This window comes from Bradyrhizobium sp. Bra64, assembly GCF_024519875.1.
Classification (GTDB): Bacteria; Pseudomonadota; Alphaproteobacteria; order Rhizobiales; family Xanthobacteraceae; genus Bradyrhizobium; species Bradyrhizobium japonicum_G.
This window is the reverse complement of sequence record NZ_JALJRD010000006.1, coordinates 1-56,060: the sequence shown is the minus strand read 5'-3', so window position 1 is coordinate 56,060 and position 56,060 is coordinate 1. Positions and strand designations below refer to the sequence as shown.

The following is a 56,060-nucleotide window of genomic DNA, read 5'->3' as shown; positions in this document are numbered from 1 at the left end:
CCGATCAAAATCATCGAAGGCAGGCGCATGTCGCCGGTGCCGCGGATCACCGAGGCCAGCGTGTTGACGAGCCAGATCGCCACCGCGCCGGAGAACAGCATCTGCGAATAGCCGCTGGCTTCCTCGAGCACGCGCTCGCGTCCGCCGAGCAACGTGAAGAACGAGCGACCGAAGGCGAGCATCATCACCGTGAAGAAAAGCCCGCCGCAAATGCCGATGATGGCGGCGTGCAGCGCCAGCGACGCGGCGCGGTCGCGATCCCCGGCGCCGAGCGCACGGCTGATCGCCGACGAGACGCCGCCGCCCATCGCGCCCGCGCTCATCATCTGCGTCAGCATCGCGAATGGGAACACCAGCGCGATCGCCGCGAGCGGGATGGTGCCGAGCCGCCCGATATAGGAGGTCTCGGCAATCGCAACCAGCGTGCTGCCGACCATCGCGATCATGTTGGGGATCGCGAGCCGCAGCAGCGTCGGCAGGATCGGCGCGGTCAGCAGGCTGGCGATGGGGGAGGCGACCGGGGCAGGCGGCACGGCGTCTATCGAGGCGTCGATCGTCATGTCTCACCGGGCGGAACATTGGATGATGATCGACATATTACAGGGTTGGCTTGCCTCCGCCAGCCTTGCTTCACGCAGGGCTCACCAGGGCAGGCCGCAGAGGTCGATGGTGCCCAGCGTCGGCGCACGGACGATGTTGAAGACATAGGGCGTCATGGCGTCGAACCGGATTCGTCCCTCCGGCTGTTCGCAATAGACCTCGCCCTTGAAGGGCAGCCAGCTTCGGGCCTGGTAGAACGCAAAATTGTGCGGCTCGCAGAACAGCAGTGCGAAGCGCGCCGCTTCGTTGGCGCGGATGGTGTGCACCGCCGCATCGATCGCCATGGTCGCATATCCGCGGCTACGCCGGTCCTCGCGCGTGCACACCCCGCCGATGCCGCCGATATGCACATTCTGTCCGTTCCAGGTGACGGTGCGGAAGTAGATGCCGACATGGCAGACGAGACCGTCCTCGGGCGTCTCGATCAGCACGCGCAAATCGGCATTGGCCCATTTGACGTGCGCCCATGGCAGCTTCTCGACCATTTGCGGTCCGAACACCGCCTGATGCAGCGGCTCTGCGATCGGCCAGGAGGCATCGCCGTTCAAAATGTCGATCTCGATGCTCATTGCTCTTTCTTTCGCATCTCCGCGTGGTGCGTTCGTTCTGCCATAAGCGCCTCAAAGGCAATGACATTTTTCGGCTTGGTTGAAGCGGCCCCTCACACTTGCGACGATTTTATGCAATCGGGCCATACCGCCGCATCACCCGTTTTTGCAATTTGGCGGTATTTAACGGCCGAGGAACCTTCTATAAGGGGTGACCGTTAAGCCTCGTTCCCCATCAGTCGCGGACAACAACCCATGACCTTTACGCTGCCCCCACTCCCTTACGCCTATGACGGCCTCGGCCAGTTCATGTCGAAGGAGACGCTCGAATTCCACCACGACAAGCATCATCAGGCCTACGTCACCAACGGCAACAACGCGCTCAAGGGCACCGAATGGGAAGGCAAGTCCCTTGAGGAGATCGTCAAGGGCTCGTTCGGCAAGAACCCCGCGGTGTTCAACAATGCCGGCCAGCACTACAACCACATCCACTTCTGGAGCTGGATGAAGCCCAATGGCGGCGGCACCAAGCTGCCCGGCAAGCTCGAGAAGAAGATCAACGAGGACCTCGGCGGCTTCGAGAAGTTCAAGACCGACTTCCAGGCGGCCGGCGTCGGCCAGTTCGGCTCCGGCTGGTGCTGGCTCCAGGTCAAGAACGGCAAGCTCGAGATCGCCAAGACTCCGAACGGCGAGAATCCGCTGGTGCACGGCGCCACTCCGATCCTCGGCTGCGACGTCTGGGAGCACTCCTACTACATCGACTATCGCAACCGCCGTCCCGACTATCTCAAGGCTTTCGTCGAGAACCTCGTGAACTGGGAATACGTCGAATCCCTGTTCGACAAGGCCTGAGGGCTCACACATTCCAGGTTCGGCTTTGCCGCTCCGGAAGTGACGAATTGAAAAGGCGGTCGCATGCGCGGCCGCCTTTTTGCTGTGCGGAATTCGTCCGCACCTCGCATGGCCCTGCGCCGGGCGCGCAACGCTCCCGCCACCGTATTGTTTGCATCGTGCAGGGCCCGCCCTTAATCAGGACGGGCATCACCCTCGAGCCGACCGAGCCCGTTGTCAGATTCTTCCCCGAAAGACCCGGCGCCTGCCGAGGACGTGGAGTCCGAGCCGCGGCCGGGACGCGTGCGCAAGCCGATCGGCTGGTCGACCATCATCATCGCGGTCCTGGTGGCGGTCAGCGCGGATCTGGTCTGGCGGCGTGACGGTTCTGGCGGTGTTCTCGACATTCTCACCCACGACCTGTCGCTGTTCGGCGGCATCCTGCCGCGCGTTCTGGCCGGTTGTCTGCTCGGCGCGTTCATCTCCGAGATCCTGCCGCACGAAAAAGTCTCGCGCTCGCTCGGGCCGAAATCGGGCCTGAAGGGCCTGCTGATCGGCACCGCCTTCGGTGCGATCCTGCCGGGCGGACCGTTCACCGCTTATCCCGTCGCGAGCGCGCTGCTGGCGGTCGGCGCCGATTTCGGCGCCACCATCGCCATGGTCGTGAGCTGGACCCTGATCGGCTATGGCCGGGCGGTGGCCTGGGAAATTCCGATCATGGGCACCGATTTCACGCTGTGGCGCATCGTCATCTCGCTGCCGCTGCCGGTGCTCGCAGGCGCGCTCGGACGCTTCGTCTATGTCCGGCTCTATCCGAGGCCGGCCACGAAGGACGACGAGATTTGAGCGCGGCGCTTCTCATCGACATCCTGCTCTGGGGCTCGGTCTTCGGCGTCGGCCTGATCGCCTTCCGCCGCGGCCCTCCGGTGTTCAAGGCCTCGCTGCGCGAGGGCTCCATGGATTTCATCAACATCGTGCCGCGGATCGCGCTCGGGGTGATCGGCTCCGGCTATATCGCCGCCATCATCCCGCAGGAGGTGATCACCGGCTGGCTCGGCCCGGACAGCGGCTGGCTCGGGGTCGCGACCGCCGTGGTTGCCGGGGCCGCCACGCCCGGGGGCCCGGTGATCGGCTTCTCCATCGGCACGGTGGCGCTCAAATCGGGCGGCGGGGTGCCGCAGGTGGTCGCCTATGTCGTTGCCTGGGCGCTGTTCGCCTTCCAGCGCGTGATCCTGTGGGAAATCCCGTTCATGCCGGCCCGTTTCGTCTGGTTCCGCTGCGCAGTGTCGGTGCCGTTCCCGTTCCTGGCGGCCGCCATCGCGATGGTGATCGGCAAACCCTGAGGGAGCGTGGACAGGGGTAATGTTATAATATAACGTACCGACATGGTTCCCGCCGCGTCCCACGCTCACGACCACTCCCACGCCCATTCCCACGGGCACGACCACACGCACGCTCACGTCCATGATGCAGCAGTGCCGCATCCGGCTCAGGCGGCGCCCTGGTCGATCCTGCGCATGACCATGGCCGCACGCCTCGCCGCGGCGCTTGCCGCCTCCGCCGTGCTCTGGGGCGTGGTCTTCCTGGCGATGAGGTGACCATGGCGGCCGTCCACTTTCACAATGTCACGCTCGGTTACGACCGGCATCCGGCCGTGCATCATCTCAACGGCGTGGTCGCGCCGGGCGCGCTGGTCGCCGTGGTCGGCCCGAACGGCGCCGGCAAGTCGACGCTGCTGCGCGGCATCGTCGGCATCCTTAGGCCACTCGACGGAAGCATCCATCTCGGCGGGCTCGACTCCCGCGATGTCGCCTATCTGCCGCAGAGCGCGGAGATCGACCGCAGCTTTCCGATCTCGGTATTCGATTTCGTCGCCACGGGGCTGTGGCGTGCGACCGGCCTGTTCGGCGGCATCGGCAAGTCCGCGCGTGACAAGATCCTGCACGCGATCGCTTCCGTCGGCCTCAACGGCTTCGAGAACCGCCCGATCGGCACGCTCTCCGGCGGGCAGATGCAGCGCGTGCTGTTCGCGCGCGTCCTGCTCCAGGACGCGAGCCTGATCGTGCTCGACGAGCCCTTCAACGCCATCGACAGCAAGACCACGATCGACCTGCTCGCGCTGGTGAAGCAATGGCACGGCGAAGGCCGCACCGTGCTGGCAGCGCTGCACGACATGGAGATGGTGCGCAATCATTTCAGCGAGACGTTGGTGCTGGCGCGCGGGCCGGTGGCATGGGGCCCGACGGCGGAAGTGCTGACGCCGGAAAATTTGATGGTCGCGATGCGGATGTGCGAGGCCTTCGACGACAGCGCTGAGGCCTGCGCGGCTGACGATGGCCGCTCGCGGGCGGCTTGAAATCCGATGATCTATGACGCGCTGATCGGTCCGTTCACCGAATTCGAGTTCATGCGGCGCGCGCTTGCCGCCGTCATAGCGCTGTCGCTGGCGGGCGCGCCGATCGGCGTGTGCCTGATGCTGCGGCGGATGAGCCTCGTCGGCGATGCCATGGCGCATGCGATCCTGCCCGGCGCCGCTGTCGGCTTCCTGCTCTCCGGCCTGAATCTGTTCGCGATGACGGCTGGCGGCCTGATCGCCGGCTTTGCAGTCGCGATCCTCGCGGGCCTCGTCGCGCGCTCGACCGGGTTGAAGGAGGACGCCTCGCTGGCGACGTTCTATCTGGCCTCGCTGGCGCTGGGCGTCACCATCGTCTCGATCAAGGGCACCAATATCGACCTGCTGCATGTGCTGTTCGGCAATATCCTGGCGATGGACGACCAGACGCTGCTGGTCGTCGCCTTCAACGCCACGATCACGCTGCTGGTGCTCGCCGTGATCTACCGCCCCCTGGTCATCGAGAGCGTCGATCCGCTGTTCCTGCGCACCGTCAGCCGCGCCGGGGGACCTGCGCATCTCGCATTCCTCGCGCTGGTCGTGATCAACCTCGTCAACGGCTTTCAGGCGCTCGGCACCTTGCTGGCGGTCGGCCTGATGATCCTGCCGGCCGGCATCGCCCGGTTCTGGTCGCGCGACCTCACCGCGATGATCTGCATCGCAGTCGTTGCCGCCGCGGTCTCGGGCTATGCCGGTCTCGTGCTGTCGTTCCAGACCCGGGTGCCGTCGGGCCCTGCGATCATTCTCGTGGCGAGCGTGCTCTACATCGTCTCCGTTCTCTTCGGTCGCGTCGGCGGTATCCTCCGGCAGCTGTTTCCCGGCCGGCATCTGGAAGCGTGACGGCGATGCGGCCCATCCTGCTTTGCGTGCTCCTGCTGATCGCCTCGCCGCTGCGCGCTGCGGAACGGCTCAACGTCGTCGCCAGTTTCTCGATCCTCGCCGATTTCGTCCGCAATGTCGGGGGCGACCGCATCAATCTGACGACGCTGGTCGGCACCGACAGCGACGTCCATGTCTACACGCCCGCTCCAAGCGATGCGAAGCGGATCGCAGACGCAAAGCTCGTCATCGTCAACGGGCTCGGCCTCGAGGGCTGGCTGCCGCGTCTCGTGCAGTCGTCGGGAGCCAAGGCGCAGGTGGTCACCGCGAGCGCCGGCATCGCGCCGCTCAAGCTCGGCTCGGCCGCAGACCCGCATGCCTGGCAGTCCGTGCCCAACGCCAAGGTCTACGTGACGGACATCGCCAGCGCGCTGGCCGCGGCCGATCCGGACGACGCGGAGTTCTTCCGCGCGAAGGCCAAGGCCTATCTGGAAAAGCTCGAAACGCTGGACCGCGAGGTCCGCGAGGCGGTGGCGAAAATCCCCCCGGAGCGGCGCAAGGTGATCTCCACCCATGATGCCTTCGGCTATTTCGCCGCCGAATACGGCGTCCAGTTCATCGCGCCACTCGGCGTCTCCACGGAAACCGAGCCCAGCGCGCGGGATATCGCCGGCATCATCGGCCAGATCAAGGCCCAAAAAATCCCGGCCGTTTTCCTGGAAAATATCAGCGACGACCGGTTGATCCGGCGGATCGCGGCGGAGACCGGTTCAAAAGTCGGCGGGACCCTCATTTCGGACGGTTTAACGGCCGAAAAGGGGCTTGCACCCACTTACATTGATATGGTCAGGCACAATATAAAGGCCCTGACCAGCGCGCTTGACCACTAGGGCAGGGGCCACCCCGCCTCGCGTCGCGCGAAACGCCCGAAGTCCGGAGTGATTATGTCTGAAGCGACCTCCCAGAAAATTCCCGTGACCGTCCTGACCGGCTATCTCGGCGCCGGCAAGACCACGCTTTTGAACCGCATCCTGTCCGAAAACCACGGCAAGAAATACGCCGTCATCGTCAACGAATTCGGCGAGATCGGCATCGACAACGACCTCATCATCGGTGCCGATGAGGAAGTGTTCGAGATGAACAACGGCTGCATCTGCTGCACCGTGCGCGGTGACCTCGTGCGCATCATGGACGGGTTGATGAAGCGCAAGGGCAAGTTCGACGCCATCATCGTCGAGACCACCGGCCTTGCCGATCCGGCGCCCGTGGCCCAGACCTTCTTCGTCGACGAGGACGTGCAGAAGAACGCGCGCCTCGATGCGGTGGTGACGGTCGCGGATGCTAAATGGCTCTCCGACCGGCTCAAGGACGCGCCCGAGGCCAAGAACCAGATCGCGTTCGCCGACGTCATCGTGCTGAACAAGACCGATCTCGTCACCAAGGGAGAGCTTGCCGAGGTGGAGGCCCGCATCCGCGCCATCAATCCCTATGCGAAGCTGCATCGTACCGAGCGCTGCTCGGTGGCTCTGGCTGACGTACTCGATCGCGGCGCCTTCGATCTCGACCGCATCCTCGACATCGAGCCGGACTTCCTGAATGCCGACGATCATGACCACGACCATGATCATCATCACCACGGTCACGACCATCATCATGATCACGGCCACGGCCTGAAGCACTATCACGACGAGGACATGCAGTCGCTGTCGCTCAAGACCGACAAGCCGCTCGACCCGAACGTGTTCATGCCCTGGCTCCAGAATCTGGTGCAGGTCGAGGGCGGCAAGATCCTGCGCTCCAAGGGCATCCTCGCCTTCCACGACGATGACGACCGCTATGTCTTCCAGGGCGTCCACATGATGCTGGAGGGCAACCACCAGCGGAAATGGAAGGACGGCGAGGCGCGCGAGAGCCGCCTCGTCTTTATCGGCCGCGAATTGCCGGAAGAGCTCATTCGCGCGGGCTTCGAGAGCTGCATCGTCTCGTGATGAAAGAGTTTACGCCCGCTTCCGACTCCGCCTCGATCGTCTCCGTCACCGACCGTGTCAAGCCGGTTGCGCTCGGCATGGGTGTGACCTCGGCCCATTTCCTCGGCGACCGCGCTGCCTTCGTCGGCGGCGAGGAAAACGTTGCGTTGGTCGACAGCAAGGGCGAGATCACCACTGTTGTCGTGCATAGCGGCGGCATCCTCTCGACCGCGAGCGACGGCAAGCGCCTCGTCATGGGCGGCGACGACGGCAAGGTCGTGTCGCTCGACGCCAAGGGCGAGGTGACGCTGCTCGCCACCGACCCGAAGCGGCGCTGGATCGACGCGGTGGCACTGCATTCGGATGGCGCCTACGCCTGGTCGGCCGGCAAGACCGCGACCGTCAAGAGCGGCAAGAGCGAGGAAAAATCGATCGAGGTGCCCTCGACTGTCGGTGGGCTTGCGTTTGCGCCGAAGGGCTTGCGGCTCGCGATCGCGCATTACAACGGCGCCACGCTGTGGTTTCCCAACATGGAAGGATCGGCCGAATTCCTGCCCTGGGCCGGCTCCCATCTCGGCGTCACCTTCAGCCCGGACAACAAATTCCTGGTCACCACGATGCACGAGTCGGCGCTGCACGGCTGGCGGCTCGCCGACAACAGGCATATGCGGATGACCGGCTATCCCGGCCGGGTACGCTCGATGTCCTGGAGCGCGGGCGGCAAGGCGCTGGCAACCTCGGGCGCCGACACCGTGATCCTGTGGCCGTTCGCCAGCAAGGACGGCCCGATGGGCAAGGAGCCCGCGATGCTGGCGCCGCTGCAAGCGCGCGTGTCGGTGGTCGCGTGTCATCCGAAGAACGACATTTTCGCCGCCGGCTACAGCGACGGCACCGTGCTGATGGTGCGGCTGGAGGACGGCGCCGAGATCCTGGTCCGCCCAAACGGCACGCCACCCGTGGCTGCGCTCGCCTGGAACGCCAAGGGCACGCTGCTGGCCTTTGCCGATGAAAATGGCGACGGCGGTCTGCTCGAGCTTTAATCTGTCATCGTTCTGACCGTATAGGGGACCATGCGGTTTCTGACGACGTTCCAGCTTGCTGACTTCGCCGACACGCTGGTCAGCCTGTTCACGGCCTTCGTGCTGGGCACGCTGATCGGCGCCGAACGGCAGTACCGGCAGCGCACCGCAGGCCTGCGCACCAACGTGCTGGTCGCGGTCGGCGCTGCCGCCTTCGTCGATCTCGCCATGCATCTGACCGGCTCCGACGGCGCGGTGCGGGTGATCTCCTATGTCGTCTCCGGCATCGGCTTTCTCGGCGCCGGCGTCATCATGAAGCAGGGCATGGACGTGCGCGGGCTCAACACCGCGGCGACGCTGTGGGCCTCGGCAGCGGTCGGCTCCTGCGCGGGAGCCGACATGGTCGCGCAGGCGGCCGCACTCACCGTGTTCGTCATCGCCGGCAACACCATGCTGCGCCCGCTGGTCAACGCCATCAATCGCATTCCGCTGAACGAGAAGGCCTCCGAGGCGACCTACTACTTCAAGCTCGCGGTCGCGACCGACGCGCTCCCCGACATGCGCGACCGCCTCGTCGAGAAGCTCGAAGGGGCAAAGTATCCGGTGGCCGATATCGAGGTGGTCGAGATTGGCGAGGACGTCCTGGAGATCGTTGCAAAGCTGGTCGCGACCGCGGTTGATCCGAACGAGCTGAACGCGGTGGCGACCGATCTCCAGCACCTGCCGGGCGTGCGCCACGCCACCTGGGAAGTCAGCACCTCGGACTGAGCGCGGCGTTTTGGCGCGCGAAGGCGCGGTTCCCGCTTCGGCGGCTACGGAACCGCGGGCCGGCGACTTCGTTGATCTCGCAGACATAGGCGGTGATCGACATGACCGGCAATGACAAGCGCAGACTGAAACTCGACTTCATGATTGCCTGCTCGCTGTTTGCGGCCGGCGTGGTGATATCGGGGGTATCGATCGCGCAAATCCGCGCTGAAGGTCGCATGGAGCTGGCGCAGGCAACCCAGCCGCTCCAGGGCACGCCGTCCGAGGATCAGAACAAGCCCGCGGAAGCCAAGCCCGGCGGCGACCGGCCGACCACGCCGGCGCCCGAGCCCGCGCGCCCCGATCCGCAGACGCAAGGGGCTGCCGGCGCGGTCAAACCAGCATTGCCCCCTGCACCTGCCGAGAAGATCGCTCCACCGATCAAGGAGAAGTAGGCGGTCACTGCACGCTCGCAGTCGGAACGCGTCGCGTCCCTCAGCGCACCAATATGTTCCGGAACTGCCAGGGATCGCTCGTGTCGATGTCCTCCGGAAATAGTCCCGGACGATCCGTCAGCGGCGTCCAGTCGGTGTAGAAGCCCTTCACCGGGCCGAGATAAGGCAGCTGGATTTCCAGCAGGCGATCGAAATCCATCTCGTCGGCCTCGACGATGCCTTCGTTGGGGTTTTCCAGCGCCCACACCATGCCGCCGAGCACGGCGGAGGTCACTTGCAGGCCGGTGGCGTTCTGGTAGGGCGCGAGCTTGCGGGTCTCCTCGATGGAGAGCTGCGAGCCGTACCAGTAGGCATTGTTGTCGTGGCCGAACAGCAGCACGCCGAGTTCGTCGATGCCGTCGACGATTTCGTTCTCGTCGAGGATGTGGTGCTTCTCCTGCATCTTCGCGGCGCGGCCGAACATCTCATGCAGCGACAGCACGGCGTCGTCAGCCGGATGATAGGCATAGTGGCAGGTCGGCCGGTAGACCGCCGTGCCCGAGGCGTCGCGCACCGTGAAGTAATCGGCAATCGAGATCGACTCGTTGTGAGTGACGAGGAAGCCATACTGCGCGCCGCGGGTCGGGCACCAGGTGCGCACGCGCGTGTTGGCGCCGGGCTGCATCAGATAGATGGCGGCGCCGCAACCGGCTTCGTGGGTTCGCGCGTTCTCGGGCATCCATTTCTCATGGGTGCCCCAGCCGAGTTCGGACGGCTGCACACCTTCCGACAGGAAACCTTCCACCGACCAGGTGTTGACGAAGACGTCGGGCTCCTTCGGCTTCTTGGAGCGCTGGGTGTCACGTTCGGCGATGTGGATGCCCTTGATGCCGGCCTGCCGCATCAGATCCGCCCATTCGGCCTTGGTCTTGGGCTTGGGAGCGTTGAGCTTGAGGTCAGCGGCGACATTGAGCAGCGCCTGCTTGACGAAGAAGGAGACCATGCCGGGATTGGCGCCGCAGCAGGAGACGGCCGTCGTCGAACCCGCGGGGCGCGCGCGCTTGGCGGCCAGCGTCGCTTCGCGCAGGGCGTAATTGGAGCGCGCTTCCGGGCCCTTGGAGGCATCGAAATAGAAGCCGAGCCAGGGCTCGTTGACGGTGTCGATATAGAGCGCGCCGAGCTCGTTGCAGAGCTCCATGATGTCGGTCGAGCCGGTATCGACCGACAGATTGACGCAAAAGCCCTTGCCGCCACCTTCGGTGAGCAGCGGTGTCAGCAACTCGCGATAATTGTCTTTTGTCACGGCCTTCTGGATGAAGCGCACATTCTGCTTCTCGCAATGCGCCTTGCGGCCCTCGTCCTTGGGATCGATCACGGTGACGCGCGACTTGTCATAGTCGAGGTGCCGCTCGATCAGCGGCAGCGTGCCTTTGCCGATGGAGCCGAAGCCGACCATGACGATGGGACCGGTGATCTTCGCGTAGATCTGCGAGGCGGGGCTCATGGGATGGTTTCTCCGGAACGTGCTGGCAAACAATGGCGAGGGGATGGAACAGGCGCTGCGGCGCTTTAGACGCTGCGGCGCTTGGCGGTGACTTCGATCTCGACCTTCATCTCGGGCTTGGCGAGGGCGGAGACGACCAGCAACGTCGCGGCCGGCCTGATGTCGCCGAGAACCTCGCCGCAGACGGCGAAGTGGGCGTCGATGTAGCTCGCGTCGGTGACGTAGTAGGTCGCGCGGACGACATCGGCCATCTCGAATCCGCCCTCCTGCAGGGCGGCTGCGATGGTCTTGAAGCAGTTGCGTGACTGGCTCGTGACATCGGCCGGCATCGTCATCGTGGTGTAGTCATAGCCGGTGGTTCCGGCGACGAAGGCGAAATCGCCGTCGATCACGGCGCGGCTGTAGCCGACGGTCTTCTCGAGGGGGGAGCCGGTTGAGATCAGGCGACGGGACATGTTTTGGACCTCGACTGAAAGGGTGTTTCGCGGGGTTAAAGGGCGTTTCCGGGGCTCACGCAACCCCGAAAGAACGGGCGTCAGTCCAAGCGCAGCCAGCCGTTGCCGCTTTACGCGGCATCGGTCGTCGCCATCACGGCAATCCCTCAGGCCGCGTGCGCCTGGAGGGGACGAACCGACCTCCGTTTGGATAGCGGCGCGCCGGTCGGGATGATCATCCCCTCGGCGCCGTCGAGCGCGCCGCCGGTGAATTCGAGCGCGAGCAGACGGTCGCGTTCGAACGGGCCGGGCAGCGAGAGCTCAGCCGTCTTCTCGCCGGAGAAGCCAAAGCGGGCATAATAGGAGGCATCGCCGAGCAGGATCACGGCGGCATGCCCGCGCGCCCGGGCGGCGGCCAGCGCTTGTTGCATCAGCGCGGCGCCGATCCCGAACTCGCGGCAGGCAGGGTCCACCGCCAGTGGTCCGAGGACCAGAGCGGGCCTGCCTCCGGCGCTGACATGCCACAGCCGCACGGTTCCCACGAGCGTCCCCTCGCGCACGGCCGACAGGGCAAGGCCTGCGGCAGGCGCACGTCCGTCGCGCAGGCGCTGGCAGGTGCGGCCATGGCGGTTCTCGCCAAAGCAGGCATCCAGCAGCGCTTCACGGGCGGCAACGTCGGCAGCACGTTCCGCACGAATAGCGAACGGAGCGGCATTCGAGTTGAGGGCGATCTGTGGCTTCCGAAGAGTGGTCATGGCACGTCAGTCCCCGCTTGAAGCCGACGTGCGCGAAGCACGCCGGTCCAAGGCGTCGTCAGAAATCGAAATGTCAGGGAGGGAGCCGGCAAGCCGGCTCCCGGGTTCGTCAGGCCTCAGAAGGAGAGGCGGATCAGATGTGATAAGTCTTCAGCGGCGGGATGCCGTTGAACGCCACCGCCGAGTAGGTCGACGTATAGGCCCCGGTGCCTTCGATCAGCAGCTTGTCGCCGATCTCGAGCGTGACGGGGAGCGGATACGGGCTCTTCTCGTACAGCACGTCGGCGCTGTCGCAGGTGGGCCCGGCGAGCACGCACGGCGTCATGTCCGCGCCGTCATGCGGTGTGCGGATGGCATAGCGGATCGACTCGTCCATGGTCTCGGCGAGACCGCCGAACTTGCCGATGTCGAGGTAAACCCAGCGCACCTCGTCCTCGTCGCTCTTCTTCGAGATGAGCACGACCTCGGATTCGATGATGCCGGCGTTGCCCACCATGCCGCGGCCCGGCTCGATGATCGTTTCCGGAATCTGGTTGCCGAAGTGCTTGCGCAGCGCGCGGAAGATCGAGCGGCCGTAGGTGACTACCGGCGGCACGTCCTTCAGGTACTTGGTCGGGAAGCCGCCGCCCATGTTGACCATGGTCAGGTTGATGCCGCGCTCGGCGCAGTCGCGGAACACCTGCGAGGCCATCGCCAGCGCGCGGTCCCACGCCTTCACCTTGCGCTGCTGCGAGCCGACATGGAACGAGATGCCGCACGGCTCCAGGCCCAGGCGCTTGGCGACGTCGAGCACATCGACGGCCATCTCCGGGTCGCAGCCGAACTTGCGCGACAGCGGCCATTCGGCGCCGGCGCAGTCATAGAGGATGCGGCAGAACACCTTCGCGCCGGGAGCGGCGCGGGCGATCTTCTCGACTTCGGCGGTGCAGTCGACTGCGAACAGCCGAATGCCGAGCGCGAAGGCGCGCGCGATGTCGCGCTCCTTCTTGATCGTGTTGCCGAAGGAGATGCGGTCGGGCGTCGCACCCGCAGCCAGCGCCATCTCGATCTCGGCGACCGTCGCGGTGTCGAAGCAGGAGCCCATGGACGCCAGCAGCGCCAGCACTTCCGGCGCCGGGTTCGCCTTGACGGCATAGAACACGCGGCTGTCGGGCAGCGCCTTGGCGAAGGTCTGGTAATTGTCGCGCACGACTTCGAGGTCGACGACGAGGCACGGCTCGGTGTCGAGGCCCTCCTTGCGGCGGTTGCGCAGGAATTCCTGGATACGATCGGTCATAGCACTCTCCCAAACGGCCCAGCGACGGGGATCCGTTCAAAAAATGACGTCGGATAAGAGCGCTCCGGCCAGATCACGCGATGGAGGCGTGACGAGCCAAAGACTCACATCAGACTGTGCTGCCGTGGATTGGTTGGGAATGCTCCCGCCCGCACACCTGGCAATGAAGGACAAGCCTTTTCAGTAGCCCGCGCCGGCGTTGGACTGCCGGTAGAGACCAAAAAAGCCCGATCCGTCGTTGCTTTAAGTCGCGTCCCCCGTTGAGAGCGGGGTGCGCCGGTTCGCCTCCGGCTGCCAGTCACGGTTGCAAGAAGTGAAGTCACCTTCGACAAGGCATCTCTTGAGAGAGATGCTGGACGCTCCGGGTTTGCTTTCGTCGTCCGGCTATGAGCCTTCCGACTTCCGCACTTCCGAAGAGCCCCTCGGCTTCTTCACCCCTTGGCGGCTGTCCGGCCTCTTGTCCGGATACCTACCGACTGACACACGACCACAGGCACGTGCGAAATTGGGCAAGACCGCACATAAGGGTTTTGACTCTGGTTCGCAAGAATTTTTTTAGGCTGCGGACAGAATTGCCTAACATCTGCTTGCGCAGTGTTGCGCGAGCGACGCGGAAGATGAACGCGCGTTAAGTTTTCTGCGCGCGCATGTCTCTCGCGCGCGAGGAAGCGTCAGCGGCGCTTCGTGAAGGGCTCGACGCGCTGGGCTGCGCGGATGAAGGCGGTCATCACGAGCACGCCGAGCGCGAACAGCGCGGCCTGAAGGATGTGTGTGCCCTGATCGCCGAGCCCGAACAGGATCGCGAGCGCCCAGCCGCCGGCAAACGCCGCGCCGAACACCTCCGCGCCGATCAGGATGGCGGCGCTGATGACGGTGATGACGCTCGGCCAGACGATCTGACGGGAAGAGGAAGAAGGCGCGTTCATGAGCTCAGGGGTCCGTGGTCCATCGAGGGCCGCAATCTCCCCGAAAAGGCTGCCGGGAGCAAGGGCAAATGGCCCAAAAAAGCCCCATCGCGTGCTATAGCTGGCCGCAACAAATCAGGCTCAAAATCGGGACTTGCGATGTCAGAACCCCGCCAAACTACGGACGCCGAGACCAACCCGCTGCTGAAGGCCTGGGTGACGCCGTTTGCGACCCCGCCGTTCGACGAGATCGAGCCGGAGCACTTCCTTCCAGCCTTCGAGCAGGCCTTCGCCGATCACTCCGCCGAGATCGCGGCGATCGCCCACGACCCGGCCACGGCCGACTTCGCCAACACCATCACGGCGCTGGAGCGCTCGGGCAAGCTGCTGAGCAAGGTCGCGGCGGTCTTCTACGACCTCGTCTCGGCGCATTCCAATCCAACCATCCTGGAGATCGACAAGGAGGTCTCCTTGCGGATGGCGCGCCACTGGAATCCGATCATGATGAACGCCGTGCTGTTTGGCCGCATCGCCCAGCTTCACGAGAACCGCGCCAGCCTGGGGCTGGCGCCCGAGCAGCTCCGCCTCCTGGAGCGCACCTACACCCGCTTCCATCGCTCCGGTGCCGGCCTCTCCGAAGAGGCCAAGACGCGGATGGCCGGGATCAACGAGAGGCTCGCACAGCTCGGTACCAGCTTCAGCCACCACCTGCTCGGCGACGAGCAGGAATGGTTCATGGAGCTCGGCGAGGCCGACCGCCAGGGCCTGCCGGAGAGCTTCGTCGCCAGCGCCAAGGCTGCGGCAGACGAACGCGGCATGGCCGGCAAGGCCATCGTGACGCTGTCGCGCTCCTCGGTCGAGCAGTTCCTGAAGAGTTCGGCGAGGCGCGACCTGCGCGAGAAGGTCTACAAGGCCTTCACGGCGCGGGGCGACAACGGCAATGCCAACGACAACAACACGACCATCGTCGAGATCCTGAAGCTGCGCGAGGAGAGCGCCAATCTCCTGGGCTATCCGACCTACGCCGCCTACCGGCTCGAGGATTCCATGGCCAAGACGCCGGACGCGGTGCGGGGCCTGCTCGAGCGGGTCTGGAAGCCGGCGCGGGCGCGGGCGCTCGCCGACCGCGACGAGATGCAAACGCTGATCACGGCCGAGGGCGGCAATTTCAAGCTCGCCCCCTGGGACTGGCGCTTCTACGCCGAAAGGCTGCGCCTCCAGCGCGCCAATTTCGACGACGCCGCGATCAAGCCGTATCTTTCGCTCGACCACATGATCGCAGCCGCCTTCGACTGCGCCACGCGCCTGTTCGGCGTCACCTTCGAGGAGCGCACGGACGTGCCGGTCTGGCATCCGGACGTCCGGGTCTGGGAGATGAAGGGACGGGACGGCAAGCACAAGGCGCTATTCTATGGCGACTACTTCGCCCGGCCCTCGAAGCGCTCCGGAGCCTGGATGACCTCGCTGCGCGACCAGCAGAAGCTCGACGGCGACGTTGCGCCGCTGGTCCTCAACATCTGCAACTTCTCCAAGGGCGCGGGCGGGGAGCCCTCGCTGCTGTCGCCCGACGATGCCCGCACCCTGTTCCACGAGTTCGGCCACGGCCTGCACGGCATGCTCTCCAACGTGACCTATCCGTCGCTGTCGGGCACATCCGTGTTCACCGACTTCGTCGAGCTGCCCTCGCAGCTCTACGAGCACTGGCAGGAGCGGCCCGAGGTGCTGCAGCAATTCGCCCGCCACTACCAGACCGGCGAGCCCTTGCCGGACGACCTGCTGCAACGCTTCCTCGCCGCGCGAAAATTCAACCAGGGCTTTGCCACGGTCGAGTTCGTGTCCTCGGCGCTGGTCGATCTCGAATTCCACACCCAGCCGGCAGCAAGCGCGCAGGACGTCCGCGCCTTCGAGAAGAAGGAGCTGGAGAAGATTGGCATGCCCGAGGAAATCGCGCTCCGACACCGCCCCACGCAGTTCGGCCACATCTTCACCGGCGATCATTATGCCGCCGGCTATTACAGCTACATGTGGTCCGAGGTGATGGACGCCGACGCCTTCGGCGCGTTCGAGGAGGCCGGCAACATCTTCGATCCCGCCGTGGCCAAGCGCCTGCACGACGACATCTACTCGAGCGGCGGATCGGTCGATCCGGAAGTCGCCTATGAGGCCTTCCGCGGCCGCCCGCCGGAGCCCGACGCGCTGCTCCGCCGCCGCGGCCTGCTCGACGCCCCGAAGGCGGCCTGATGGGTATGCGCGCCCTGTTCGGTCTGCTGCTCGCCGCCGGCCTCATGCTCGCATCGGGCGCGGCGCGCGCGCATCCGCATGTCTGGATCACCGCGACCAGCGAGCTGCTCTATGCCCAGGATGGCTCGATCACGGGCGTCCGCCACGCCTGGACATTTGACGACATGTTCTCGGCCTATGCGGTGCAGGGGCTCGAGGCCAAGAAGAAGGGGGCCTATACGCGCGAGGAGCTCGGGCCGCTGGCGCAGACCAACGTCGAGTCGTTGAAGGAATATGCCTACTTCACCTTCGCGCGAGCCGACGGCAAGAAGGAGCGATTCCAGGAGCCTGTCGACTACTTCCTCGACTACAAGGATACGGTCCTGACCCTGCACTTCACGCTGCCGCTGAAGAATCCGGTCAAGCCCAAGCAACTGGTGCTCGAAGTGTTCGACCGTTCCTACTTCATTGACTTCCAGATGGCCAAGGACAATCCGGTCAAGCTGGTCGGCGCGCCCACAGGCTGCCAGATGAAACTTGACCGTCCCAGCGACGGCACCGCGACCGCGCAGAAGCTCAACGAGCAGACCTTCATGGATGGCCCGAACGCCAATTTCGGCATGATGTTCGCCAACAAGATCACGGTGGATTGCCCTTGAAGCCGCATCTCTCGTCGCTCGCGCGCGGGCTCGTCGTCTGCGCCGGCGTTCTTCTCGTCGTGGCCGCGGCCGATGCCGCGCTTCACGATCTCCTGGCGCAAAATAATCCGTTCGGCGCCCCGCGCCCGGCGCAGGCGGCCGGGCCCGAGGCCAGCGGCCTCATCGGTTGGCTCTTGGCAAAACAGTCGGAATTCTACCGCCAGATGTCGGCGACCATCCGCGCTGCGAAGACCGACGGCTCTGCGGTGTGGACGCTGCTCTTCATCTCGTTCGCTTACGGCATCTTCCATGCAGCCGGTCCCGGCCATGGCAAGGCAGTGATCGCCTCCTATCTCGTCGCCAACCGCGAGACCGCCCGGCGCGGCATCGCGCTGTCGTTTGCCTCGGCGCTGATGCAGTCGCTGGTGGCGATCGTGATCGTCGGTATCTCGGCCTGGATCCTGAACGCCACCGCAAAAACCATGTGCAAGGCGGAGGGCGCGATCGAGATCGCGAGCTATGGCCTGATCGCGCTGTTCGGCCTGCGTCTGGTCTGGACCAAGGGCCGCACCTTCATTCGCGCGCTGCAGGCCGCCCAACCGGTACCCGCGATCGTCGGCGTGCCGCACGACCATGATCATCACCATCACCATGATGCGCATGATCATCATCACCACGATCACGCCCACGCCGATGCCCAGCATCGGCACGACCACGTCCATGACGAGCATTGCGGTCATTCCCACGGCCCCACGCCGAGCGAATTGGCCGGCCCCGGCGGCTGGCGGCGCGGGTTCGCCGCGATTCTCACCGTCGGCATCCGTCCGTGCTCGGGCGCGATCCTGGTGCTGGTGTTTGCGCTCGCCCAGGGCCTGTTCTGGGCCGGCATCGCCGCGACCCTGCTGATGGGGCTCGGCACCGCGATCACGGTCGCGGCCATTGCGGTGGTCGCCGTCTCCGCCAAGGACATCGCCGCCCGCCTGAGCGCCGGGCGCGACGGCGGCGGCGCGCTGTTCATGCGCGGCCTCGAATTCGGCGCCGCCGCCCTCGTGCTGCTGTTCGGCGCCGGCCTGTTGTTCGGCTATATCGCGGCCGAACGGACGACGTGTTTTTGAACCAGGTGTGCCTGCGTTCGCGGTGCCGGCCGGAAACATCGGTCGCTCACCTTGCTCCGTCGTTGCGAGCGCAGCGATGCAATCCAGGGTCCCTCCGCGGCGGCAGCCTGGATTGCTTCGTCGCAAGGGCTCTTCGCAATGACGACTTTGGGACGGCTTCGCCCCATCACACCGGCAGAAACTGCTTCAGTGCCGGCATGAAGAAGATCCCGAGATTGATCGCAAAGCCGATGCTCCAGAGGATCGAGCGCAGCGTCGGGCGGTTGCCGAGATAGGTCAGCACGTAGGCGATCCGCACGATCAGGAACAGCACCGCGAGCTCGTCGATCAGGCGCTGCGGCGACTCCCTGTATTCGGCGAGCAGCACCGCGAAGGCGAAGAACGGAAAGGTCTCGATGCCGTTCTGGTGCGCGCCGAGCGCGCGCTGCGCGATCGCATCCTCATAGAAGGCGGGATCGCGCGGCTGCGAATTGTCGAAGCCGCGAAACCTGATCCATTTGATCGAGGCGATCGTTAACAGATAGAGCAGCAGTGCTCCAAAGACGCACCATTCCGCGAGTGTCATCTTTCCTCCCCCGCTTGGGTGCGACCCTAGCGAAACAGGCCTCATCTTGACAAGTTCGGAGCAACGCGCGACCCAACGGACCATGACCGCAATTGCCCCCATCGCGACCGCAACGCCCGCCGTCCGGTCCAGTCTGCCGCGCGTCGGCGTGCTCCTGGTCAATCTCGGCACCCCCGATACGGCCGATGCGCCGGGCGTGCGGGTCTATCTCAAGGAATTCCTCTCGGACGCCCGCGTCATCGAGGACCAGGGCCTGATCTGGCAGCTCGTGCTGAACGGCATCATCCTGCGCAGCCGTCCCCGCACCAAGGCGCTCGACTACCGCAAGATATGGAACAACGAAAAGAACGAGTCGCCGCTCAAGACCATCACCCGGTCGCAAGCCGACAAGCTCGCAGCCGCGCTGTCGGACCGCGACCACGTCGTGGTGGATTGGGCGATGCGCTACGGCAATCCCTCGATCAAGTCGGGTATCGACGCGCTGATTGCGAAGGGGTGCGAGCGCATTCTCGCCGTGCCGCTCTATCCGCAATATTCCGCCCCGACCTCGGCGACCGTCTGCGACGAGGTGTTCCGCGTGCTCGCCCGCCTGCGCAACCAGCCGACGCTGCGGGTGACGCCGCCTTACTATGAAGACGCGGCTTATATCGAGGCGCTCGCCGTCTCGATCGAGACGCATCTGGCGAGCCTGCCGTTCGCACCGGAGCTGATTGTCGCCTCCTTCCACGGCATGCCGAAATCCTATGTCGACAAGGGCGATCCGTACCAGGGCCAGTGCGTCGCCACGACAGAGGCGTTGCGCCGCCGGCTCGGGATGGACGAGACCAAGCTGCTGCTGACTTTCCAGTCTCGCTTCGGCAATGACGAGTGGCTCCAGCCCTACACCGACAAGACGATGGAGCGTCTGGCGAAAGAGGGCGTGCGCCGCATCGCGGTGGTGACGCCGGGCTTTTCCGCCGATTGCCTGGAGACGCTGGAGGAGATCGCGCAGGAGAATGCCGAGATCTTCAAGCACAATGGCGGCGAAGAGTTTTCCGCGATTCCCTGCCTCAACGACAGCGATCCCGGCATGGACGTGATCCGCACCCTGGTGCTGCGCGAGCTGCAGGGCTGGATCTGATGGGTGCCCCATGAACCGCCGCGAGTGCCTGGCGCTTCTTGGGATGACCGCAATGCTGCCGGCCCCGGCGCTGGCGCAGCAACCGAATCCGCCGCGCCGGCTCGGCGTGCTCTCGGTCACGGCGGCTGACGATGCGATCGGGCAGACGCGCAGCGCCGTCCTGGTCGAAGCGCTCGCCGGCCATGGCTGGAAGGAGCGCGGCAACCTCAGGATCGATTGGCGCAGCGGCGGCGGCGACCGCGCGCGCATTGCGCGGCTCGCGGACGAACTGGTCGCGCTCAAGCCCGACATCCTGCTCGCGGTCGGCACGCCCTCGGTGGAAGAGCTGCGCCAGCGCACCACGACGATCCCGATCGTGTTCGCCGTGGTCACCGACCCCGTCAGCCAGGGGTTTGTCAAAAATCTCGCCCATCCCGGCGGCAACGTCACCGGCTTCACCGATTACGACGGCCCGCTGGCCGGCAAATGGCTGGAGATGCTGACGCAGGTCACGCCGAAAGTGTCCCGCGTCTTCGTCGTCTACAATCCCGCCACCGCGCCGTTCGCGCCCCTGATGCTGCGCACGATCGAGGACGCGGCGCGGACGCTCCACGTGACGGTGGAGCCCGCGCCGGTCGATGACGCGGCCTCGATCGCCGCCCTGGCCTTGCGGAAAGACGGCGGCCTGCTGGTGCTGCCGGACTTCTTCACCATGGCCAACCGCGCGCACCTCCTGGCGGCGATCAGTGAAGCGCGCGCGCCCGCGGTGTTCTGGAGCCGTACCTTCGTCGACGAAGGCGGGCTGATGGCCTACAGCACCGACAGCGCCGAGCAGCTGCGCCGCGCCGCCTCCTACATCGATCGCATCCTGAAGGGCACGCAGGCGGCCGACCTGCCGGTCCAGAATCCCATCAAGTTCGAGCTCGCGATCAACCTGAAGACGGCCAAGGCGATCGGCGTCACGCTGTCGCCAAGCCTGCTCGCAACCGCGAACGACGTCATCGAATAGGATTTGGCTACGACCGCCGGCATGGCCGAATTCGTTAACGTTCGCCGCTAGGTCTACGCCTGCGCGCTTTCAAGGGCGCCTCGCAAATACATAATCGCGACCATTCCCTCTCCCCGCGTCTTGTGTAGAATCGCGCCGATGCCGAGATTATGCAGCGACCGCTGAACCCATCGCTGAACTTTGAGGGTCGTGATCCCGACCAATTGACGGCGCGGGAAAGGGCTTTTCCCGCCTTGGAGGAAATATGAGCGGTTTCGACATTTTCGCGATTGTCCTGGTTTTGCTCGTCATCGTCACGCTGGTTGCCGGCGTGAAGACGGTGCCGCAGGGCTATGACTGGACCATCGAGCGGTTCGGCAAATACACCCAGACGCTGAGCCCCGGGCTCAATCTGATCGTGCCCTATTTCGATCGCGTCGGGCGCAAGATCAACATGATGGAGCAGGTGATCGACATCCCCGAGCAGGAGGTGATCACCAAGGACAACGCCACCGTGACGGTGGACGGCGTCGCGTTCTTCCAGGTGTTCGATGCCGCCAAGGCGAGCTACGAGGTCTCCAACCTGACCCAGGCCATCACGGTCCTGACCATGACGAACATTCGCTCGGTGATGGGCGCGATGGATCTCGACCAGGTGCTGTCGCATCGCGACGAGATCAACGAGCGCCTGCTGCGCGTCGTCGATGCCGCGGTCTCGCCCTGGGGCCTGAAGGTCAACCGCATCGAGATCAAGGACATCGTGCCGCCCGCCGACCTCGTCGAGGCCATGGGCCGGCAGATGAAGGCCGAGCGCGTCAAGCGCGCCGACATTCTCGCCGCCGAAGGCCAGCGCCAGTCGGAGATCCTGCGCGCCGAGGGCGCCAAGCAGGGCCAGATCCTCCAGGCCGAGGGCCGCAAGGAAGCCGCGTTCCGCGACGCCGAGGCCCGCGAACGTTCCGCGGAGGCCGAGGCCAAGGCCACCCAGATGGTCAGCGAAGCGATCTCCAAGGGCGATGTCGCAGCGCTGAACTATTTCATCGCCGACAAATACATCAAGGCGTTCGGGCAGCTCGCCGATTCGCCGAACCAGAAGGTCATCATGCTTCCGGTCGAAGCGATGAGCATGCTGGGCTCGCTCGCCGGCATCGGCGAGATCGCGAAGGCAACGTTCGGCGAGAGCGCGGCGTCTGCGGCCGCCGCCGCCCGCCGCGGCGGCTCGGTGCCGCAGTCCAGTCCCACGCCGCCGGCAGTGCCCCCGCGGCAGGGATAGTCACAGCGCATGCCCGTCCGAGGGCTCGCGCCAAATGGTTAGAGGTCGTGTCATGACCGACATGTTCGTATCGCTCGGCACCTGGAATTGGCTGATCTTCGGCTTCGTCCTGATGGCGCTGGAGGTGCTGGCGCCGGGCGTGTTCCTGTTCTGGCTCGGGCTCGCCGCGTTGCTGGTCGGCCTGATCTCGTTCGCTGTCGCCATATCCTGGCAGATCCAGCTCGTGATGTTCGCGGTGTTCGCCGCCGCGGCCGTGCCGGTGTGGCGCCGCCTCGCCCGGCCGAAGCTGGATGCGAGCACAAGCCCGTTCCTCAACAAGCGCGCGGATGCGCTGCTGGGCCGCGAGTTCACGCTGGAGAAGCCGATCGTCGACGGCAACGGCACCATGCGCATCGGCGACACCGTCTGGCGCGTCGCAGGTCCCGATACGCCGGCGGGCACGCGGGTGAAGGTGGTGCAGGTGGACGGAGCGAATCTGACGGTCGCGGCGGCGTGAGGATTCTTCGCCTCTCCCCGCTTCCGGGTGAGGGGGGACTCTCCGCGAGTCCGTCTCTCACCGTCTGCGCGGAGGCTCCCCCTCACCCCGACCCTCTCCCCGCAAGCGGGGAGAGGGGGAAGGCCCCTTCCACCGCTCCGCAAACCGGTGCAGCGGCATGAACGTCTCGCACAAGTCCCGTCCCAGCGCCGTCAGCCCATAGCCGCTACCGTCACCCAGCTCCACAAACCCCGCTTCGCGCAAATCGTCCAGCCGCGCCTGCAGAACCGTCGGCGAGGCCTCGTCGCAGGCCGTTCGCAATGCGCGGGAGGTGAGGGGGGCGTCGCGCAGCTCCCACAGGATTCGCAAGGCCCAGCGCCGGCCGAGCAGGTCGAGCAGTGCCATGATCGGCCGCCCGGTGCGCGAGCCGCGGACGCTGCGTGGTTTCGAGCCGGCCTGTTTCGCCATCGCTGCCCTCTTGCACGTTGCTACAGATAGTGTAGCGTATTGCTACTGTAATTGTAGCAAAGAGGTCGGTCATGTCATCTCCGACGCCGCGCATCACGCCGCTCGCGCCGCCTTATCCCCCGGAGATCCAGGGGCAGTTCGACCGCATCATGCGCGGGGCGCCGCCGCTGGCGCTGTTCCGGGTTTTGGCGGGCCATACCCGCGCCTGGGACAAGTTTCGCGCCGGCGGCCTGCTCGATCCCGGGCCGCTGTCCCTGCGCCAGCGCGAGATCGTGATCGACCGCACCTGCGCGCTGAACAAATGCGAATACGAATGGGGTGTGCATGTCGCGATCTTTGCCGGGCCGGCGCGCCTCACCGAGGACGAGGTCCGCGCCACCGTGCAGGGCGATGCGGCTTCGCCCTGGTGGTCGCCAGCCGAGCAGGCGCTGATCGCTGCGGTGGACGCGCTGCACCACCGCGCGACGTTCGATGACGGGGAGTTCGCCGCGCTGTCGGCGCATTACGACGAGGCGCAGATCCTGGAGATCATGCTGCTGTGCGGCTTCTACCGCACGGTGTCGTATCTGGCGAATGGGCTGCGCTTGCCGCTGGAGGAGAAGGCGGCGCGGTTTCCGCAGTAACTGTCATTGCGAGGAGCCTTTGCGACGAAGCAATCCAGACTGTCCCCGCGGAGACAGTCTGGATTGCTTCGCTGCGCTCGCAATGACGTGCGGAGAGAGAGCGCCTTAAGCCACGCCCGCCCGCAGCAGATCGTGGAGGTGCACGATGCCGACCACCTTGTCCGCCTCGGTCACGACCAGCGTCGTGATCTTGCGGGTGTTCAGCGCCTCGATCATTTCGGTGGCGAGCATCGAGGGCGGCACGGTCTTCGGCTGCCGGGTCATGATGTCGTCGACCGACGCCGTCAGCAGGTCCGGCCGCATGTGGCGGCGCAGATCGCCGTCGGTGATGATGCCGACAGCCTCGTTCGCCTCGTTGACGATGCAGACGCAGCCAAGGCCCTTGGCGGACATCTCCATCACCGCGTCCGACATCTTGGTGCCGAGTGGCTTGACCGGAATTTCCGTGCCCGTGCGCATGTAGTCGCGGACGAATTTCAGCATCGCCCCCAACTTGCCGCCGGGATGGAAATGCGCGAATTCCAGTGCGGTGAAACCGCGCCCTTCGAGCAGCGCGATCGCGATCGCGTCGCCGATCGCTGCCTGCATCAAGGTCGAGGTGGTCGGCGCCAGATTGTGCGGACAGGCCTCGCGCGCCTTCGGCAGCTCGATCACGATGTCGGCGGCTTGCCCGAGCGAGGACGCCGCGTTCGACGTCACCGCGATCATGGGGATCGCGAACCGCGCGGAATAGTTCACGAGCGTCTTCATCTCCGGCTGCTCGCCGGACCAGGACAGCGCCATGATGACGTCGTCGGCGGTGATCATGCCGAGATCGCCATGGGCCGCTTCGGCGGTGTGCACGAAGAAGGCGGGCGTACCGGTCGAGGCCAGCGTCGCCGCGATCTTGCGGCCCATATGGCCCGACTTGCCGAGACCGGTGACGATGACGCGGCCCTTCGCGTTGCGAATCAGGTCGACCGCCTTGGCGAAGGTCGCGCCCAGCGGGCCGCGCAGCGCGGCGGCGAGCGCGTTGATGCCGCCGCTCTCGGTCTCAAGGGTGCGGAGCGCGGATTCGACGCTGTCGGGGATGGGGCCGGATGATGCGGTCATCAGCGGTATCGAGCTCGGCATGGTCAGGTCCAGGGAAGAGGGGGCGTTCGCCCGTTGGCACCTGCTTAGCACGCGGAGGCCTGCGAGGCGACGAGAGCGCCAGAGCCCTCAACGGGCCGTTAACCATAATTGTTTTAACTCCATTAACGATGGTTCCCGCCAGTCGGCGGGGGCAATCGCGAAAGTGTTTGATTTCGTTGGAGTTCTTCCATCGTGGGGTCGTCTCCAGGCAGCAGCCGGAGCAAACGCGCGCATTTCCTGCGCGCCGCCTTGCCGTGTCTTGTGCTGACGGCGCTCGGAAGTGCGCCCGCGGCGGCCCAGAGCCTCACCCCGGACCTGTTCAATCCCAACCGCGGCGGCTTCGCCTCGCCCGACACGCTGCCGACGCGCCGCACGGCAGGCGTTCCGCTGGCGCCGTCGGATGCGCTGCCGGCGTTGCCCGACCCCAATGCCGACCCGCGCAAGCGCCAGCAGGCGCCGGCGACCTCGCGCCCCGGCCAGAACCCGACCAACCAGGTCCCGACCTACGGCCTGCCCGCCGCCAATGGTGCCAGCGCCTCCGGCTACGACTCGCTCAACCGCAAGCGGCAGCAACCCAAGCTCTATCCCGGCCAGCCCAAGCCGAAGCGCCCCGCCGGTCCCGGCTCGCCGGTGCCCCTGGCTACGCCACCGGTGTCCACCCTCGGTCTGCCCAGGATCGCGCCGCCGCCGTCCGCGTCCGCGAACAAGGCGCCGGTGCCGGCGGCGATGGCGGGCACCGTGCCCGGCCAGCCGCAGCGCCGCCGCCTCAAGGCGGATGACGATCCGTTCGGGGCCGTCGGCGACTATGCCGGCAGTTTCCTGATCAAGGGCGGGCTTGAGCTCTCCGCCGGCTACGACACCAATCCCGCGCGTCTGAACAAGCCGATCGGCTCGCCGGTCTATGTGGTCGCACCCGATCTTCTCGTGGCGTCCGACTGGGAGCGCCACGCGCTGGTCGCCGATCTGCGCGGCTCGTTCTCGGGCTATACCCAAAACATGCCGGCGACGATTGACGGCTTCGCCTCGCCCTCGCCGGTCGAGATCGACCGCCCGGATTTCACCGGCCATGTCGACGGCCGCCTCGACGTCGACCGCGATCTCAAGCTGACCTCGCAGCTGCGCCTGCGGCTCGCCACCGACAATCCCGGCAGCCCGAACGTGCAGGCCGGCCTGCAGAAGTACCCGATCTACGCCAGCTATGGCACCACCGTCGGCTTCGACCAGACCTTCAACCGCTTTCAGGTCGCGGCCGGCGCCACGGTGGATCGCACCGCCTACACCAACTCAAAACTCACCGACGGCTCGACCTTCAGCAACGACGATCGCGACTTCAACCAGTATGGCGGCGTCGGGCGCTTCTCCTACGATCTCAAGCCGGGCCTGAAGCCGTTCGTCGAGATCCAGGGCGACACCCGCGTCCACGACCAGGCCGCCGACCGCAACGGCTATTTGCGCGATTCAGACGGCGGCTACGCCAAGGTCGGCTCGTCCTTCGAGTTCTCGCGCATTCTCACCGGCGAGGTCTCGGTCGGCTATTCCGCGCGCAACTATGTCGACCCGCGCCTCAGCCAGCTCGCGGGCTTCCTGACCTCGGGCTCGCTGATCTGGAATGCGAGCGGCCTGACCACGGTGAAATTCTCAACCGACACGCAGATCGCCGAGACCACCGTCCCCGGCTCCTCCGGCGTGCTGGTGCACACCTACGCCGCCGAGGTCGATCACGATTTCCGCCGCTGGCTCACCGCGGTCGGCAAGTTCACCTACGGGACCTACGACTATCAGGGCCAGAACCGCAACGACAAGACCTACTCGCTCGAAGGCAATCTGATCTACAAGCTCAACCGCAACATCTGGGTCAAGGGCACGCTGCGCCACGACATCCTGGATTCGAACCAGCCGGGCTCAAGCTCGCAGGGCACGGTGGCGATGGTTGGGGTGAGGCTGCAGAATTGAGGAGTGGGCAGTATGGCGCCACGGATTACTTTGGACATCAACTCGGCTGGAGAATTCGAGCTATGGCTCAATTCCGAAGGCCGCGACCTCTTCGTTAAGGAACTGCTGGCGCTGAATGCGACTAACGAACATTTTCACTTGATGCCAAGTGAAGTCGCATCGGATGTTGAAGTTTCTACGCGACCCTATCGGCCGACCGACAAGCTTCTCGCATACGGTAAGGTGCTGTTCCGGCTCGACGAGTGGGACGCACAACACTTCCCGCACGTCCTGGACTGAAGTCCGCTCGCTGCCCCTCACTCCGCTGTTATGCCCCGCGAAGGCGGGGCATCCAGTACGCCGCGGCTTCTCAGTAGATCACAATTGTTTCGGAATACTGGATCGCCCGCTTTCGCGGGCGATGACACCGTTTGTAAATCTTGCAGCGAGCCCAGCGGCTACCGCGGCAGGTCCGTCTTCCCCATCAGGAACATATCGATTGACCGTGCGCACAGCCGGCCCTCGCGGATCGCCCAGACCACCAGTGATTGCCCACGGCGCATGTCGCCGGCGGTGAACACGTTCGGGCGCGAGGTCTGGTAGTCGAGCGTGTTGGCCTTGACGTTGCCGCGCGGGTCGAGCTCGACCGCGAGCTGCTTCAGCAGACCCTCGTGCACGGGGTGCACGAAGCCCATCGCGAGCAGGACGAGCTCGGCGTCGAGATCGAACTCGGTGCCGGCAATCGGCTTGAACTTGTCGTCGACGCGCACGCAGTGCAGCTTCTTGACCTGGCCGTTCTCGCCGGAAAACTTCTGCGTCAGCACGGCGAATTCTCGGACCGCGCCTTCGGCCTGGCTCGACGACGTGCGCATTTTCAGCGGCCAGTTCGGCCAGGTCAGGCCCTTGTTCTCGTGCTCGGGCGGGGCCGGCATGATCTCGAGCTGGGTGACCGAGAGCGCGCCCTGGCGCAGCGAGGTGCCGATGCAGTCGGATCCGGTGTCGCCGCCGCCGATGACGACGACGTGCTTGCCCGCGGCCAGGATCTCGCTGACCCCGTTCAGCGGCTCCTCGGAGACGCGGCGGTTCTGCTGCGGCAGAAAGTCCATGGCGTAGTGGATGCCGGCGAACTCGCGGCCGGGGATCGGCAGGTCGCGCGGGGCTTCGGCGCCGCCGGTCAGCGCGACGGCATCGTACTCGTTGAGCATCTCGCGCGGATCGACATTGCCGTCAGCGCCGACATGGCTGTTGTAGTGGAAGGTGACGCCTTCGCCTTCCATCTGCCTGACGCGGCGGTCGATGACGCCCTTCTCCATCTTGAAGTCGGGAATGCCATAACGAAGCAGGCCGCCGGCCTTGGCGTACTTCTCGAACAGATGCACATCGTGCCCGGCGCGCGCGAGCTGCTGTGCGCAGGCCATGCCGGCCGGACCGGAGCCGATCACCGCGACCTTCTTTCCGGTCTTGACGGAGGCGATTTCGGGCTTGAGCCAGCCATTGTCCCAGGCGCGGTCGACGATCGCGCATTCGATGGTCTTGATGGTGACGGGGTTGTCGTCGATGTTGAGCGTGCAGGATGCCTCGCACGGCGCAGGACAGATGCGGCCGGTGAACTCCGGGAAATTGTTGGTCGAGTGCAGGTTGCGCGACGCCTCTTCCCAGTTGTTCTGGTAAACGAGGTCGTTGAAGTCGGGGATCTGGTTGTTGACCGGGCAGCCGGGCGTGCCGGGCGCGACCGAGCCGGTCCCGTGGCAATAGGGAATGCCGCAATTCATGCAGCGCGCAGCCTGGTCGCGCGTTTCCTTCTCGGTCAAGGGAACGACGAACTCGTTGTAATGCTTCACACGCTCGGCGACCGGGGTGTACTTGCGGTCATGCCGTTCGATTTCAAGAAAACCCGTGATCTTGCCCATTAAACCCGAAGTCCCTGCCGGCTAATTCGTTCTGTTTCTTCTCGTCGTCATTGCGAGAGGCGAAGCGTCGAAGCAATCCAGTGTATCCGAGGAGAAAGTCTGGATTGCTTCGCTACGCTCGCAATGACGGGGTGTGATGCCTTACGCCCCGATCGCAATTTTCGGCTCGGCGTCCGCGTTGGCGGCCATTTCGCGCAGCGCGCGCCGGTACTCGACCGGCATCACCTTGCGGAACTTGGGCAGCCACTCCTTCCAGTTGGCAAGGATGTCGGCCGCGCGCCTCGACCCGGTCGCCTTGGCGTGGCGCGAGATCAGGACGTGCAGCCGCTCGACGTCGGAGTCGAGCAGGTCCTTGAACACGTCGACCCGGCCGTGCGCCTCTAGGTCACCGGAGTGATGGTAGGTTCCGGCGTTGATCAGCTCTTCCGACAGCACCGGCTCGAGCTCGACCATCGCCATGTTGCAGAGCTTGTCGAAGCCGCCGGTCTCGTCAAGCACATAGGCGATGCCGCCGGACATGCCCGCCGCGAAGTTGCGTCCGGTCTTGCCGAGCACGACCACAATGCCGCCGGTCATGTATTCGCAGCAATGGTCGCCGGCGCCTTCGACGACCGCCACCGCGCCCGAATTGCGCACGGCGAAACGCTCGCCGGCGACGCCGCGGAAGTAGCACTCGCCTTGAATGGCGCCGTACATCACGGTGTTGCCGACGATGATGCTCTCTTCCGGCACGATGCTGCTGTTGGCAGGCGGCTTGACGATGATCTTGCCGCCCGACAGACCCTTGCCGACATAGTCGTTGGCTTCACCCTCGAGCTCGAAGGTGACGCCTTGCGCCAGCCACGCGCCGAACGCCTGACCCGCCGTGCCCTTGAGGCTGACATGGATGGTGTCGTGCGGCAGGCCGGCATGGCCGTAGATCTTGGCGACCGTGCCCGACAGCATGGCGCCGGCAGAGCGGTTGGTGCTGTTGATCGCGGCCTCGATCTTCACCGGCGCGCCGCGGTCGAGCGCTGGCGTCGCCTTCTCGATCAGCGAGCGGTCGAGCACCGCCTCCAGATGATGGTTCTGGCGCTCGGAGTGATAGATCTTCTGGCCCTTCTCTTCCTTCTGCTTGACGAACAGCTTCGAGAAGTCGAGGCCCTTGGCCTTCCAGTGCGCGACCAGCTTGGTCTGGTCGAGCAGCTGCACCTGGCCGATCATCTCGTTGAAGGTGCGGAAGCCGAGCGAGGCCATGATCTCGCGGACTTCCTCGGCGACGAAGAAGAAGTAGTTGATCACGTGCTCGGGCTGGCCGGTGAAGCGCTTGCGCAGGACGGGGTCCTGGGTCGCGACGCCGACCGGGCAGGTGTTGAGATGGCACTTGCGCATCATGATGCAGCCGGCCGCGATCAGCGGCGCGGTGGCGAAGCCGAACTCGTCGGCACCGAGCAGCGCCCCGATCACGACGTCACGGCCGGTGCGGAAGCCGCCGTCGACCTGGACCACGATGCGGCTGCGCAGCCGCTCGCGCACCAGCGTCTGGTGGGTTTCGGCAAGGCCGATCTCCCAGGGGGAGCCGGCGTGCTTGATCGAGGTCAGCGGCGAAGCGCCGGTGCCACCCTCGAAGCCCGCGATGGTGACATGGTCGGCGCGCGCCTTGGCGACGCCCGCGGCCACCGTGCCGACGCCGATCTCGGAGACGAGCTTGACCGAGACGTCGCCCGCCGGGTTGACGTTCTTGAGGTCGTAGATGAGCTGCGCCAGATCCTCGATCGAGTAGATGTCGTGGTGCGGCGGCGGCGAGATCAGGCCGACGCCCGGCGTCGAGTGCCGGACCTTGGCGATGGTCGCGTCGACCTTGTGGCCGGGCAACTGTCCGCCTTCGCCGGGCTTGGCGCCCTGCGCCATCTTGATCTGCATCATGTCGGAGTTGACGAGATACTCCGTGGTGACGCCGAAGCGGCCCGAGGCGACCTGCTTGATCGCCGAGCGCATGCTGTCGCCGTTCGGCAGCGGCTTGAAGCGGTCGGCTTCCTCGCCGCCTTCGCCGGTGTTCGACTTGCCGCCGATCCGGTTCATGGCGATCGCGAGCGTGGTGTGCGCCTCGCGCGAGATCGAGCCGAAGCTCATCGCGCCGGTGGCGAAACGCCTGACGATGTCCTTGGCGGGCTCGACCTGGTCGAGCGGCACCGGCTTGCGCTTCTCTTCGTCCGCGTTCTTGATCCGGAACAGGCCGCGCAGCGTCAGCAGGCGCTCCGACTGCTCGTTGAGGATCTTGGCGAAGGCGCGGTAGCGCTCCAGCGAATTGCCGCGCGCGGCGTGCTGCAGCAGCCCGACCGACTCGGCGGTCCATGCATGATCCTCGCCACGGCTGCGATAGGCATATTCGCCGCCGACATCGAGCGAGGTCTTGTAGACCAGCGCCTCGCCGAACGCGTCGGCATGGCGGCGCACCGCTTCTTCCGCGATCTCGGCCAGGCCCACGCCCTCGACGCGGGTATGCGTGCCGGCGAAGAACTTTCCGACGAAATCCGCCTTCAGGCCGACCGCGTCGAAGATCTGCGCGCCGCAATACGACTGATAGGTCGAGATGCCCATCTTGGACATCACCTTGAGCAGGCCCTTGCCGATCGACTTGATGTAGCGCTTGACGATCTCGTAGTCGTCGAGCGAGCCGGGCAGGCGGTCCTTCATCGCGATGATGGACTCGAACGCCAGATACGGATTGATCGCTTCCGCGCCGTAGCCGGCGAGACAGGCGAAGTGATGCACTTCGCGCGGCTCGCCGGATTCGACGACGAGGCCGACCGAGGTGCGCAGGCCGGTGCGGATCAGATGATGATGCACGGCGGCGCAAGCCAGCAGCGACGGGATCGGCACCCGGTCGGTGCCGACCATGCGGTCGGACAGGATGATGATGTTGACGCCCTCGCGCACCGCGCTTTCCGCGCGCGCGCAGAGCTCGTCCAGCACCTGGTCCATGCCCGCGGCGCCGAGACCGGCGTGGAAGGTGGTGTCCAGCGTGCGCGACTTGAAGTGCGACTCGGCGACTTCCGAGATCGAGCGGATCTTTTCGAGATCCGCGTCGGTCAGGATCGGCTGACGCGCCTCGAGACGCTTGGTGGTGGCAAGGCCCTGCAGGTCGAACAGGTTCGGCCGCGGTCCGATGATGGAGACGAGGCTCATCACCAGCTCTTCGCGGATCGGGTCGATCGGCGGATTGGTGACCTGCGCGAAGTTCTGCTTGAAGTAGGTGAACAGCGGCTTGGCCTTGTCCGACAGAGCCGAGATCGGCGTGTCGTTGCCCATCGAGCCCGCGGCTTCCTCGCCGGTGGCCGCCATCGGCGTCATCAGGATGGTGATGTCTTCCTGGCTGTAGCCGAACGCCTGCTGGCGATCGAGCAGCGACAGGTTGGAGCGCACGCCGGTGGTCGGAACCTTCGGCAGCTCTTCCAGCACGATCTGGGTCCGCTCCAGCCATTCCTTGTAGGGATGGCTCTTGGCGAGATCGGCCTTGATCTCGTCGTCGGGGATCAGGCGGCCCTGCTCGAGGTCGACCAGCAGCATCTTGCCGGGCTGCAAGCGCCACTTGGTGATGATCTGGTCCTCGGGGATCGTCAGCACGCCCATTTCGGAAGCCATCACGATGCGGTCGTCCTTGGTGACGAGATAGCGCGCCGGCCGCAATCCGTTGCGGTCGAGCGTGGCGCCGATCTTGCGGCCGTCGGTGAAGGCGATCGCGGCGGGGCCGTCCCACGGCTCCATCAGCGCGGCGTGATATTCGTAGAAGGCGCGGCGCGTCTCATCCATCAGCGGATTGCCGGCCCACGCTTCCGGAATCATCATCATGACCGCGTGCGGCAGCGAGTAGCCGCCCTGCACCAGGAATTCGAGCGCGTTGTCGAAGCAGGCGGTGTCCGACTGGCCTTCATACGAGATCGGCCAGAGCCGGTTGATGTCCTTGCCATAGAGCTCGGAGCTCACAGAGGCCTGGCGCGCCGCCATCCAGTTGGTGTTGCCGCGCAGCGTGTTGATCTCGCCGTTATGCGCGATCATGCGGTAGGGATGCGCCAGCGACCAGGCCGGGAAGGTGTTGGTCGAGAAGCGCTGATGCACCAGCGCCAGCGCGCTCTCGAAGTCCTTTTCGTGCAGATCGGGATAGTACTTGCCGAGCTGGTCGGCGAGGAACATGCCCTTGTAGATCACGGTGCGGCAGGACATCGAGCAGGGATAGTAGCCCGCAAGCCCGCGGTCGCGGCGCTGGTAAATCGCCTGCGAGATCGACTTGCGCAGGATGTAGAGCCGGCGCTCGAAATCGTCCTCGGTCTTGGCGGTGCCGTTGCGGCCGATGAACACCTGCATGCAGGCCGGCTCGGTCGGCTTCACGGTGACGCCGAGCGAGGAATTGTCGGTCGGCACGTCGCGCCAGCCGAGCAGGGTGAGGCCCTCTTCCTTGATCTGGTCGGCGATGATGCTCTTGATGACGTTGCGCCAGGCGGTGTCGCGCGGCATGAACAGCGCGCCGATGGCGTATTCGCCGGGCTGAGGCAGCGCGAAGCCGAGCTCCGCGGCCTTGCGGCTGAAGAAGGCGTGCGGGATCTGCACCAGAATGCCGGCGCCGTCACCGGCGCGCGGATCGGCCCCGACGGCGCCGCGATGCTCGAGGTTGCAGAGGATGCTCAGCGCGTCCGCGACGATCTCGTGGGACTTCTTGCCCTTGATGTTGGCGATGAAGCCGACGCCGCAGGAATCCTTCTCCAGGCTCGGATCGTAGAGGCCAACGGCGGGCGGACGCGAATTGTGTTCCTGAATCGGATCGGTCGTTTTCGAGGCGACGGTCGCCGACAGCTCTTCTGCCACGATGTTTGCGCGCTCGAATTGCGACCCGTTCATGTCCTCGTCCTCTCCGTGCGGCAAGCTGCCTCACCGCTATCTTCGGCGCACCTTGGGCGTTCCGCGGCACCCGCCTCTGGGTCACCGCTCGTCCGCTGCGAGCCGCATTTTCTTAAATTCAGGCTAAGGCGTTCTTCGTCCCCGAGAACGGCTTTGCCTGTTGCCTTCCTGGCGCTCGAAAGCACCGACTTTCGTTGCAATCCGTATGCCGGAACTGCAAGCAAAATTGAGACAGTCTTCCTGTCCTAACCATCACCTTGCCAAATTTTTGTCTATCACACAAGCGCGCGAAAGTCCCGATTCCCGATATGTCAATCAATCGCTTTCCGAAAGTTGCGCGGCCCCGGTTTTGAAGCAAACGCGCCCTGATCCGGCCCTGCCGACGCCGGAATCCCGAATGAAGCTTCGGATCAGCCCTCGAAAGGCGCGCCACGCCGCAAGAAGCGAAAGAGCGCGAGAGCTTCGGGGGCCTGACAGGAGCGTGTCGACCATGAAGTTTTTCACAGGATGTGTGGCCGCTGCCACGCTGGTGCTGGCTGCGACCGTGGCTCAGGCGCAAGTTCTTGCGCAAGTTCCGGCGAACGGTATCGGAAGCGGGGCCGCCATCGCGGTCTCGGATTTCGACGGACCCTATGGGCCGCCGGACGCCGCGCCGCCCCCGCCGCCGCGTTACGGCTACGGCTATGGCTACGGAGAACGCGGCCCGGCCCCGGTACTGCTGCCGTCGGCGGAGGTCTACGCGGTGCTGCGCGAAAACGGCTTCTTGCCGCTCGGCATCCCGCGCCTGCGCGGCAGCGTCTACACCATCGCGGTGATCGACCGCCGCGGTGACGACGGCCGGCTGGTCATCGACGCCCGCGACGGGAGAATCTTGCGCTTCATGCCGGCCAGGGACGCCTATGGCATGGCGCCCGGCTACGATGAGCCCGCGGTCGCACCCTACCGCCCGCAAAGCGCGCTGCCGCCACCGACCATGGTCCGCAGCGGCCCGCCGCGCCCGCCGGCCTCGATTCCGCACGTTGCTAGCCGCACCGTGCCGCTGCCCAGGGCCGCCCCGCCGCGCGGCGAAGCCCCGCTCGCCGCCGCCAAGCCGGCCGAGCCTGCGACGGTGCAGGCCCAGCCTGCGCAACAGACCGCGGCTGCCGTGCAGCCCAAGCCGGCCGAGGCCCCGCCGCAAACCATCGCTCCAACCGTCGGGCAGGCGAAGCCCGCGCCAACGATCCTGCCGACGCAGGAGATGCCGGCCGCACAAGGGTTGGATTAGCGCGCGGTCGCAACAAAAAAGCGCCCGAGAGCCTCGGGCGCTTTTGCGACACAGCGACGGTGTCTCAGCTCCGGCCATACCCCGCGGCTTCCAGGATCAGATTCGCGACCTCCTTCGGATGCGACACCAGCGAGAGGTGGCCGGCATCGAGCTCGATCGTGGTTGCGTTCATGCGCTTGGCGAGGAAGCGTTCGAAATCGGGATTGATGGTGTCGTCGTTCTTCGACACCGCGTACCAGCTCGGCTTCGAATGCCATGCCGCCTCGGTGGTGCGACCGGCGAAGATCGAGGCGGCCGTCGGCCATTGCACCGCGTAGAGCTCCTTGGCCTGCTCCGGCTTCACGCCATTGGCGAAGTATTTCAGGAAGGCGTCTTCCGACAGCTTGGTGTAGCCGTCGTGCTCGACGATGCCGGCGCGCACCGGGCCGGTCGGGAATTGCTTCGACAGCGCGACGAAATCCTCGTTGGCATCGGGCGCGCGGGCGGCGACATAAACGAGGCCGGTGACCTTCGGATCGGTGCCGACCTGGCTGATCACCGTGCCGCCCCAGGAATGCGCGACCAGCACGGTCGGTCCGTCCTGCTCGGCGAGCGCGCGCTTGGTTGCGTCAACGGAGTCCGCCAGCGACGACAGCGGATTTTGCACGGCAGTCACGTGCAGGCCTGCGGCCTGGAGGATCGGGATCACCTCCGACCAGCTCGAGCCGTCGGCCCAGGCGCCGTGCACCAGCACGACGTTCCTGGCCTTCACCGTCTGCGGGGTCTGCGCGTGAGCAAGGCTGAGGGGGGCCGCCAAAAGGCTCGCGGCGACGAAAAAGCTGCGCCAGAAAGTCATGATCGTTCTCCGTCTTGTTTTGGGTGCGATATCCAAAGGACGAGGCGCGGGCGTTGGTGTTACGCCATTTCACCGCTCTGTGATGCGGCCCAACGGTCCAGTACGGCAGTTCAGCAATCGGTGACGTCCTGGCGACGGCAAAGACCATCATCTCTGGGAAGGTATGGCAGATCCGTCGTTCGGTATTCCTTCCGCGCACGATTGATCGATCTCGCGGCAGGATTTCTTGGCTTCGCCGGGACGAGAAGAGCCAAGCAAAAAAAACGCCCCGGGGCACCGGGGCGTTTTCGCAACTCGGAAGTGGCGCGCGTGATTTTAGGCCGCGGCTTGCGTGGCCGAGTTCTCGATCACCTGCGCCTTGGGCGCGCCGACGTTGATCGCGATCTGGCGCGGCTTCTTGGCCTCGGGAATCTCGCGAACGAGGTCGACGTGAAGCAGGCCGTTCTCGAGCGAGGCGTCCTTCACCTGCACGAAGTCGGCGAGCTGGAAGGCGCGTTCGAAGGCACGCGCGGCGATGCCGCGGTAGAGCACTTCGGCCTTGCTGTTCTCGTTGGCGACCTTCTCGCCTTTGATCGTCAGCGTGTTTTCCTTCGCGACGAGGGAGAGCTCGTCCTTGGCGAAGCCCGAGACCGCAACGGTGATGCGGTAGGTGTTCTCGCCGGTGCGCTCGATGTTGTAGGGGGGATAACCGGGGCTGCCGTCCGAACCGGCCTGGTCGAGCAGGTTGAAGAGGCGGTCGAAGCCGACGGTGGAACGATAGAACGGGGTCAGATCGTAGGTACGCATGGTCAAGTCCTCCATTGAGCGACTGTTGAGTAACCCGCCCGCCAATCGGGCCGGGCTTTAGTCTGTGTGCAGCCTGATGTTCCGGTTCCGAAACACTGGTAGCGGCCTGCACCATGGTGATATGGGTTCAGGGGAACGGCGTTCAAGAGGGCGGCAAGCAGCGCCTTTTCGGCGCTCCCGCCCCTTGATCTGCAGCACTTGGCGCCCAAGCCCTTCCAATCATGACGCTGGTCTCGATTCCGTCCAATCCAGTTCCCGAAGACGTCGTCAGCGGCACCATCAAGACTCCCGATGGCGTCGAGCTGCGCTTTGCGCGCTGGGCACCGCCCGCGAACCGCAAGGGCACGGTCTGTGTCTTCACCGGACGCAGCGAGCAGATCGAGAAATATTTCGAGACCGTGCGCGATCTGCGCGACCGCGGCTTTGCGGTGGCGATGATCGACTGGCGCGGGCAGGGCCACTCCTCGCGCCGCCTGCGCGATCCGCGCAAGGGCTATGTGCGTGACTTCGCCGATTTCGAAATCGACGTCGAGACCTTCGTGCAGCAGGTGGTGCTGCCGGATTGTCCGCCGCCCTTCTTCGCGCTCGCCCATTCCATGGGCGGCACGGTGATGCTGCGGGTGGCGCATGCCGGCAAGCGCTGGTTCGACCGCATGGTGCTGTCGGCGCCGATGATCGACCTGCCCGGCCGCACCACGTCGTTTCCGGCGCGGGCGCTGCTGAAGACGATGCGCCTGCTGGGGCAGGGCGGCCGTTATGTCCCCGGCGGCAGCGACCGCATCACCGGGCTCGATCCCTTCATCAACAATCCCCTCACCAGCGATCCCGTGCGCTATGCGCGCAATGCCGCGATCCTGGAGGAGGATCCGACGCTCGGGCTGGCGTCACCGACGGTCGCCTGGGCCGATACCGCCTTCCGTGCCATGCACACCTTCAAGGGCAAGAACTACCCCTCGGAGATCCGCCAGCCGATTCTGATGCTGGCGGCCTCCAGCGACACCGTGGTCTCGACCGCCGCGATCGAGGAGTTCGCGTATCATTTGCGGGCCGGCTCCCATCTCGTGATCGCCGGCGCCAAGCACGAGATCCTGCAGGAGCAGGATCGCTACCGCTCGCAATTCTGGGCCGCCTTCGACGCCTTCGTGCCGGGCACGCCGCTGTTCAAGTGAGGCGGCGGCGAAGGTGAGCTCCCTCGCCCCGTTTTGACGGGGAGAGGTGTGGCGGCAGCTCACAGCGTCTTCAGATACTCGATCAGATCGTAGCGCTCGGCATCATCCTTGAACATGCGGCCGATCACGCCGGGACGTTTGTCCTCGCCCGGCTTGCGCTCGAAGGAATGACCGAGCACGCTGTTGCCCTGGACCGGATCCTTCTCCGACCCCGCGGAGAACTCCGTTTCACCCGTCTTGCATTGCTCGCCTGCGGTGACCGCAAAGCCGACGGTCACGGGATCATAGTCGCGGTGGCCCATGCAGAACTTCGTCGGGCGCTCGCTTGCAGGCTTCAGCAGCCAGTAGAGCGACGGCACCGAACCGTTGTGCAGATAAGGCGCGGTGGCCCAGACGCCGTTCAGCGGCCGGGCGCGATAGCGCGGCCCGGGCGCCGGATTGAGGCAGTTCTTGCGCGCGAGATTCCACAATTTCGCCCGCTCGGCTTCCGGAGTCTTCTCGTCGTCCATCCACTTGCGGGCAACGAGGTCCACCACTGTCATGAGACCGAGCGCATACACCATCTCGGTCGGCGAACTCGCCGTCGGGATGTCGCATTGCCACCAGGTCTTGAGGTCGGCCGTATTCACCTTCAGGAAGCCGGGCATATCGACGATCCTGTTGCTGAGCACGAGCGACTGTTCGGGATCCGTCTTGATCTCGTCGAGGGGAATCGTCACCGCGTTCAGGACCTTGCCGTCGCCGTTCGACTCCCAATGTCCGGAGGACCAGAAAGCCGGGGTGTCGACGGCCGGCAGATGGCATCCGGAACACATCTCGGCGTAGATCTTGCGGCCGTTGTCGACCTTCTTCTGATCGAGCTTCCATTTGTCGTCGAGGATCTGCGACGGCCATTTCGGCGCCAGCAGGCCGCCGAACTTCGGACCTGTGGACGGATCGGCCGGCTTGAACGGATCGGGGCCTCTCAGCAGGTCCTCGATCCAGCCGAGTGTCCTGATGTTGACCGAGGACCGCCAGAGCCTGTCCTCCGGATAGGCGTCCGACAGGTTGAGCAGCGCGGTGACGCCGAGGGCTTCGCCGGCATTGCGGATCAGCGGCTGCTCGATCGAGGCGTCGTACTGGGCGAACTTGAACCACGGCACGGTCCAGATCGGGGGGTAGCTGACCGGTGCGTCCTGGGCATGCAGGTTCTTCTCGAATCCCTTGATCCCGCTCAGCGCCAGATCCTGCGAGAACACCTGGTTGCCGATGCGGTTGAGGGCATCGAGGCGGCCGAACCCTTCCTCGGTATCCTTCTGCTGCTTGCCGTCCCAGGTCTTCTTGCCTTCAATCGTCTTTTCCTGGGTTTTCACCCAGTCGATCAGGAAGCTGCCGATCGCGCCAAGCTTCTGCTTGAGTGCGTCGCGGTCCGTCTTGCTGGCTTCGGGGCCGAGCACGCGATCGGCAAAGCGCTGGAAGCGGAACGGGACATAGAGCGTGTAGGCGATCGACAGGCCGGTCGAGATCTCGAGCTTCTTCAGATCGGTCATGGCCGGGCCGCCGTCGAAGCGCACGTCCACGCCCTTGTAGTGGATCTGGCCGGTATGGCAGGCCGCGCAGGTCAGCCCGATCTTGTCCTGCTCGCGACGGCCCGTCGCAGGATCGACGACACCGGTCATCCGTGCAAAGCCGACCGGCAGGCCGTCGACGTTCTCCGCAGGCGTCCACCGGGTCGACCAGTCCGGCACCTGCGTCGTCTCGTAGACATTGGCGTAACCGAAGCGGCGCAGCGTTGTCGCGTCGGTCTGGATCGATTGCGGGCTCGGAATGAAGCCGAAGCTCTCCAGATAGGCGCTGTCCCTCATCATGCCCGGTTGCGAGAACAGGCGAAGGCGCGGCTGCTCCAGTGCCATGAACCAGTCATAGGGCACCGGGAAGGTCGCGGTTCCCTGGCTGGCATGATGGAACCAGTGCCGGTCCTTCAGCGACCAGTTCTGCTCGAGCCAGTAGGCTGCATTCGTCTCCGGGACCGCGGGCAAGGGCGGCGGCAGAAGATTCACGAGGATGCCCTTCTGCGGCAGCATGGCGCGGACCTGGTTGGGGAATTCGGCGACCGCAACCAGGATGACGAGACCGATGGCGATCAGCAGTGCCGCAAGCTTGAGGGCGCCGCGCACGGTGCGCTGGCAGGCCGACGGCACCGGCTGCGACAGCAGCCGCTGGTCGATGCGCCCGGGGAATTTGCGTTCGTTGAACAGAGTGCGCACGTCGGCGACGCTGAGATAGCGGTCCTCACCCTCGCCCTTGCCGATGATCTTCAGCAGGATCGGCCATTCGAATTTCATCAGCAGGGGATAGTACCAGCGCACCGCGCTGCCGGCGCGCTTGAGGTTGTCGCGCATGAAGACGGCGATTTCCGATGCGTTGAGACCGAGTTCGGAGCCGCCGCCGTTCGGATCCGGGTAATTCCGGCCGAAGCTTGCAAACCGCGCGATCTCGTCCTCATCGACCTTGCCGTCGACACCGAGGATGCGCGAGCCGGCACCGCGTTTGTCGAGCGGGCCGCCGCGCAGCGCGTCGAGCTGCGCGCCCGAAAACAGACTCTTCAGGATGTGACCTAGACCGTTGGCGATGAGCGCCACGCCGTAGACCTGGAAGCGTGCGAATGCCTTCATCGGCCCGGTCTCGCCGCTCGCATCCGCGATTGTCTGCGCCAACGTGCCGAGCGGGACAGTCCCGCCGTCGACGAAGCCTTCGCCGACGAGGCCACGCAGGAATGGACAGGGATTGTTCGGCGAGACCTGGATCGGGGGGTCGAAGGGGGGCTTCGAAGCGGAATCGTGCATGGCCCAAATCCTGAAAACGGCGAATCGTCAAAAACGGACGCGCCGATCAAGCGCGGAAAGTCCTAACAAACCGGCAGCACATATACTACTTCCGCGTGTGGCGAAGTGTGGCCGAATTCACTGTCGTGTCAATAAAGCCGGATGGGAAATTGCCGCTTGGCCGCGGCTTGCCCTCAGGACTCGGCGGCGCGCTTGAGGTCGCTCTGGACCAGGGTCAGCTTGCTGAGCGGCACGCCCGCTTTCAGAAGTCCCTCGCGGTACTGGGCAAGGTCCTCGGAACGCTTCCAGTGGAAATTGCGCAAGTGACGATCGACATTCAGGGTCGGGTAGTTGCCCATGAGCACGCGGGTTGCCTCGAAGGCTTCGCTGTCCCGCCCCATTTGCGCTAGCGCCGCAGCGCGGATCGCCAGCGCCTGCAAATGGTTCGGGTTGACGTAGAGCTGTTCGCGCGCCCACGACAGCGTCGCGTCGTATTGCCCCAGCAGGTAGTGGCTGAAGGCGTTCAGCGCGGCCCATTGGTAGCGCGGATCGCTGTTGTCGCGCTGCGCGGCCATCGAGAACAGCTCGATCGCCTCGCGGTGCTCGCCGATGACGAAATGGCAGATGCCCAGCACGCCGCGCGCGCCATTGTCGTAGGGGTTGAGCGCGACCGCGCGCTTGGCCGCATCCATCGCGGCCTCGTAGTGCCCTTCCAGCGCGTGGGACCAGGACAGGATCGAGAACGCAAAGGACGAGCGCGGGTCGAGCCGGACGCTGGTCTCGGCGAGGTTCATCGCCTCGGCCCACATCTCGCGCGTGCCCTTGACCCAGCCGAACTGGATGCTCTGGATCTGGATCGTGGCGAGATAGGCGTGCGCGATCGACAGCTTTGGATCGAGCCTGATGGCTTCCCGGAACAGGTCGACGGCGGTCGCCAAATCTTCCTTGGTCTGCCGATAGTAGTGCGACAGTCCCTTGAGGAAGCGGTCCCACGCGGTGACGTCGGTCGAGAGCCGCGCCGGCGCCGAGGCCTCGGCCCGGACGATCTCGGTGGCGATCGCGGCGCACAGGTTGGTGGTGATCTCGTCCTGCATCGCGAAGAAGTCGCCGATGTCGCGGTCGTAACGGCCGGTCCAGAGCTGCTCGCCGGTCTCCGGCGCGATCAGCTCGGCGGTGACGCGGATTTTTGCTCCGGCGCGCCGCACTGACCCCTGGATCAGATAGGTGGCGTCGATCTCGCGCGCGATCAGCCGGGTGCTGGTGTTCTTGCCTTTGAAGGCGAAGGTCGAGTTGCGGCTCAGCACGCGATAGAAGGATTGCAGCGCCAGCGCGTGGATCAGATCCTCGGTGAGGCCGTCGGAGAAATATTCGTCCTGGGCGTCGCTGAGATTGGCGAAGGGCAGCACGCCGACGATCGCGGTCCGGTACTGCTGCGCGAGATTGGATGCCTCCTTCAGCTCGGGCGCAAGCGCCGGTGCGCCCTCGTGCGTCCAGGTCCAGACGCCGATCGGATCTCTGATGTTCTTGAAGCGGTGGTTGCCGGCATCGACCAGCGGCACGTTGAGATGCTTGCTCGCTTCCTCGTAGGCCTTGGCCGAAATCGCGAAGCCGCCGGGGCTCGCGACCGATTCGAGGCGGACGGCAATGTTGACATCGTCACCGAACACCTCGTCCTCATCGGCGATGACGTCGCCCATGTGGATGCCGAGCCGGAACTGCATGGCGCGCTCGCTGGGCAGATGGTGGTTGCGCTCCGCCATCAGCATCTGCATCGCGATCGCCGCCTCGGTGGCGCCGACGATGCTCGGGAACTCCAGCAGGAAGCCGTCGCCGGTGTTTTTGACGACGCGGCCGCCGTGATTGAGGATGATGGGGTGGATCGCGCTGCGATGGGCCTTGAAGGCGGCATGGGTGCCGGCCTCGTCGCTGCCCATCATGCGCGAATAGCCGGCGACATCGGCGCAGACAATGGCGGCCAGACGTCTTTCCATCTTCCGGGGCTCCAAGGCGACTTGGTAAGGGACCTGGGACCGGCCACGGCGTGGCAGTCGCCTCGAATCCCGCATTTCAAGCACCCTGCCTTTATAGAGCAGATGAGCCCGAGAGAAAGTATGATCCGCATTGCAAATTCGAGGTAAATTCTCCGCAATCCCGGCGGTGGACGGCCGCCGGCGAACCGATTAAGCCGGCCCCGAGGACGACGGTTCGGCCACGGAGGCATCTCGTACATGCTGGGCATTCACGAAATCTGGCTCTTCGTCCTGTCGGGCGTGCTGCTCAACATCACGCCGGGGCCGGATACGGTCTACGTGATCGGCCGCAGCATGCAGATGGGGTGGCGAGGCGGCGCCGCCGCTGCACTCGGCATCAGCTGCGGCTGCTTTTTCCACGTCGCGGGCGCCGCGATCGGTCTTTCGGCCCTGCTGATGGCTTCGTCGACCGCGTTCTCGATCCTGAAGCTCGCCGGCGCGGCCTATCTCGTCGTGACGGGACTTCAGATGCTGTGGTCGCGGCCGGCGCTGGCGACGGCCATCGAGCAGCCCGGGCGGAGCTCACTGCGGCAGGTCTTCCTCCAGGGCGTATTCACCAACGCGCTCAATCCCAAGGTCGCGCTGTTCTTCCTGGCCTTCCTGCCGCAATTCGTCGCAGCCGATTCACCGCACAAGCCGCTCGCCTTCCTTACGCTCGGCCTGATCTTCATCTGCACGGGCACGCTGTGGTGCCTGGTGCTGGCCGCGTTCGCGGCCAAGGCCGCGCACCGCTTGCGGAGCTCCGAAGGCGCGATCGCCTGGGTCAACCGCGCGCTTGGCGGCCTCTTCGTCTATCTCGGCATCCGCGTCGCCATGCTGGAGGCGCGGTAGCCTTCTCAGGCGAATTCCTTCGCCAGCGCGCTGCCGGCGAGATAGAGGCCCAGCAAAATCATCGCGATCAGGAACCAGCGGCGAAACGCTTCCGCCGGCATCCGCGCCCGCACCGACTGGCCGATGAACATGCCGGCAAAGGCGCAGGCCATGCCCACCGCGCCCGGCACCGCGTTGGCGGGCGTCAGCAATCCGCCGGCGGTGAGGCTGAAGGCGAGCGCCAGGGTCGCCGTCGTGAAGAACACGCCGAGCGCCTGCACCAGCTCGTCCTTCTCCATGCCGATCGCCTGCATGAACGGCATCGAGGGGATCACTTGCACGCCGGTCGAGGCCGAGATCACGCCGGTGATCACACCGACCACGCCGCCGACCCATTTCTCGTTTTGCGGCGCGACGCGGAACTGGAATTTGTTCAGGCCGATCACGGCGTAGATGACGAGCAGGGCGCCGAGCACGATCGTGCCGTAGCGCGCATGCGGGCCGGTCAGCGCGCCGGCATTGAGCCAGCATCCGACCACGGTCCCGATCATCAGCGGCCACAGCCGCCTCAGGATGTCCCGCAAATACGGGCCGACGAAGGTCTGCCAGACGTTGGTGACGATGGCGGGCACGATGACGATGGCAATCGCGCGGCTGGGCGCCATGCTCACCGCGAGCAGGCCCATGGACACCGTCGGCAGGCCGAGCCCGACCACGCCCTTGACGAATCCGGCGATCAGGAAGACGGCGGCGATGAGTATGAGAAGCGGGTCGATCATGTCCGCACATTGACCGAAGGCGCGCGCCGGCACAATCTGGAGGTTACGGAGAGAGCCTTCGTCAAGAACGAAGGCAGAGGAGACCTGCCATGCGCTTCGACCTCATCGATCTCCAGCTGTTCATCGCGGTCGCCGACCAGCGCAGCATCACCCGCGGCGCCGAGCGGTCGCATCTGGCGCTGGCCTCGGCCAGCGCGCGCATCAAGGGCCTCGAGGACGCGCTCGGCGTTGCGCTGCTCAAGCGCGGGCGTCGCGGCGTGGAGTTGACCGCGGCCGGCGAGAGCCTGCTCGATCACGCCCGCCTCGTCATCCACCAGATCGACGCCATGCGCGGCGATCTCGCCGGATTTTCCAGTGGCGTACGCGCCAGCGTGCATTTCCTCGCCAACACCTCGGGCCTGTCGGAGCATCTGCCGAAAGCGCTGGCCGGCTTCCTGCGCGAGCATCGCGACGTCGCCATCGACATCGAGGAGCGCGAGAGCACCGACATCGCGGCCGCGATTACCGCGGGCGCCGCCGATCTCGGCTTCGCCGCCGAGCATGCGCTGCCCGACCATATCGAGCGCTTCGTCTTCAGCGAGGATCGCCTGACGCTGGTGACATCCAGGCGCGGTCCGTTCGCCGGCCGCCGCCAGATCGATTTCCAGGAGGCAGGCGCCTGCGAGTTCGTCGGGCTGACCAGCGCCACCGCGCTTCAGGTGCATATTTCCAAGCATGCCGCCCGTCTCGGCATGCGGCCGCATTTCCGTGCGCGGCTGCGCGACTTCGACGCGATCTGCCAACTGGTCTCTGCCGATGTCGGCGTAGCCCTGGTGCCCGAAGCCGCCGCCCGCCGCTGCGCCAAGCTGATGCCGCTCGCCATGGTCCGCCTGCGCGATGGCTGGGCCAACCGCAGGCTCGTGATCTGCGCGCGGAGCTTCAAGGCGCTGCCGCGGCCGGCGAAGATGCTGGTGGAGCATTTGCGGGCGGAGGCGGTGTGAGGGGGCGCGATGTGCTTACACATGGGCTGTCCGCTCCCTCTCCCGCAGGCGGGAGAGGTTTAGAACCAGCTACTTCGCCGTCTCGACCCCGGCGTCCTTGATCACCTTCGCCCATTTCTTCGTCTCGTCCGCGATGAAGCTTTGAAAATGCTCCGGCTCGTCGCCGACCAGCGTCGCGCCTTGCGCGGCGAGCTTTTCCTTCACCGCCGGATCCGCCATCGCTTTCGTCGCCAGGCCATGCAGCGCGGTGACGATCTCTTTGGGCGTGCCCTTCGGCGCGACCATGCCGTACCAGTTCTCGATGCGAAGGTCCGCAAAGCCCGCTTCCGCGGTAGTGGGCACCTCGGGCGCGGTCGGCGAGCGCTCGGCAGAGCCGACCGCGATCGGGCGCAGGGCGCCCGCCTTGATCTGCGGCAGCAGCACCGGAAGATCGAGGAACGTCATCTGCACCTGCTGTCCCAGCAGATCGTTCACGGCGGGAGCAGCGCCGCGATAGGGCACGTGAACGATGTCGATCTTGGCCGTCAGCTTGAACAATTCACCGGCCAGATGCGGCAGGCTGCCGGGGCCCGAGGAAGCGAAGTTGAGCTTTCCGGGCTGCGCCTTGGCAAGCGCGATCAATTCGCCGATGTCTTTCGCGGGCACGTTGGTGGCGACGACGAGCATTTCCGGCACGGTCGCAACCAGCGTCACCGGCGTGAGGTCATTCAGCGTGTCGTAGGCGACCCTCTCCATGCTCGGGCTGATGGCGAGCGCACCGGCGCTGGAGATCGCGATGGTGTAGCCGTCGGGCGCGGCTTTCGAGACCGCATCGGTGCCGAGCACGCCGCCCTGGCCGCCGCGATTGTCGATCAGCACCGGCTGTCCTGAAAGTTCCGACATGCGCTGGCCGATCACCCGCGCGATGATGTCGTTGGGGCCGCCGGCCGGGAACGGCACGATCAGCTTGATCGGCTTGGCCGGGAAATTCTGGGCGGAGACGAGGGTGGGAAATAGAAGCAGGCTTGCGAGTAAGAGCTTACGCCAGTTCTTCATACCGGTTTCCCTTTGTCGCCTATCCGTTGAGCAGCTTCAGTGCTTCTTCGTGAACCCTGGCGTCGCCGGCCGCGATGATGCGGCCGCCGCCCTGGGCCGGCTTGCCTTCCCAGGTGGTGACGACGCCGCCGGCACCGGTCACGATCGGGATCAGGGCTGCGATGTCGTAGGGCTTCAGCTCGGTCTCGACAACGAGATCGACGTGACCGGCGGCCAGCATGCAGTAGGAGTAGCAATCGCCGCCATAGCGCGACAGCCGCGCGCCTTTCTCGATGCGGCCGAAGATGGCGCGGTCGCGCTCGTTCATCAGCAGCGGGCTGGTCGTGTAGGTCGTCGCCTCGCTGAGCGATGCGCAGCGGCGGACCTGGAGCCGGCGCTCGCCGGAGGGGCCTTTGTAGTTGGCCGAGCCGTTGTCGCCGTAGAAGCGTTCGCCGATGAAGGGCTGGTGCATCATGCCGAACACCGGCGTGCCCTTGTGCAGCAACGCGATCAGCGTGCCCCAGATCGGAAACCCGCCGATGAAGGATTTCGTGCCGTCGATGGGGTCGAGCACCCAGACATAGTCGGCATCCTCGCGCTCGTTGCCGAATTCCTCGCCGACGATGCCGTGCTGGGGGAAGCTGGCCTTGATCAGCCGCCGCATCACCGCCTCCGCGGCGCGGTCGGCCTCCGTCACGGGGTCGAAATCCTTGGTCTTGCTCTTGTCGTCGATCGACAGCGAGGTGCGGAAGAACGGCAGGATGGTTTCGCCGGAGGCGGTGGCGAGCCGTCCGATGAAGGCGGAGAAGTCGATCACCGTCACGGCGTATCCTCAAAGCGAAAGTCGGGTGAAGTTTTCATCTCCGTAGCTCAATTCGCCCCGCGCGTGCAGCGCTGTCTTGGTTTGCACCCTGGTATTTTGGATGCCGAGATCCTGCCTTCTCCGAGCCATATGCTGGCCAAATATCGATCATTGAGTTGAATGCTTAGTTCCGAGTATGCCTTGTTCGTATGCAAATGACTATCAACCCATTGAATTTCCTTATCAAAGAAACTGAATCTGGGTTTCTCTATAAGCAACTGAGCTATGTCCGTTTTGCATGGGAAACGGCTCAAAAGCCCTTGCACTTTGTGCGGCGCGGCCGCATATTGTTGCGGTGCGGTAGCGCTCTGCGTTACCGCTGCCCTCCTTGGGCGTTTCCTCCCTAGACTTGGGCCGCTTCTTCATCAGAAGCGGCCCTTTTTTCTTGTCCCGTGTTTTCGTTTTCACGTGCGCTCGGATGCGAAGCGAAAGCGTGCTCGCGCCAATCGCTTCCGACAGATCGTCCGAAGAAAAATGTCCGCCTATTCCGCCGCGGCCTGGAACGGGCCGAGATCGCCGAACGGGATCGTGGTCGCCAGCACGTCGGCAAGCACGCCGAAGTCGCTTGCGACTTGCGCAAAGCGCGGACCGCGCTCCCGCCGCCGTTCGTCCATGTAGATCGCGCGGTTGAGCTCGAGCTGCACGGCGTGCAGCCCGCTCGCGGGGTTGCCGTAATGCTCGGTGATGAAGCCGCCGGCGTAGGGCTTGTTGCGGCCGATCGAATAGCCGAGCCCGGTCATGGTCTCCTCGACCCTGTCAGGCAGAAGCGGCGTGCAGCTCGTGCCGTAGCGGTCGCCGATCACGACGTCGGGCCGCCGCGGCTCGTCCCTGCTGACGCCGACCGAGGGCATCGAGTGGCAGTCGACCAGCACCACGGTGCCGAACATCTGGTGCACCCTGTTGATCAGCCGGCGCAGCGCGCGGTGATAGGGCTTGTAGAGCGTCTCGATGCGCGCCAGCGCGTCGTCGACCAGGATGCGGTCGCGATAGATCTCCTGGCCGTCGCCGACCACGCGCGGGATGGTGCCGAGGCCGCCGGCGACCCGCATCGAGCGGGTATTGGCAAAGCTCGGCAGGCGCCCGGTGAACATGCGCGGATCGAGCTCATAGGGCTCGCGGTTGACGTCGACATAGGAGCGCGGAAAGTTGACCCGCACGGTCGGGAAGCCGCGCTCGCTCAAATGGCCGATCAGCTCGTCCATGAAGGAATCTTCGGACCGCCGCAGCGTCGGCAGGTCGATCCTGGAGGCGCTGAGGAATTCGTCCGGATAGGTCGAGCCGGAATGGGGCGAGTTGAAGATGACCGGCGCGCGCCATTGCGCGGGCTCCACGATCTCGAAGGCTGGCGACGTCTCGCCGTCAAACCGGGTCATCTTCTAAGGCTTCGTCCCTTATTCTCAGGCTTCGTCCCATTACGCCACAAGATCCGGCGCCGCACGATCCGGCATGGGCTCGGATCGAATGATTCGGCCGGTCGAGCGGCTCTTATGTGTCGTCATTGTCCGGAATCGCAACCAGTCTGCCAAGCGAAAAGATGTGATCTGCGCTGGAACATGTCTTAACCGTGCGGGCAGGGAGGCGGGGATGCGCCCGCGCGGCTCGATTGCTTCGTGCCGCATTCGGGTTCAGAAGGGATCGGCAGTGCTGCCGGCCGAGGGTAAAGATTTTCACCCCAAATTTACCCTCCGTCGGGCTTAGTGACCTCTGCTGATATCCTCTGGGGATTCGACGTTTCCGCCATGCCAAAAATCCTGCTCGCCGAAGACGACAACGACATGCGCCGTTTCCTGGTCAAGGCGCTGGAAAACGCCGGTTTTCAGGTCTCGTCCCACGACAACGGCATGGCCGCCTACCAGCGCCTGCGGGAAGAGCCGTTCGAGATGCTGCTGACCGACATCGTGATGCCGGAGATGGACGGCATCGAGCTCGCCCGCCGGGCCTCGGAACTCGATCCCGACATCAAGATCATGTTCATCACCGGCTTCGCCGCGGTCGCCCTGAACTCGGATTCGGACGCCCCCAAGAACGCCAAGGTGCTGTCCAAGCCCGTGCATTTGCGCGAATTGGTCAGCGAAGTGAACAAGATGCTGGCGGCCTAAATCGGCCCCGTTCCGTCCTTGCGCCGGGTCCCCTGAGCCGTTATAGGGACCCCACCGATGAAATGACCTCTAGGGCACGTAGCTCAGCGGGAGAGCACTACCTTGACATGGTAGGGGTCACAGGTTCGATCCCTGTCGTGCCCACCATCCTTCGCTCGCGAAGCGAGAGAAGGATGCCGCGCCGAAGCCCAACGGGCGCAGGCGGGCCTGTATCCGCGAGCTACGGCTAGGCAGGCCATGCGCTTCGCTCGCCAAGCGAGAGAAGGATGCCGCGCTTGAAGCCCAACGGGCGCAGGCGGGCCTGTATCCGCTTGGCGCTGCGAGTTGCGTCCGAATTTTCCTCCGCAAGATGCTCACGCTGCCCGCACCTTCCGACGAGATGCGGGCGGACTGTTTGCGATGATTCTTCGTCCCCGTCTCACGTCAGCGGCAGCAGATGGTCCGGGATCGGCACTGGTGCTGCCGGCACGAGCGAGGCGACCGAGACGTGCGGCCAGGTCAGGCCGAAGAAATCCAGCATGACCTTCTGCGAATACTGGATCTGTGTCGTCGCCACCCTGACGTGGCCTCCCTTGAAGCCCTTGTTGGGTACGAACGGAATCGCGGCGACGAAGCTCGGAACCAGCGGCACATTGCTCTTCTGGCGGGGTTGCAGGATCAGCGGCGGCGTTCCCGGCGGCAGGTGCGGCACGTCGATGTCGTAAATGACCGTCTCGATCCAGAACACCGCGTCCATCTGGAAAGCGTTGGCGTTCGTGCCGTTGCCCCCGGGCGGCGGAACGGGCAAGCCCTGAAGGAACGCGATGTTCGAGGTGCCGCCGGCGAAGCTTGGCGCTGTGGGATGAGGTCCGGCCGAGGCGACGGCCGGCAATGGTCCGCCGGACAGCGGCGAGCCGGGCTTGGTCGAAGTCTCGATGATGATTGTCTGGGTGATGGTCTGATGCGCGATCTGGTTGCGCAGCACCGTGTTCGGATCGGTGATCATGGCCTGGGTGAGCTTGCCGGAGGCCATCAGCGCGGTCAGATCCTGCGGCAGCCTGCGGGTCGTCTTGTTGGTCGCGGTCTGGTTCTGGAACGGGATCTTGTTGCCGGGATTGCCGCCGACGAACGGCGTGATGTCGATCGCCGCGATGGTCGGCTTGCCCGCGACCGGAGGCAGGGCCGTGCCTTGCGCGACGATGGTCGTGCCGTGCGGAATGGACGCCATGCGCGCGACCGTGAAGGGTTCTTGCGGATGCGTGGTGGCCGGCACCGCCAGCCAGATGCCGGGTTCGAAGTGAATGCCGACGGGCGTCCCGGTGGTGATGTCGTTGATGGTCTGGAGATACGGCACGCCGTTCAGGAATGCGTCTGCCTGCTGGTTCGAGCCGCGATTGGGGATCGAGCCGAGGTTGTTCGAGAAGGACATCGTCTCGTCGGTGAGATTCAGCTCCAGCACGTTGTCGTCCGGGTCGGTCGTGTTGATCGGCCCCGGCATCGGCGTCGGCGTGATCTTGCTGTCGGGCCGGAAGATCGTGTTGAAGCCTTGTCCCGTGAACGTGCCCGTGAAGGCCGACAGCGGGCCGAGGATGGGCGGCAGCGTGATCGGCGGAGGCGCTGCCCGTGCGGCAGCCGCCGCGGCGGGGTGTGCGGCTTCCCTGAACACGTTGTCGACCTGGTGGATGGAGAAGTTCGCGGTCTTGTTGAATGCACTGGTGAGCGGCTTCGGTTCGTCCATGGTCGGTCTCCATGCTGCATTGTCGATGCCGGCATTGCCCCGGGCCGGCCGTCCGGGCAGATTGGTCTCTCGCGTCAGGCGATCCGGTTCGGCAGGGCGTCACGGATCGTTCACGCGCGCTCATGCGTGCGTGTTCATCCGTGGGATTCGAGCGGCCTGACGTCGCCGGGCTTGGTGATATGCTGAACGTAACGGCGTGAATTGATCGTGATTTTCAGCTTGCGGTTCTGGCAAGCGTGAGGTCGAGCAACAGGCGAGCACCGGGAATCGAGCGAAGCGTTGCCTCCTTCAACTCCGTGTTCGAGAATGGGATCATCGAAAATGCACTATGGCGCGTCTGCCTTGCGCCCTTGAATATGTCATACCCTTGTACAACCTTAAGGTGGGCGCAAGTGTGTTCCATTTCACAGGGCGAAAGAGTCGCAGCAACGCGAAACGAGCGAGGCTGCCCATGAACGTTTCCGTCATCGAGCAAGCAAGGATTCAAGCGATCTGCACCGCCGATTTCGCGACCGCGGAGGGGTTTGGTTCCGACGTCAAGCTCACGCGGACGCAGGCCATCATGCAAGGTGCCGATCATTGCGATTTCCGCTATCGGCGCGATGCGGGTGAATCATGGTGAAGGGAATGCGAATGATGCGGGCGAGCTGTCTTGCCATGGCGATGCTGGCGCTGATTGCGTCACGCGCGGATGCAGCGATGATCGACTGGCAGGCCGAGCTCCAGCGCTGCCGCACGCTGCGCGAAAACGTGGCGCCGCTGCTTCAGGCCGGCGAGGGGATCTCCGCCGTCGGCCGCTCCAACAGATCCGTCCGCCGCTGCATCTGGATCCAGCGCATGGCGATGCGCAAGAAGATCCCCGGCGCGGAGGCGTGGTAGCGCGGCGGGCAAGGCAGCGCACCTACCCGACCAGATACTTTTTCACCGCCGCCTCGTCCCACGCAATGCCATTCCCCGGCTCCTCGCTCGGCAGCGCAAAACCGTCCTTGATGGTCAGCCGCGTCGAAAGCACTGCGTCGGCCCAGTCGACATATTCCAGCCAATGCGCGGTCGGCGTCACGCAGAGCAAATGCGCGCTGACCTCCGAGAACAGATGCGTCGACATCTCGATGCCGGCGGCGTGCGCCAGCGCGGCGGCGCGCAGCCAGCCGGTGACGCCGCCGATGCGCTGAACGTCCGGCATCACGTAGTCGCAGGCCTCCGCCGCCAGAGCCGATTGCATTGAAAACGCGCTGTCGAAATTCTCGCCGATCTGGACCGGTGTGCGCAGCGCATCCGCAATGCGGGCGCAGCCGTCGTAGTCGTCGTGGCGGATCGGCTCCTCGATCCAGGTCAGGCCCTCGTCGTCGAGCATCTCGCCGCGGCGGATCGCTTCGGTCACCGTCAGCGCCTGGTTGTAGTCGCACATCAGCGTGACCTGGTCGCCGACGGCTTTGCGCACCGCGCGCACCACGGCGAGATCCTCGCGTGCATCAGGCCGGCCGACGCGGATCTTCGCGGCCTGAAAGCCTTCGGCCAGCAGCTTGTGGGCTTCGTCCACCGCGGCGCCCGCCGGCATGATCCCGAGCCCCTTCGAATTATAGGCCCTGACCGGTTTCGGGGCGCCGCCGAGCAGCCGCGCCAGCGGCAGGCCGCGGGCGCGGGCGAGCGCGTCCCACGCCGCCATGTCGATGCCGGATTGCGCCAGCCGCTGCAGCCCGGCGAGGCCGAGCAGGGTGAAGCGCTGGGTCAGCTTGCGCTCGATCTCGAACGGCAGCAGTTCGTCGCCTGCAAGCAGCTCCGACATTTCCGTGACCATGGCGGTCAGCGGCTTCAGGGCCGACGGCGTGATCGAGAACAGATAGGCATGCCCCACGGCGCCCTGGTCGGTCTCGCAATCGATCAGCACCAGCGGCGCCTTGGCCACCGCGCCGGTGGAGGTTTTGAGCGGCAGGTTCATTGGCACGATCACGGGGCGCGCCTGGAAGCGAGTGATGCGGATGGTCTCGGCCATTTGGAGGATCTCCCGGCGGAGTGGATGCAGGTTCGTGCCGATCTTAAACATCTGTGGTGAAACGAAAAGTCGCTTGCGGCGACCACCATAAAATGGGGTTGCGCCGGCCTGCAATTATTGGCTCTGTGCCGCGGCCTGCCTTGCCGCAAATCCCGGGGTTTGCGACAAGATCGCACACAACGGAGCCACAGCGTGAAACAAGAAATCTCCGAAGAACAGCGCAAGAGCGGTATCCTGACGGGAGCCGTGATCGCCTTCCTCCTGCTCGCTTTGCCGCTGGCGGTGTGGCTGGACCTGACCGAGCTCAGCAAGACCGCGCTGCGCCGGCAGGCGATCGACCTGAATTCGGTCATCACGAGCGTGCGCAGCTATTACGCGACCAACGTCGTCGGGCGCGTGCTCGCCAACCCGAACGGCACCACCAAAGTGGTTCACAACTACGAATCCGTCCCCGGCGCGATCCCGATCCCGGCGACTCTGTCGCTCGAGCTTGGCCGGGTGATCGGCGCGCAGCAGGAGAACATCACCTACCGCTTCGTCTCGGACTTCCCGTTCCAGAACCGCGCCCCGCACCAGCTCGACAAGTTCGAGAAGGACGCGCTCGATGCGCTTCGCAAGGATCCCGAGCAGAAGATCGTCGAGACCGAGACCTCGCTCTTCAACGACAAGGTCCGCCTGATCGCGCCCGTCACGATGGGCCCCGCCTGCGTCAGCTGCCACAACAGCCATCCCGAGAGCCCGAAGAAGGACTGGAAGGTCGGGGACGTCAGGGGCATCCAGGAGGTGATCATCGCGCAGCCGATCGCCGCCAACATCTTCTCGTTCAAGTTCCTGCTGGCCTATCTCCTGATCGCGGCGGGCAGCGGCCTGTCGTTCCTCTCGCTCCAGCGCCGTCAGGCGAGCCGCATCAAGGGCATGAACAAGGAGCTCGAATCCGCCAACGATTTTCTCGCCGCGCTGTCGATGAAGATCTCGCGCTACATTCCGCCGCAGGTCTACAAGAGCATCTTCAGCGGCCAGAAGGACGTCACCATCCACACCGAGCGCAAGAAGCTCACCATCTTCTTCTCGGACATCCAGAACTTCACCGCGACCGCGGAGCGGCTCCAGCCCGAATTGCTGACCCAACTCCTCAACGAATATTTCACCGAGATGTCGGCGATCGCCCACGAATATGGCGGCACCATCGACAAGTTCATCGGCGATGCCATGCTGATCTTCTTCGGCGACCCCGAGACCAGGGGCGACCGTGCCGACGCGCAGGCCTGCCTGCAGATGGCCTGGCGCATGCAGCATCGCCTCACCGAACTCAACGCGAAATGGCGTGCGTCCGGCATCGAGCTGCCGTTCAAGGCCCGCATCGGCATCAATTCCGGCTATTGCAATGTCGGCAATTTCGGCAGCAGCGACCGCATGGACTACACTATCATCGGTGCCGAGGCGAACCTCGCCGCCCGCCTGCAATCGATCGCCGAGCCCGGCGGCATCGTGCTGAGCTACGAGACCTTTGCGCTGGTCAGCGACATCGTCCGAGCCCACGCACTGCCTGCGATCACGATGAAGGGCATCAGCCGCGAAATCATCCCCTATTCGGTCGACGCGCTGAACGACGCGGCCGCGGAGAGCAGCGGCATCATCACCGAGCGTGCGCCGGGGCTGGAGCTCTATCTCGATCCCGCAGTGGTCAAGTCCGGCGACGCGGCGCGGGTGCGCTCGCTGCTGGAGAACGCGCTGGCCTCGCTCAAGCCGGCATGAGGGCACTCTTTCTTACCTTCCCCTGCCCCTTGCGGGGGGCGGGGGAGAGGGGTGGCCCAGCAGTCTATCCAAATCAACTCATCGCGCCGCGCCTTCGGTGAAGGCGGTCTCGATCACTTCGCCGAACGGCTGCCAGGACCTGCCGTCGAACTGGACGAGCCGCATCTGCCTGATCGGAAGGTAGTTGTTCGGCGAGGTGTTCATCCTGATTTTGGGCAACGCAACCGAGGGCTGCTGGTCCCTGAGCGAGGCCGCCTGACGCATGATGTTATCGCGCGACAGGTCATCGCCGCATTGCTTCAGCACTTGCGTCAGCGTCTCGGCCGCGGCGTAGCCATAGACCGCAGCGCTGTTGTTGGTGCTCTCGACATGATGGTACTTGTCCATGAAGGCGAACCAGTCCTTCATGGCGGGATCGTCTTTCCAGGCGGGATCGCTCGGATCCTTCAGGAAGGCCGCCGAGATCACGCCGGAGGAATTCTCCAGGCCCGCGGGCGCCATCGCATTGGCGATCGAGGCGGAGGCATCGTTGACGATGAAGACCGGGCGCCATTTCAGTGACGCCGCCAGCTTGATCACCTTGGACGCCGTCGACGGCACGCCGAGAAAGACGAAGACGTCGGCGCCGGCGCGCTTGAGGATAGAGATATGCCCTTCGAGATGCTCGTCGGCGATGTCGAAGGCGATGTCGACGAGGACGAGACGGTTCAGGTCGCCGAGGCCTTCCTGGATGCCCCTGTAGACCATGCGCCCGAACTGGTCGTTCTGCCAGAGCACCACGATCTTCTTCCCGGGATAATAGGCCTGGAGATAGTTGGCGTAGATGCGCCCCTCCGAGCGGAACGACGGCTGCCAGCCCATGGTCCAGGGAAACGCCTTGGCCTGGCTCAGTTCCTCGTCGCCGGAGGCGACGAAAAGCTGCGGAATCTTCCTCTCGTTCAGATACGAGCGCGCGGCGAGATTGCCGGGCGTGCCGAACGAGCCGAACATCAAATGCACGTCGTCCTTCTCGACCAGGTTGCGCGTCAGCTCCAGCGCCGTCGTCGGGTCGGAATTGTCGTCGCGCGTGACGAAGCGGATCTTGCGGCCGTTGATGCCGCCGCGCGCGTTGACCATGTCGAAATAGGCAGCTTCCGCCTGGCCGATGGCGCCGAACTCCGACAGCGGACCCGAATACGGCATGACATTGCCGATACGGATTTCTTTGTCGGCGGTAGGTTGATCGGCGCGCTCCTGGGACATCGCCCCGAGCGATGCCAGGGCAACCATCGAAACGAACAGCATCCTGCCGGAGACGCGCATGCGCGATACCTTGACGTTGGCCCCTCATCGAGGTCGGCTCAATCCGCACCAAGGCCGCTTGATCTAGGTCAAGCGTTTGTCAATCGTGTGGCCTCGTGGCACGGTTCGATGCGACGGATGGCAGCCCGGACAAAAGCGGCAGGCGTGCTGACGCGCGGACGATCGAGAGAGTGTGCCGCGTGGTACCCCTCTCCCTGACCCTGCCCCGCTTGCGCAGGGCTATCGCATATGAAGAAAGGCGTGGCGGGCAGCTTGCCTGCGGCCCATCCTTCGAGACGCCCGCCTACGGGCGGGCCCTCAGGATGAGGTCGCGTTTTGCGGTGAGATATCAGACCCTCA

At 65.1% G+C, this 56,060-nt stretch carries 51 protein-coding genes, 1 tRNA gene and 1 pseudogene (1 of these 53 running past the window's edge); 30 read left to right on the top strand and 23 right to left on the bottom strand.

All coding sequences use genetic code 11. From position 1 onward, the window contains the following. Together NR187_RS19025 and NR187_RS19020 are read right to left on the bottom strand one after the other, a co-directional pair. Nucleotides 1-560: the start of an MATE family efflux transporter gene (locus NR187_RS19025; RefSeq protein ID WP_256807283.1), read on the bottom strand. The gene continues 823 nt to the left of window position 1, outside the view; only the first 560 of its 1,383 coding nucleotides appear in the window; its start codon is at nt 558-560; its stop codon lies beyond the left edge, outside the window. A gap of 81 nt (nt 561-641) precedes the next feature. Further along, nucleotides 642-1,169 carry a GNAT family N-acetyltransferase gene (locus tag NR187_RS19020; protein WP_211381290.1) on the bottom strand — a complete coding sequence of 176 codons (528 nt, stop codon included), beginning with the start codon at nt 1,167-1,169 and terminating at the stop codon, nt 642-644. Between the two features lie 234 nt (nt 1,170-1,403). On the opposite strand from NR187_RS19020, the gene NR187_RS19015 reads away from it, so the two are divergent. The 11 genes from NR187_RS19015 to NR187_RS18965 all read left to right on the top strand — a co-directional run bounded on the left by NR187_RS19015 (nt 1,404) and on the right by NR187_RS18965 (nt 9,378). Next, the gene (locus NR187_RS19015) at nt 1,404-2,000 is read left to right on the top strand and encodes a superoxide dismutase (protein ID WP_256807282.1); all 597 of its coding nucleotides are present in this window, start codon (nt 1,404-1,406) and stop codon (nt 1,998-2,000) included. Between the two features lie 213 nt (nt 2,001-2,213). Beyond that, a complete protein-coding gene (locus NR187_RS19010; protein WP_256807281.1) occupies nt 2,214-2,825 on the top strand; it encodes a permease in 612 nt (203 codons plus the stop codon). Next, nucleotides 2,822-3,322, top strand: a complete 501-nt coding sequence (locus tag NR187_RS19005) for a hypothetical protein (RefSeq protein WP_211381293.1) — start codon at nt 2,822-2,824, stop codon at nt 3,320-3,322. Before NR187_RS19010 ends, NR187_RS19005 begins: the two co-directional genes overlap by 4 nt. A gap of 42 nt (nt 3,323-3,364) precedes the next feature. Beyond that, entirely contained in the window at nt 3,365-3,577 is a 213-nt protein-coding gene (locus tag NR187_RS19000; protein WP_256807280.1) for a hypothetical protein, read from the top strand. A 2-nt stretch (nt 3,578-3,579) separates the two neighbouring features. Next, nucleotides 3,580-4,335: a metal ABC transporter ATP-binding protein gene (locus tag NR187_RS18995; RefSeq protein ID WP_256807279.1), complete on the top strand. Its 756-nt coding sequence runs from the start codon at nt 3,580-3,582 to the stop codon at nt 4,333-4,335. A 6-nt stretch (nt 4,336-4,341) separates the two neighbouring features. After that, the gene (locus NR187_RS18990) at nt 4,342-5,211 is read left to right on the top strand and encodes a metal ABC transporter permease (RefSeq protein WP_256807278.1); all 870 of its coding nucleotides are present in this window, start codon (nt 4,342-4,344) and stop codon (nt 5,209-5,211) included. A gap of 5 nt (nt 5,212-5,216) precedes the next feature. Further along, nucleotides 5,217-6,080: a metal ABC transporter solute-binding protein, Zn/Mn family gene (locus NR187_RS18985; RefSeq protein ID WP_256807277.1), complete on the top strand. Its 864-nt coding sequence runs from the start codon at nt 5,217-5,219 to the stop codon at nt 6,078-6,080. A gap of 54 nt (nt 6,081-6,134) precedes the next feature. Beyond that, nucleotides 6,135-7,178, top strand: a complete 1,044-nt coding sequence (locus tag NR187_RS18980; protein WP_211381298.1) for a GTP-binding protein — start codon at nt 6,135-6,137, stop codon at nt 7,176-7,178. Continuing rightward, nucleotides 7,178-8,197, top strand: a complete 1,020-nt coding sequence (locus tag NR187_RS18975) for a WD40 repeat domain-containing protein (RefSeq protein ID WP_256807276.1) — start codon at nt 7,178-7,180, stop codon at nt 8,195-8,197. The genes NR187_RS18980 and NR187_RS18975 overlap by 1 nt, the downstream gene beginning before the upstream one ends. Before the next feature lie 30 nt (nt 8,198-8,227). Next, nucleotides 8,228-8,944: an MgtC/SapB family protein gene (locus NR187_RS18970; protein WP_211381299.1), complete on the top strand. Its 717-nt coding sequence runs from the start codon at nt 8,228-8,230 to the stop codon at nt 8,942-8,944. Between the two features lie 101 nt (nt 8,945-9,045). Further along, a complete protein-coding gene (locus tag NR187_RS18965; RefSeq protein ID WP_211381300.1) occupies nt 9,046-9,378 on the top strand; it encodes a hypothetical protein in 333 nt (110 codons plus the stop codon). 40 nt (nt 9,379-9,418) lie between these two features. On the opposite strand, the gene NR187_RS18960 is transcribed toward NR187_RS18965, so the two are convergent. From NR187_RS18960 to NR187_RS18940, 5 genes are all read right to left on the bottom strand, one after another. Beyond that, nucleotides 9,419-10,861: a homospermidine synthase gene (locus NR187_RS18960; RefSeq protein WP_256807275.1), complete on the bottom strand. Its 1,443-nt coding sequence runs from the start codon at nt 10,859-10,861 to the stop codon at nt 9,419-9,421. Nucleotides 10,862-10,926: 65 nt separating this feature from the next. After that, nucleotides 10,927-11,316 carry a RidA family protein gene (locus NR187_RS18955; RefSeq protein ID WP_211381302.1) on the bottom strand — a complete coding sequence of 130 codons (390 nt, stop codon included), beginning with the start codon at nt 11,314-11,316 and terminating at the stop codon, nt 10,927-10,929. Between the two features lie 146 nt (nt 11,317-11,462). Next, the gene (locus NR187_RS18950) at nt 11,463-12,050 is read right to left on the bottom strand and encodes a GNAT family N-acetyltransferase (protein ID WP_256807273.1); all 588 of its coding nucleotides are present in this window, start codon (nt 12,048-12,050) and stop codon (nt 11,463-11,465) included. Nucleotides 12,051-12,183: 133 nt separating this feature from the next. After that, nucleotides 12,184-13,326, bottom strand: a complete 1,143-nt coding sequence (locus NR187_RS18945) for a type III PLP-dependent enzyme (protein ID WP_211381304.1) — start codon at nt 13,324-13,326, stop codon at nt 12,184-12,186. Between the two features lie 671 nt (nt 13,327-13,997). Further along, nucleotides 13,998-14,252, bottom strand: coding sequence for a hypothetical protein (locus NR187_RS18940; protein WP_211381305.1), 255 nt, complete (start codon nt 14,250-14,252; stop codon nt 13,998-14,000). A 138-nt stretch (nt 14,253-14,390) separates the two neighbouring features. On the opposite strand from NR187_RS18940, the gene NR187_RS18935 reads away from it, so the two are divergent. From NR187_RS18935 to NR187_RS18925, 3 genes are read left to right on the top strand one after another with little or no spacing between them, the layout of a single operon-like run. Beyond that, complete coding sequence (locus NR187_RS18935) at nt 14,391-16,472, top strand: M3 family metallopeptidase (protein WP_211381306.1); 2,082 nt, start codon at nt 14,391-14,393, stop codon at nt 16,470-16,472. Beyond that, nucleotides 16,472-17,110 (top strand): DUF1007 family protein, encoded by a 639-nt coding sequence (locus tag NR187_RS18930; protein WP_211381307.1) that lies wholly within the window; start codon nt 16,472-16,474, stop codon nt 17,108-17,110. Before NR187_RS18935 ends, NR187_RS18930 begins: the two co-directional genes overlap by 1 nt. Beyond that, nucleotides 17,107-18,204: a nickel/cobalt transporter gene (locus tag NR187_RS18925; RefSeq protein WP_256807272.1), complete on the top strand. Its 1,098-nt coding sequence runs from the start codon at nt 17,107-17,109 to the stop codon at nt 18,202-18,204. The genes NR187_RS18930 and NR187_RS18925 overlap by 4 nt, the downstream gene beginning before the upstream one ends. Before the next feature lie 166 nt (nt 18,205-18,370). On the opposite strand, the gene NR187_RS18920 is transcribed toward NR187_RS18925, so the two are convergent. After that, nucleotides 18,371-18,769 carry an MAPEG family protein gene (locus NR187_RS18920; RefSeq protein ID WP_211381309.1) on the bottom strand — a complete coding sequence of 133 codons (399 nt, stop codon included), beginning with the start codon at nt 18,767-18,769 and terminating at the stop codon, nt 18,371-18,373. Nucleotides 18,770-18,851: 82 nt separating this feature from the next. Between NR187_RS18920 and hemH the strand changes: the two genes are divergently transcribed. The 4 genes from hemH to NR187_RS18900 all read left to right on the top strand — a co-directional run bounded on the left by hemH (nt 18,852) and on the right by NR187_RS18900 (nt 22,622). Beyond that, nucleotides 18,852-19,889 carry a ferrochelatase gene (gene hemH / locus NR187_RS18915; protein WP_211381310.1) on the top strand — a complete coding sequence of 346 codons (1,038 nt, stop codon included), beginning with the start codon at nt 18,852-18,854 and terminating at the stop codon, nt 19,887-19,889. A gap of 10 nt (nt 19,890-19,899) precedes the next feature. After that, nucleotides 19,900-20,877 carry an ABC transporter substrate-binding protein gene (locus NR187_RS18910; RefSeq protein WP_306235649.1) on the top strand — a complete coding sequence of 326 codons (978 nt, stop codon included), beginning with the start codon at nt 19,900-19,902 and terminating at the stop codon, nt 20,875-20,877. 244 nt (nt 20,878-21,121) lie between these two features. Then, the gene (locus tag NR187_RS18905) at nt 21,122-22,126 is read left to right on the top strand and encodes an SPFH domain-containing protein (RefSeq protein ID WP_211381311.1); all 1,005 of its coding nucleotides are present in this window, start codon (nt 21,122-21,124) and stop codon (nt 22,124-22,126) included. Between the two features lie 52 nt (nt 22,127-22,178). Continuing rightward, a complete protein-coding gene (locus tag NR187_RS18900; protein WP_256807270.1) occupies nt 22,179-22,622 on the top strand; it encodes an NfeD family protein in 444 nt (147 codons plus the stop codon). A gap of 57 nt (nt 22,623-22,679) precedes the next feature. Here NR187_RS18900 and NR187_RS18895 read toward each other — a convergent pair whose 3' ends face one another. Further along, a complete protein-coding gene (locus tag NR187_RS18895) occupies nt 22,680-23,069 on the bottom strand; it encodes a helix-turn-helix domain-containing protein (RefSeq protein WP_211381313.1) in 390 nt (129 codons plus the stop codon). Nucleotides 23,070-23,140: 71 nt separating this feature from the next. On the opposite strand from NR187_RS18895, the gene NR187_RS18890 reads away from it, so the two are divergent. Continuing rightward, complete coding sequence (locus NR187_RS18890; protein WP_211381314.1) at nt 23,141-23,692, top strand: carboxymuconolactone decarboxylase family protein; 552 nt, start codon at nt 23,141-23,143, stop codon at nt 23,690-23,692. 105 nt (nt 23,693-23,797) lie between these two features. Here NR187_RS18890 and NR187_RS18885 read toward each other — a convergent pair whose 3' ends face one another. Then, complete coding sequence (locus NR187_RS18885) at nt 23,798-24,805, bottom strand: SIS domain-containing protein (protein ID WP_256807269.1); 1,008 nt, start codon at nt 24,803-24,805, stop codon at nt 23,798-23,800. Nucleotides 24,806-24,997: 192 nt separating this feature from the next. Between NR187_RS18885 and NR187_RS18880 the strand changes: the two genes are divergently transcribed. Beyond that, nucleotides 24,998-26,758, top strand: coding sequence for an outer membrane beta-barrel protein (locus NR187_RS18880; protein WP_211381316.1), 1,761 nt, complete (start codon nt 24,998-25,000; stop codon nt 26,756-26,758). Nucleotides 26,759-26,770: 12 nt separating this feature from the next. Beyond that, the gene (locus NR187_RS18875; protein ID WP_211381317.1) at nt 26,771-27,037 is read left to right on the top strand and encodes a hypothetical protein; all 267 of its coding nucleotides are present in this window, start codon (nt 26,771-26,773) and stop codon (nt 27,035-27,037) included. A 158-nt stretch (nt 27,038-27,195) separates the two neighbouring features. Here NR187_RS18875 and NR187_RS18870 read toward each other — a convergent pair whose 3' ends face one another. Continuing rightward, nucleotides 27,196-28,647: a glutamate synthase subunit beta gene (locus tag NR187_RS18870; RefSeq protein ID WP_211381318.1), complete on the bottom strand. Its 1,452-nt coding sequence runs from the start codon at nt 28,645-28,647 to the stop codon at nt 27,196-27,198. 141 nt (nt 28,648-28,788) lie between these two features. After that, complete coding sequence (gltB, locus tag NR187_RS18865) at nt 28,789-33,522, bottom strand: glutamate synthase large subunit (protein WP_211381319.1); 4,734 nt, start codon at nt 33,520-33,522, stop codon at nt 28,789-28,791. Between the two features lie 490 nt (nt 33,523-34,012). Between gltB and NR187_RS18860 the strand changes: the two genes are divergently transcribed. Further along, nucleotides 34,013-34,786: a hypothetical protein gene (locus NR187_RS18860; RefSeq protein WP_211381320.1), complete on the top strand. Its 774-nt coding sequence runs from the start codon at nt 34,013-34,015 to the stop codon at nt 34,784-34,786. 64 nt (nt 34,787-34,850) lie between these two features. Here the strand turns inward: NR187_RS18860 and NR187_RS18855 are convergent, their stop codons facing one another. Beyond that, nucleotides 34,851-35,621: an alpha/beta fold hydrolase gene (locus tag NR187_RS18855; RefSeq protein ID WP_211381321.1), complete on the bottom strand. Its 771-nt coding sequence runs from the start codon at nt 35,619-35,621 to the stop codon at nt 34,851-34,853. Nucleotides 35,622-35,936: 315 nt separating this feature from the next. Beyond that, entirely contained in the window at nt 35,937-36,407 is a 471-nt protein-coding gene (locus tag NR187_RS18850; protein WP_211381322.1) for an Hsp20 family protein, read from the bottom strand. A gap of 221 nt (nt 36,408-36,628) precedes the next feature. Here NR187_RS18850 and NR187_RS18845 point away from each other — a divergent pair, with 221 nt between their 5' ends. Next, the gene (locus NR187_RS18845) at nt 36,629-37,576 is read left to right on the top strand and encodes an alpha/beta fold hydrolase (RefSeq protein ID WP_211381323.1); all 948 of its coding nucleotides are present in this window, start codon (nt 36,629-36,631) and stop codon (nt 37,574-37,576) included. Nucleotides 37,577-37,635: 59 nt separating this feature from the next. Here NR187_RS18845 and NR187_RS18840 read toward each other — a convergent pair whose 3' ends face one another. Together NR187_RS18840 and NR187_RS18835 are read right to left on the bottom strand one after the other, a co-directional pair. Further along, nucleotides 37,636-40,401 (bottom strand): di-heme-cytochrome C peroxidase, encoded by a 2,766-nt coding sequence (locus NR187_RS18840; protein ID WP_211381324.1) that lies wholly within the window; start codon nt 40,399-40,401, stop codon nt 37,636-37,638. 173 nt (nt 40,402-40,574) lie between these two features. Then, the gene (locus tag NR187_RS18835; protein ID WP_211381325.1) at nt 40,575-42,371 is read right to left on the bottom strand and encodes an adenylate/guanylate cyclase domain-containing protein; all 1,797 of its coding nucleotides are present in this window, start codon (nt 42,369-42,371) and stop codon (nt 40,575-40,577) included. 237 nt (nt 42,372-42,608) lie between these two features. Here NR187_RS18835 and NR187_RS18830 point away from each other — a divergent pair, with 237 nt between their 5' ends. Then, nucleotides 42,609-43,241, top strand: coding sequence for a LysE family translocator (locus NR187_RS18830; RefSeq protein ID WP_211381326.1), 633 nt, complete (start codon nt 42,609-42,611; stop codon nt 43,239-43,241). Nucleotides 43,242-43,246: 5 nt separating this feature from the next. On the opposite strand, the gene NR187_RS18825 is transcribed toward NR187_RS18830, so the two are convergent. Then, complete coding sequence (locus NR187_RS18825) at nt 43,247-43,999, bottom strand: sulfite exporter TauE/SafE family protein (protein WP_211381327.1); 753 nt, start codon at nt 43,997-43,999, stop codon at nt 43,247-43,249. An 89-nt stretch (nt 44,000-44,088) separates the two neighbouring features. Here NR187_RS18825 and NR187_RS18820 point away from each other — a divergent pair, with 89 nt between their 5' ends. Then, nucleotides 44,089-44,979: a LysR substrate-binding domain-containing protein gene (locus tag NR187_RS18820; RefSeq protein WP_211381328.1), complete on the top strand. Its 891-nt coding sequence runs from the start codon at nt 44,089-44,091 to the stop codon at nt 44,977-44,979. A gap of 69 nt (nt 44,980-45,048) precedes the next feature. Here the strand turns inward: NR187_RS18820 and NR187_RS18815 are convergent, their stop codons facing one another. The 3 genes from NR187_RS18815 to NR187_RS18805 form a co-directional block, all read right to left on the bottom strand. Continuing rightward, nucleotides 45,049-46,014 carry a tripartite tricarboxylate transporter substrate binding protein gene (locus tag NR187_RS18815; protein ID WP_211381329.1) on the bottom strand — a complete coding sequence of 322 codons (966 nt, stop codon included), beginning with the start codon at nt 46,012-46,014 and terminating at the stop codon, nt 45,049-45,051. Nucleotides 46,015-46,033: 19 nt separating this feature from the next. After that, the gene (gene hisN, locus NR187_RS18810; RefSeq protein ID WP_211381330.1) at nt 46,034-46,816 is read right to left on the bottom strand and encodes a histidinol-phosphatase; all 783 of its coding nucleotides are present in this window, start codon (nt 46,814-46,816) and stop codon (nt 46,034-46,036) included. A gap of 521 nt (nt 46,817-47,337) precedes the next feature. Continuing rightward, the gene (locus NR187_RS18805) at nt 47,338-48,228 is read right to left on the bottom strand and encodes an N-formylglutamate amidohydrolase (protein ID WP_211381331.1); all 891 of its coding nucleotides are present in this window, start codon (nt 48,226-48,228) and stop codon (nt 47,338-47,340) included. Between the two features lie 366 nt (nt 48,229-48,594). Between NR187_RS18805 and cpdR the strand changes: the two genes are divergently transcribed. Together cpdR and NR187_RS18795 are read left to right on the top strand one after the other, a co-directional pair. After that, a complete protein-coding gene (gene cpdR, locus NR187_RS18800; RefSeq protein ID WP_007597092.1) occupies nt 48,595-48,954 on the top strand; it encodes a cell cycle two-component system response regulator CpdR in 360 nt (119 codons plus the stop codon). Between the two features lie 72 nt (nt 48,955-49,026). After that, nucleotides 49,027-49,101 (top strand) — tRNA-Val (locus NR187_RS18795). Nucleotides 49,102-49,372: 271 nt separating this feature from the next. On the opposite strand, the gene NR187_RS18790 is transcribed toward NR187_RS18795, so the two are convergent. Then, complete coding sequence (locus tag NR187_RS18790; protein WP_211381332.1) at nt 49,373-50,671, bottom strand: heme-binding protein; 1,299 nt, start codon at nt 50,669-50,671, stop codon at nt 49,373-49,375. 490 nt (nt 50,672-51,161) lie between these two features. Here NR187_RS18790 and NR187_RS18785 point away from each other — a divergent pair. Together NR187_RS18785 and NR187_RS18780 are read left to right on the top strand one after the other, a co-directional pair. Continuing rightward, nucleotides 51,162-51,293 (top strand): annotated as a pseudogene (locus NR187_RS18785) (L-2-amino-thiazoline-4-carboxylic acid hydrolase); the annotation flags it as partial. Nucleotides 51,294-51,304: 11 nt separating this feature from the next. Continuing rightward, nucleotides 51,305-51,550: a hypothetical protein gene (locus NR187_RS18780; protein WP_211382386.1), complete on the top strand. Its 246-nt coding sequence runs from the start codon at nt 51,305-51,307 to the stop codon at nt 51,548-51,550. A 22-nt stretch (nt 51,551-51,572) separates the two neighbouring features. Here the strand turns inward: NR187_RS18780 and NR187_RS18775 are convergent, their stop codons facing one another. After that, nucleotides 51,573-52,664 carry an enolase C-terminal domain-like protein gene (locus tag NR187_RS18775; protein ID WP_211381333.1) on the bottom strand — a complete coding sequence of 364 codons (1,092 nt, stop codon included), beginning with the start codon at nt 52,662-52,664 and terminating at the stop codon, nt 51,573-51,575. A 192-nt stretch (nt 52,665-52,856) separates the two neighbouring features. On the opposite strand from NR187_RS18775, the gene NR187_RS18770 reads away from it, so the two are divergent. Continuing rightward, complete coding sequence (locus tag NR187_RS18770; RefSeq protein ID WP_211381334.1) at nt 52,857-54,419, top strand: adenylate/guanylate cyclase domain-containing protein; 1,563 nt, start codon at nt 52,857-52,859, stop codon at nt 54,417-54,419. Between the two features lie 78 nt (nt 54,420-54,497). Here NR187_RS18770 and NR187_RS18765 read toward each other — a convergent pair whose 3' ends face one another. Beyond that, nucleotides 54,498-55,721, bottom strand: a complete 1,224-nt coding sequence (locus NR187_RS18765) for an ABC transporter substrate-binding protein (protein ID WP_211381335.1) — start codon at nt 55,719-55,721, stop codon at nt 54,498-54,500. Between the last annotated feature and the right edge of the window lie 339 nt (nt 55,722-56,060).

Excerpts from the sequence above, each read along its gene's own strand:
- NR187_RS19020 (WP_211381290.1), bottom strand. The coding sequence starts at position 1,169 with ATGAGCATCGAGATCGACATTTTGAACGGCGATGCCTCCTGGCCGATC.
- NR187_RS19015 (WP_256807282.1), top strand. The coding sequence starts at position 1,404 with ATGACCTTTACGCTGCCCCCACTCCCTTACGCCTATGACGGCCTCGGC.
- NR187_RS19000 (WP_256807280.1), top strand. The coding sequence starts at position 3,365 with ATGGTTCCCGCCGCGTCCCACGCTCACGACCACTCCCACGCCCATTCC.
- NR187_RS18995 (WP_256807279.1), top strand. The coding sequence starts at position 3,580 with ATGGCGGCCGTCCACTTTCACAATGTCACGCTCGGTTACGACCGGCAT.
- NR187_RS18990 (WP_256807278.1), top strand. The coding sequence starts at position 4,342 with ATGATCTATGACGCGCTGATCGGTCCGTTCACCGAATTCGAGTTCATG.
- NR187_RS18985 (WP_256807277.1), top strand. The coding sequence starts at position 5,217 with ATGCGGCCCATCCTGCTTTGCGTGCTCCTGCTGATCGCCTCGCCGCTG.
- NR187_RS18980 (WP_211381298.1), top strand. The coding sequence starts at position 6,135 with ATGTCTGAAGCGACCTCCCAGAAAATTCCCGTGACCGTCCTGACCGGC.
- NR187_RS18975 (WP_256807276.1), top strand. The coding sequence starts at position 7,178 with ATGAAAGAGTTTACGCCCGCTTCCGACTCCGCCTCGATCGTCTCCGTC.
- NR187_RS18970 (WP_211381299.1), top strand. The coding sequence starts at position 8,228 with ATGCGGTTTCTGACGACGTTCCAGCTTGCTGACTTCGCCGACACGCTG.
- NR187_RS18965 (WP_211381300.1), top strand. The coding sequence starts at position 9,046 with ATGACCGGCAATGACAAGCGCAGACTGAAACTCGACTTCATGATTGCC.
- NR187_RS18960 (WP_256807275.1), bottom strand. The coding sequence starts at position 10,861 with ATGAGCCCCGCCTCGCAGATCTACGCGAAGATCACCGGTCCCATCGTC.
- NR187_RS18955 (WP_211381302.1), bottom strand. The coding sequence starts at position 11,316 with ATGTCCCGTCGCCTGATCTCAACCGGCTCCCCCCTCGAGAAGACCGTC.
- NR187_RS18950 (WP_256807273.1), bottom strand. The coding sequence starts at position 12,050 with ATGACCACTCTTCGGAAGCCACAGATCGCCCTCAACTCGAATGCCGCT.
- NR187_RS18945 (WP_211381304.1), bottom strand. The coding sequence starts at position 13,326 with ATGACCGATCGTATCCAGGAATTCCTGCGCAACCGCCGCAAGGAGGGC.
- NR187_RS18940 (WP_211381305.1), bottom strand. The coding sequence starts at position 14,252 with ATGAACGCGCCTTCTTCCTCTTCCCGTCAGATCGTCTGGCCGAGCGTC.
- NR187_RS18935 (WP_211381306.1), top strand. The coding sequence starts at position 14,391 with ATGTCAGAACCCCGCCAAACTACGGACGCCGAGACCAACCCGCTGCTG.
- NR187_RS18930 (WP_211381307.1), top strand. The coding sequence starts at position 16,472 with ATGGGTATGCGCGCCCTGTTCGGTCTGCTGCTCGCCGCCGGCCTCATG.
- NR187_RS18920 (WP_211381309.1), bottom strand. The coding sequence starts at position 18,769 with ATGACACTCGCGGAATGGTGCGTCTTTGGAGCACTGCTGCTCTATCTG.
- hemH (WP_211381310.1), top strand. The coding sequence starts at position 18,852 with ATGACCGCAATTGCCCCCATCGCGACCGCAACGCCCGCCGTCCGGTCC.
- NR187_RS18910 (WP_306235649.1), top strand. The coding sequence starts at position 19,900 with ATGAACCGCCGCGAGTGCCTGGCGCTTCTTGGGATGACCGCAATGCTG.
- NR187_RS18905 (WP_211381311.1), top strand. The coding sequence starts at position 21,122 with ATGAGCGGTTTCGACATTTTCGCGATTGTCCTGGTTTTGCTCGTCATC.
- NR187_RS18900 (WP_256807270.1), top strand. The coding sequence starts at position 22,179 with ATGACCGACATGTTCGTATCGCTCGGCACCTGGAATTGGCTGATCTTC.
- NR187_RS18895 (WP_211381313.1), bottom strand. The coding sequence starts at position 23,069 with ATGGCGAAACAGGCCGGCTCGAAACCACGCAGCGTCCGCGGCTCGCGC.
- NR187_RS18890 (WP_211381314.1), top strand. The coding sequence starts at position 23,141 with ATGTCATCTCCGACGCCGCGCATCACGCCGCTCGCGCCGCCTTATCCC.
- NR187_RS18885 (WP_256807269.1), bottom strand. The coding sequence starts at position 24,805 with ATGCCGAGCTCGATACCGCTGATGACCGCATCATCCGGCCCCATCCCC.
- NR187_RS18875 (WP_211381317.1), top strand. The coding sequence starts at position 26,771 with ATGGCGCCACGGATTACTTTGGACATCAACTCGGCTGGAGAATTCGAG.
- NR187_RS18870 (WP_211381318.1), bottom strand. The coding sequence starts at position 28,647 with ATGGGCAAGATCACGGGTTTTCTTGAAATCGAACGGCATGACCGCAAG.
- gltB (WP_211381319.1), bottom strand. The coding sequence starts at position 33,522 with ATGAACGGGTCGCAATTCGAGCGCGCAAACATCGTGGCAGAAGAGCTG.
- NR187_RS18860 (WP_211381320.1), top strand. The coding sequence starts at position 34,013 with ATGAAGTTTTTCACAGGATGTGTGGCCGCTGCCACGCTGGTGCTGGCT.
- NR187_RS18855 (WP_211381321.1), bottom strand. The coding sequence starts at position 35,621 with ATGACTTTCTGGCGCAGCTTTTTCGTCGCCGCGAGCCTTTTGGCGGCC.
- NR187_RS18850 (WP_211381322.1), bottom strand. The coding sequence starts at position 36,407 with ATGCGTACCTACGATCTGACCCCGTTCTATCGTTCCACCGTCGGCTTC.
- NR187_RS18845 (WP_211381323.1), top strand. The coding sequence starts at position 36,629 with ATGACGCTGGTCTCGATTCCGTCCAATCCAGTTCCCGAAGACGTCGTC.
- NR187_RS18840 (WP_211381324.1), bottom strand. The coding sequence starts at position 40,401 with ATGCACGATTCCGCTTCGAAGCCCCCCTTCGACCCCCCGATCCAGGTC.
- NR187_RS18835 (WP_211381325.1), bottom strand. The coding sequence starts at position 42,371 with ATGGAAAGACGTCTGGCCGCCATTGTCTGCGCCGATGTCGCCGGCTAT.
- NR187_RS18830 (WP_211381326.1), top strand. The coding sequence starts at position 42,609 with ATGCTGGGCATTCACGAAATCTGGCTCTTCGTCCTGTCGGGCGTGCTG.
- NR187_RS18825 (WP_211381327.1), bottom strand. The coding sequence starts at position 43,999 with ATGATCGACCCGCTTCTCATACTCATCGCCGCCGTCTTCCTGATCGCC.
- NR187_RS18820 (WP_211381328.1), top strand. The coding sequence starts at position 44,089 with ATGCGCTTCGACCTCATCGATCTCCAGCTGTTCATCGCGGTCGCCGAC.
- NR187_RS18815 (WP_211381329.1), bottom strand. The coding sequence starts at position 46,014 with ATGAAGAACTGGCGTAAGCTCTTACTCGCAAGCCTGCTTCTATTTCCC.
- NR187_RS18805 (WP_211381331.1), bottom strand. The coding sequence starts at position 48,228 with ATGACCCGGTTTGACGGCGAGACGTCGCCAGCCTTCGAGATCGTGGAG.
- cpdR (WP_007597092.1), top strand. The coding sequence starts at position 48,595 with ATGCCAAAAATCCTGCTCGCCGAAGACGACAACGACATGCGCCGTTTC.
- NR187_RS18790 (WP_211381332.1), bottom strand. The coding sequence starts at position 50,671 with ATGGACGAACCGAAGCCGCTCACCAGTGCATTCAACAAGACCGCGAAC.
- NR187_RS18780 (WP_211382386.1), top strand. The coding sequence starts at position 51,305 with ATGATGCGGGCGAGCTGTCTTGCCATGGCGATGCTGGCGCTGATTGCG.
- NR187_RS18775 (WP_211381333.1), bottom strand. The coding sequence starts at position 52,664 with ATGGCCGAGACCATCCGCATCACTCGCTTCCAGGCGCGCCCCGTGATC.
- NR187_RS18765 (WP_211381335.1), bottom strand. The coding sequence starts at position 55,721 with ATGCGCGTCTCCGGCAGGATGCTGTTCGTTTCGATGGTTGCCCTGGCA.